The sequence below is a fragment of the Nesterenkonia sp. E16_10 genome (genome assembly GCF_017347085.1).
GTDB lineage: Bacteria > Actinomycetota > Actinomycetes > Actinomycetales > Micrococcaceae > Nesterenkonia.
Window position 1 is genome coordinate 55,333 of record NZ_JADPSA010000013.1, and the last position, 56,620, is coordinate 111,952.

Annotated in this window: 53 protein-coding genes and 2 pseudogenes (2 of these 55 running past the window's edge); 30 read left to right on the forward strand and 25 right to left on the reverse strand. The window is 65.1% G+C overall.

Annotated features, from left to right (window positions below):
• The 4 genes in view from I2487_RS04095 to I2487_RS04110 are tightly spaced (each overlapping or abutting the next) and all read right to left on the reverse strand, a layout consistent with a single transcriptional unit that may run on beyond the window.
• Positions 1–60: the start of a flavin monoamine oxidase family protein gene (locus I2487_RS04095; RefSeq protein WP_207169358.1), read on the reverse strand. Its footprint begins 1,197 nt before the window's first position; the window shows 60 of its 1,257 coding nt (coding positions 1–60); it begins with the start codon at positions 58–60; the stop codon falls past the left edge of the window.
• Positions 42–701, reverse strand: a complete 660-nt coding sequence (locus tag I2487_RS04100; protein WP_207169359.1) for a DUF2238 domain-containing protein — start codon at positions 699–701, stop codon at positions 42–44. Before I2487_RS04100 ends, I2487_RS04095 begins: the two co-directional genes overlap by 19 nt.
• Positions 698–1,609, reverse strand: a complete 912-nt coding sequence (locus I2487_RS04105) for an endonuclease/exonuclease/phosphatase family protein (RefSeq protein WP_255545928.1) — start codon at positions 1,607–1,609, stop codon at positions 698–700. Before I2487_RS04105 ends, I2487_RS04100 begins: the two co-directional genes overlap by 4 nt.
• Positions 1,606–2,391, reverse strand: a complete 786-nt coding sequence (locus tag I2487_RS04110) for a glycosyltransferase family A protein (RefSeq protein ID WP_207169360.1) — start codon at positions 2,389–2,391, stop codon at positions 1,606–1,608. The genes I2487_RS04105 and I2487_RS04110 overlap by 4 nt, the downstream gene beginning before the upstream one ends.
• 173 nt (positions 2,392–2,564) lie before the next feature.
• Here I2487_RS04110 and I2487_RS04115 point away from each other — a divergent pair, with 173 nt between their 5' ends.
• The 5 genes from I2487_RS04115 to I2487_RS04135 all read left to right on the forward strand — a co-directional run bounded on the left by I2487_RS04115 (position 2,565) and on the right by I2487_RS04135 (position 6,903).
• A complete protein-coding gene (locus tag I2487_RS04115; RefSeq protein WP_207169361.1) occupies positions 2,565–3,338 on the forward strand; it encodes a YqjF family protein in 774 nt (257 codons plus the stop codon).
• A gap of 49 nt (positions 3,339–3,387) precedes the next feature.
• Positions 3,388–4,575, forward strand: coding sequence for a glycosyltransferase (locus I2487_RS04120; protein ID WP_255545936.1), 1,188 nt, complete (start codon positions 3,388–3,390; stop codon positions 4,573–4,575).
• Positions 4,576–4,633: 58 nt separating this feature from the next.
• Positions 4,634–5,074, forward strand: coding sequence for an alternative ribosome rescue aminoacyl-tRNA hydrolase ArfB (gene arfB / locus I2487_RS04125; RefSeq protein WP_207169362.1), 441 nt, complete (start codon positions 4,634–4,636; stop codon positions 5,072–5,074).
• 85 nt (positions 5,075–5,159) lie between these two features.
• Positions 5,160–6,368: a N(5)-(carboxyethyl)ornithine synthase gene (locus tag I2487_RS04130; protein WP_207169363.1), complete on the forward strand. Its 1,209-nt coding sequence runs from the start codon at positions 5,160–5,162 to the stop codon at positions 6,366–6,368.
• Positions 6,369–6,399: 31 nt separating this feature from the next.
• Complete coding sequence (locus tag I2487_RS04135; protein WP_207169364.1) at positions 6,400–6,903, forward strand: SRPBCC family protein; 504 nt, start codon at positions 6,400–6,402, stop codon at positions 6,901–6,903.
• 57 nt (positions 6,904–6,960) lie between these two features.
• On the opposite strand, the gene I2487_RS04140 is transcribed toward I2487_RS04135, so the two are convergent.
• Positions 6,961–7,776, reverse strand: a complete 816-nt coding sequence (locus I2487_RS04140; protein ID WP_207169365.1) for a MerR family transcriptional regulator — start codon at positions 7,774–7,776, stop codon at positions 6,961–6,963.
• 109 nt (positions 7,777–7,885) lie between these two features.
• The gene (locus I2487_RS04145) at positions 7,886–8,428 is read right to left on the reverse strand and encodes an MOSC domain-containing protein (RefSeq protein ID WP_207169366.1); all 543 of its coding nucleotides are present in this window, start codon (positions 8,426–8,428) and stop codon (positions 7,886–7,888) included.
• 157 nt (positions 8,429–8,585) lie between these two features.
• Between I2487_RS04145 and I2487_RS04150 the strand changes: the two are divergent.
• Positions 8,586–9,143, forward strand: a pseudogene (locus I2487_RS04150) (helix-turn-helix domain-containing protein); the annotation flags it as partial.
• 735 nt (positions 9,144–9,878) lie between these two features.
• Here the strand turns inward: I2487_RS04150 and I2487_RS04155 are convergent.
• A complete protein-coding gene (locus tag I2487_RS04155) occupies positions 9,879–10,400 on the reverse strand; it encodes an ester cyclase (RefSeq protein ID WP_207169368.1) in 522 nt (173 codons plus the stop codon).
• Between the two features lie 64 nt (positions 10,401–10,464).
• Between I2487_RS04155 and I2487_RS04160 the strand changes: the two genes are divergently transcribed.
• Positions 10,465–11,118 carry a TetR family transcriptional regulator gene (locus I2487_RS04160; protein WP_207169369.1) on the forward strand — a complete coding sequence of 218 codons (654 nt, stop codon included), beginning with the start codon at positions 10,465–10,467 and terminating at the stop codon, positions 11,116–11,118.
• 77 nt (positions 11,119–11,195) lie between these two features.
• Positions 11,196–11,333, forward strand: a pseudogene (locus I2487_RS04165) (histidine phosphatase family protein); the annotation flags it as partial.
• 252 nt (positions 11,334–11,585) lie between these two features.
• Here the strand turns inward: I2487_RS04165 and I2487_RS04170 are convergent.
• Positions 11,586–12,230: a GntR family transcriptional regulator gene (locus tag I2487_RS04170; protein ID WP_207169370.1), complete on the reverse strand. Its 645-nt coding sequence runs from the start codon at positions 12,228–12,230 to the stop codon at positions 11,586–11,588.
• A 118-nt stretch (positions 12,231–12,348) separates the two neighbouring features.
• On the opposite strand from I2487_RS04170, the gene I2487_RS04175 reads away from it, so the two are divergent.
• The 3 genes from I2487_RS04175 (at position 12,349) to I2487_RS04185 (ending at position 16,980) form a co-directional block, all read left to right on the forward strand.
• Positions 12,349–13,353 (forward strand): 1-aminocyclopropane-1-carboxylate deaminase, encoded by a 1,005-nt coding sequence (locus I2487_RS04175; RefSeq protein WP_207169371.1) that lies wholly within the window; start codon positions 12,349–12,351, stop codon positions 13,351–13,353.
• A gap of 13 nt (positions 13,354–13,366) precedes the next feature.
• The gene (locus I2487_RS04180) at positions 13,367–15,787 is read left to right on the forward strand and encodes a thiamine pyrophosphate-binding protein (RefSeq protein ID WP_207169372.1); all 2,421 of its coding nucleotides are present in this window, start codon (positions 13,367–13,369) and stop codon (positions 15,785–15,787) included.
• Between the two features lie 635 nt (positions 15,788–16,422).
• Positions 16,423–16,980 carry a GNAT family N-acetyltransferase gene (locus tag I2487_RS04185; RefSeq protein WP_255545929.1) on the forward strand — a complete coding sequence of 186 codons (558 nt, stop codon included), beginning with the start codon at positions 16,423–16,425 and terminating at the stop codon, positions 16,978–16,980.
• 285 nt (positions 16,981–17,265) lie between these two features.
• Here I2487_RS04185 and I2487_RS04190 read toward each other — a convergent pair whose 3' ends face one another.
• Positions 17,266–17,619 carry a DUF6176 family protein gene (locus tag I2487_RS04190; protein WP_207169374.1) on the reverse strand — a complete coding sequence of 118 codons (354 nt, stop codon included), beginning with the start codon at positions 17,617–17,619 and terminating at the stop codon, positions 17,266–17,268.
• A gap of 181 nt (positions 17,620–17,800) precedes the next feature.
• Between I2487_RS04190 and I2487_RS04195 the strand changes: the two genes are divergently transcribed.
• The gene (locus I2487_RS04195; RefSeq protein ID WP_255545930.1) at positions 17,801–18,634 is read left to right on the forward strand and encodes a class I SAM-dependent methyltransferase; all 834 of its coding nucleotides are present in this window, start codon (positions 17,801–17,803) and stop codon (positions 18,632–18,634) included.
• Between the two features lie 265 nt (positions 18,635–18,899).
• Here the strand turns inward: I2487_RS04195 and I2487_RS04200 are convergent, their stop codons facing one another.
• The gene (locus I2487_RS04200) at positions 18,900–19,145 is read right to left on the reverse strand and encodes a PspC domain-containing protein (protein WP_207169375.1); all 246 of its coding nucleotides are present in this window, start codon (positions 19,143–19,145) and stop codon (positions 18,900–18,902) included.
• A gap of 892 nt (positions 19,146–20,037) precedes the next feature.
• On the opposite strand from I2487_RS04200, the gene I2487_RS04205 reads away from it, so the two are divergent.
• The 4 genes from I2487_RS04205 (at position 20,038) to I2487_RS04220 (ending at position 22,479) form a co-directional block, all read left to right on the forward strand.
• Positions 20,038–20,970, forward strand: coding sequence for a hypothetical protein (locus I2487_RS04205; protein WP_207169376.1), 933 nt, complete (start codon positions 20,038–20,040; stop codon positions 20,968–20,970).
• A gap of 370 nt (positions 20,971–21,340) precedes the next feature.
• Positions 21,341–21,643 carry a histone-like nucleoid-structuring protein Lsr2 gene (locus I2487_RS04210; RefSeq protein ID WP_207169377.1) on the forward strand — a complete coding sequence of 101 codons (303 nt, stop codon included), beginning with the start codon at positions 21,341–21,343 and terminating at the stop codon, positions 21,641–21,643.
• Between the two features lie 218 nt (positions 21,644–21,861).
• Positions 21,862–22,113: a DNA translocase FtsK gene (locus I2487_RS04215; protein ID WP_207169378.1), complete on the forward strand. Its 252-nt coding sequence runs from the start codon at positions 21,862–21,864 to the stop codon at positions 22,111–22,113.
• 42 nt (positions 22,114–22,155) lie between these two features.
• Entirely contained in the window at positions 22,156–22,479 is a 324-nt protein-coding gene (locus tag I2487_RS04220) for a nucleoside triphosphate pyrophosphohydrolase family protein (RefSeq protein WP_207169379.1), read from the forward strand.
• A 136-nt stretch (positions 22,480–22,615) separates the two neighbouring features.
• On the opposite strand, the gene I2487_RS04225 is transcribed toward I2487_RS04220, so the two are convergent.
• Complete coding sequence (locus I2487_RS04225; protein ID WP_207169380.1) at positions 22,616–23,317, reverse strand: GNAT family N-acetyltransferase; 702 nt, start codon at positions 23,315–23,317, stop codon at positions 22,616–22,618.
• Between the two features lie 146 nt (positions 23,318–23,463).
• Entirely contained in the window at positions 23,464–23,817 is a 354-nt protein-coding gene (locus I2487_RS04230) for a DUF1801 domain-containing protein (protein ID WP_207169381.1), read from the reverse strand.
• 253 nt (positions 23,818–24,070) lie between these two features.
• Between I2487_RS04230 and I2487_RS04235 the strand changes: the two genes are divergently transcribed.
• The 3 genes from I2487_RS04235 to I2487_RS04245 are packed head-to-tail and all read left to right on the forward strand — an operon-like array spanning position 24,071 to position 26,115.
• Complete coding sequence (locus I2487_RS04235; RefSeq protein WP_207169382.1) at positions 24,071–24,763, forward strand: histidine phosphatase family protein; 693 nt, start codon at positions 24,071–24,073, stop codon at positions 24,761–24,763.
• Positions 24,764–24,787: 24 nt separating this feature from the next.
• The gene (locus tag I2487_RS04240; protein WP_207169383.1) at positions 24,788–25,348 is read left to right on the forward strand and encodes an Rv2134c family protein; all 561 of its coding nucleotides are present in this window, start codon (positions 24,788–24,790) and stop codon (positions 25,346–25,348) included.
• A complete protein-coding gene (locus I2487_RS04245; RefSeq protein ID WP_207169384.1) occupies positions 25,348–26,115 on the forward strand; it encodes an Rv2133c family protein in 768 nt (255 codons plus the stop codon). Before I2487_RS04240 ends, I2487_RS04245 begins: the two co-directional genes overlap by 1 nt.
• A 42-nt stretch (positions 26,116–26,157) precedes the next feature.
• Here I2487_RS04245 and I2487_RS04250 read toward each other — a convergent pair whose 3' ends face one another.
• A complete protein-coding gene (locus I2487_RS04250; RefSeq protein WP_207169385.1) occupies positions 26,158–26,811 on the reverse strand; it encodes an SDR family NAD(P)-dependent oxidoreductase in 654 nt (217 codons plus the stop codon).
• A 294-nt stretch (positions 26,812–27,105) separates the two neighbouring features.
• Here I2487_RS04250 and I2487_RS15445 point away from each other — a divergent pair, with 294 nt between their 5' ends.
• From I2487_RS15445 to I2487_RS04270, 5 genes are all read left to right on the forward strand, one after another.
• A complete protein-coding gene (locus tag I2487_RS15445; protein ID WP_255545931.1) occupies positions 27,106–27,936 on the forward strand; it encodes a UbiA family prenyltransferase in 831 nt (276 codons plus the stop codon).
• A complete protein-coding gene (locus I2487_RS04255) occupies positions 27,933–29,384 on the forward strand; it encodes a phytoene desaturase family protein (protein ID WP_255545932.1) in 1,452 nt (483 codons plus the stop codon). Before I2487_RS15445 ends, I2487_RS04255 begins: the two co-directional genes overlap by 4 nt.
• 52 nt (positions 29,385–29,436) lie before the next feature.
• Positions 29,437–30,669 (forward strand): saccharopine dehydrogenase family protein, encoded by a 1,233-nt coding sequence (locus I2487_RS04260; protein ID WP_207169387.1) that lies wholly within the window; start codon positions 29,437–29,439, stop codon positions 30,667–30,669.
• Between the two features lie 166 nt (positions 30,670–30,835).
• The gene (locus tag I2487_RS04265; protein WP_207169388.1) at positions 30,836–31,897 is read left to right on the forward strand and encodes a type IV toxin-antitoxin system AbiEi family antitoxin domain-containing protein; all 1,062 of its coding nucleotides are present in this window, start codon (positions 30,836–30,838) and stop codon (positions 31,895–31,897) included.
• Positions 31,884–32,795: a nucleotidyl transferase AbiEii/AbiGii toxin family protein gene (locus I2487_RS04270; RefSeq protein ID WP_207169389.1), complete on the forward strand. Its 912-nt coding sequence runs from the start codon at positions 31,884–31,886 to the stop codon at positions 32,793–32,795. Before I2487_RS04265 ends, I2487_RS04270 begins: the two co-directional genes overlap by 14 nt.
• Positions 32,796–33,023: 228 nt before the next feature.
• On the opposite strand, the gene I2487_RS04275 is transcribed toward I2487_RS04270, so the two are convergent.
• The 4 genes from I2487_RS04275 to ychF form a co-directional block, all read right to left on the reverse strand.
• Entirely contained in the window at positions 33,024–34,208 is a 1,185-nt protein-coding gene (locus tag I2487_RS04275) for a protein kinase family protein (protein WP_207169390.1), read from the reverse strand.
• Positions 34,209–35,066: 858 nt separating this feature from the next.
• Positions 35,067–37,109, reverse strand: a complete 2,043-nt coding sequence (locus I2487_RS04280; RefSeq protein WP_207169391.1) for a DUF262 domain-containing protein — start codon at positions 37,107–37,109, stop codon at positions 35,067–35,069.
• A gap of 1 nt (position 37,110) precedes the next feature.
• The gene (locus tag I2487_RS04285; protein ID WP_207169392.1) at positions 37,111–38,451 is read right to left on the reverse strand and encodes a DUF262 domain-containing protein; all 1,341 of its coding nucleotides are present in this window, start codon (positions 38,449–38,451) and stop codon (positions 37,111–37,113) included.
• A 463-nt stretch (positions 38,452–38,914) separates the two neighbouring features.
• Positions 38,915–40,000, reverse strand: coding sequence for a redox-regulated ATPase YchF (gene ychF, locus I2487_RS04290; RefSeq protein WP_207169393.1), 1,086 nt, complete (start codon positions 39,998–40,000; stop codon positions 38,915–38,917).
• Between the two features lie 254 nt (positions 40,001–40,254).
• Here ychF and betT point away from each other — a divergent pair, with 254 nt between their 5' ends.
• From betT to I2487_RS04305, 3 genes are read left to right on the forward strand one after another with little or no spacing between them, the layout of a single operon-like run.
• Positions 40,255–42,399, forward strand: coding sequence for a choline BCCT transporter BetT (gene betT / locus I2487_RS04295; RefSeq protein ID WP_207169394.1), 2,145 nt, complete (start codon positions 40,255–40,257; stop codon positions 42,397–42,399).
• A gap of 9 nt (positions 42,400–42,408) precedes the next feature.
• The gene (locus I2487_RS04300; RefSeq protein WP_207169395.1) at positions 42,409–43,902 is read left to right on the forward strand and encodes an aldehyde dehydrogenase family protein; all 1,494 of its coding nucleotides are present in this window, start codon (positions 42,409–42,411) and stop codon (positions 43,900–43,902) included.
• A gap of 9 nt (positions 43,903–43,911) precedes the next feature.
• Entirely contained in the window at positions 43,912–45,432 is a 1,521-nt protein-coding gene (locus I2487_RS04305; protein WP_207173010.1) for a GMC oxidoreductase, read from the forward strand.
• Between the two features lie 167 nt (positions 45,433–45,599).
• On the opposite strand, the gene I2487_RS04310 is transcribed toward I2487_RS04305, so the two are convergent.
• Positions 45,600–46,373, reverse strand: coding sequence for a histidine phosphatase family protein (locus I2487_RS04310; RefSeq protein ID WP_207169397.1), 774 nt, complete (start codon positions 46,371–46,373; stop codon positions 45,600–45,602).
• Between the two features lie 103 nt (positions 46,374–46,476).
• Between I2487_RS04310 and I2487_RS04315 the strand changes: the two genes are divergently transcribed.
• Positions 46,477–47,694: a DNA recombination protein RmuC gene (locus I2487_RS04315; RefSeq protein WP_207169398.1), complete on the forward strand. Its 1,218-nt coding sequence runs from the start codon at positions 46,477–46,479 to the stop codon at positions 47,692–47,694.
• Between the two features lie 100 nt (positions 47,695–47,794).
• Here I2487_RS04315 and I2487_RS04320 read toward each other — a convergent pair whose 3' ends face one another.
• The 5 genes from I2487_RS04320 to I2487_RS04340 form a co-directional block, all read right to left on the reverse strand.
• Positions 47,795–49,456, reverse strand: coding sequence for an SLC13 family permease (locus tag I2487_RS04320; RefSeq protein WP_207169399.1), 1,662 nt, complete (start codon positions 49,454–49,456; stop codon positions 47,795–47,797).
• Between the two features lie 135 nt (positions 49,457–49,591).
• Positions 49,592–50,779: an MFS transporter gene (locus I2487_RS04325; RefSeq protein WP_218624088.1), complete on the reverse strand. Its 1,188-nt coding sequence runs from the start codon at positions 50,777–50,779 to the stop codon at positions 49,592–49,594.
• Complete coding sequence (locus tag I2487_RS04330) at positions 50,776–51,540, reverse strand: sulfite exporter TauE/SafE family protein (protein WP_255545933.1); 765 nt, start codon at positions 51,538–51,540, stop codon at positions 50,776–50,778. Before I2487_RS04330 ends, I2487_RS04325 begins: the two co-directional genes overlap by 4 nt.
• Before the next feature lie 134 nt (positions 51,541–51,674).
• Complete coding sequence (locus I2487_RS04335; RefSeq protein WP_255545934.1) at positions 51,675–52,799, reverse strand: 4-hydroxy-3-methylbut-2-enyl diphosphate reductase; 1,125 nt, start codon at positions 52,797–52,799, stop codon at positions 51,675–51,677.
• Positions 52,800–52,808: 9 nt separating this feature from the next.
• Entirely contained in the window at positions 52,809–53,798 is a 990-nt protein-coding gene (locus I2487_RS04340; protein ID WP_207169400.1) for a hypothetical protein, read from the reverse strand.
• 73 nt (positions 53,799–53,871) lie between these two features.
• Between I2487_RS04340 and xseA the strand changes: the two genes are divergently transcribed.
• Entirely contained in the window at positions 53,872–55,212 is a 1,341-nt protein-coding gene (gene xseA / locus I2487_RS04345; RefSeq protein WP_207169401.1) for an exodeoxyribonuclease VII large subunit, read from the forward strand.
• Positions 55,213–55,223: 11 nt separating this feature from the next.
• A complete protein-coding gene (locus tag I2487_RS04350) occupies positions 55,224–55,499 on the forward strand; it encodes an exodeoxyribonuclease VII small subunit (RefSeq protein WP_207169402.1) in 276 nt (91 codons plus the stop codon).
• A gap of 26 nt (positions 55,500–55,525) precedes the next feature.
• On the opposite strand, the gene I2487_RS04355 is transcribed toward I2487_RS04350, so the two are convergent.
• Together I2487_RS04355 and I2487_RS04360 are read right to left on the reverse strand one after the other, a co-directional pair.
• Positions 55,526–55,900: a VOC family protein gene (locus tag I2487_RS04355; RefSeq protein WP_207169403.1), complete on the reverse strand. Its 375-nt coding sequence runs from the start codon at positions 55,898–55,900 to the stop codon at positions 55,526–55,528.
• 423 nt (positions 55,901–56,323) lie between these two features.
• Positions 56,324–56,620, reverse strand: the 3' end of a protein-coding gene (locus I2487_RS04360; protein ID WP_207169404.1) for an SLC13 family permease. It continues 1,206 nt past the right edge of the window; 297 of the gene's 1,503 nt are visible here — the last part of the coding sequence; the start codon falls outside the window, past its right edge; it ends in the stop codon at positions 56,324–56,326.

Genomic DNA, 56,620 nt, shown 5'->3' on the forward strand with positions numbered 1-56,620 from the left:
CCGCCGGGCGCACTGCAGTCCGGCGAGTCCTGCGCCGATGACTATGACGTCGGTGTCCATGAGTCTCCATCCTGTGGCCTGGAGGTCAGTCTAGGCGGAGCGTCTGACACGGACCGGCCGCGGCGGGCAGCCCGATCGGAGCGCAGGTGCAGCACCACGACGACGCCGACCGCCACCGATCCGATCCCACCGGCGGCCATATCCCCGATGGTGTCGGTGTAGGTCACGGAGATGTCCGGGGTGATGAAGATGAAGCCGAGCCACTCCACCATCTCCCACACCGCACTCAGCGCCAGGCCGAGCGTGGCGGTGAGCAGGACACCGACCGTGGCGGCGAGCGGGCTGGCCCGCGGGTCCGCCACCACCTGAGAGCGCAGCAACACGACGTAGAGCCCGGCGGCCAGCACCGCGGTGCAGAAGAAGTGCACCAGCAGGTCCCAGTTCGGGATGCGCGTGTAGAGGTCGAAGACGTTGCTCCAGGCCGCGATCAGAAGGATCACCGAGACGGCGAGGTCTGCCGCCGCCGGGAAGCCCAGGAAGCGTGGCGCGAAGAGTCCCGGCAGAGCGAAGGCGAGGATCCCGGCGTCGGTCGGCTCGAAGAACACCGCGGCCAGCACCACGCCCAGGACGCCGAGGCCGCGCAGAATATCGGCGGCGTACTCGGCGGGGCTCCGCGGAGCACGCAGGAAGTTCTCGATCATCCGGCGTCGCCCTCCTGCGGAAGGTGCAGCACGGCGTGGACCGGCAGGTGATCCGAGGGCCATCCGCCGTGGTGCCGCGCGGGGTTGATCGCCGCGCGGGCCACGTCCACCTCGGGTGAGGCCATGATCCAGTCGATCCGGGGCCGGCCCACGCGCGGGGTCCGGTAGTCGGCGAAGGTCCCCCATTCCTGGCTGTCCCTCTGCGCGGCGGCCGCCCAGGTGTCGGCGAGGCCACCGTCCTGCAGCAGCCTCTTCACCGGCGCGCTGCCCGGGCGAGCGTTGAGATCGGCCAGGAACACCGCCGGCAGCGGGCTGTCGGTCACCAGGTCCCGGATGCTCTGGGCGGCACGCAGACGGGAGCGGTGCGAGAGGTGGTCCAGGTGGGTGTTCAGGGCGCGGAAGGTCCTGGAGGTCATCCGGTCGTGGAAGGTCGCTGCGACCAGGCTTCGCGGGATGAGGTTGCCCCAGGAGCGGGAGCCGGGGTGGTGTGGGGTGTCCGAGAGTGCGCGCTGTTCCCAGTCGATGAGCTCGAGGCGGTCTGCGTCGTAGTAGATCGGCGAGGCCTCACCCGTGGCGCGCCGACCTCGTCCGTGCCCGACATGCGCATAGGCGCCGCCCAGTGCCTCGGCGACGAATCTGGCCTGATCCGGCAGGGCTTCCTGGACGCCGAGCAACGTCGGGCGTTCGGCCTGCAGCAGGCTGCGCAGCCCGGGGGCGCGACGCTGCCAGCGGTCGGCCCGGCGCGGAGTCAGCGCGAAGGTCCGACGCCGGATGTTCCAGCTCATCACGTGGAGCCCGGGGGCCGGGACGGGGCCGATCAGCGCGGCACCCGCAGCGGCGGAGCGTTCGCCGGTGGAGGACTCGGGCCCCACGGAGCGGGTCTCCGCGGGCCGGTCTGGGGTCATCATGGGCGCTCACCTCCCGGTGCTGTGAACTGACCGCGGCGGCGCAGCGAGGCTCGACGCCACCGGAAGGGTGGGAACTCCTGGGGCCAGTGCACCGTCACGGACCGGAATCCGCGCTTGATCCGGCGTCGAAAGGCTCTGGCGTCCTTGAACGGGCGCATCGAGATGCCCATCGGTTCGCCGCCCATCTGACCGAGCCGGTGACGCTCCCCGAGGTGGAAGGACAGGTCCAGATCGTCGTGGATCTCGGGGTCGTCGCGGTGCACCTGGAGGCGCACCTGTTCCCAGGCTTCGCGGCGCATGGCCAGGTTGGACCCGAAGAGCGGGCGGTGCCCCAGCGCAGGGATGGAGAAGTTCATATAGGCGAAGAGGTAGGCGCGCACCAGGGGACGTCGCAGCGGCACCGGTCCGTCGATGAACACGGCCGGTCCGGTCAGCGCCGCAACATCGGGATGCTCCTCGAAGGCGGTGATCACGTCCTGGATCCATCGAGGTCCTGGAACGCAGTCCGCGTCCAGCCGCAGGATCAGGTCCCCGGTGGCGGCGTCGTAGCCGGTGGCGCTCGCCGCAGGGATGCCGGGCTGCAGGCAGCTCACCACGATGGCGCCGGCGGCTCTCCCGGCAGCGGCAGAGTCATCGGCGGAGGCGTTGTCGACCACGATGATCTCCTCGGCGGTCCGGGTCTGCGCCGCCAGTGCCGCGAGGCAGACGGTGAGCTCCGCGCTGTCGTCCTTGACCGGGATGACCACCGAGACGGTCACCGGCCCGTCATGTTCTGCAGCCATCGCCACCTGTCTCATGAAGTCGGTCCATTGCACGCTTGCGCTGATGACCAAATCTACGCCGTCAGAGTTCAGGGTGCGCGACGCCGGGGGCGATCTGCGCTGGATAGGATGCTCTTGAACCGCCGCTGCTCCCCGGAGCATCGACCTCCCTGCGCTGATGACGAGGTTCCCTGATGGCTTTCAACGCACTCTCCCCCGAGGCCCCGCCGTTGGGCGGCGCCGCCATCCTGCGGCAGCGCTGGAGTGAGGTGTCCTTCGTGCACTGGCGGGTCGACCCCGGCGTCGTCGAGCCCTATATGCCCCCGGGCTGTTCCCCGGACGTGTTGGATGGCAGCTCCTGGGTGGGGCTGATCGGTTTCCAGATGTCCAAGAGCTCCTTCCTGGGCGGGCCCGCCATTCCCTGGCTCGGGGACTTTCCGGAGGTCAACGTCCGGCTCTACTCCATCGACGAGCATGGTCGCCGCGGCGTGGTCTTCCGCAGCCTGGAGGCCTCCCATCTGATCCCGGTGCTGGTCGCGCGGGCCGCGTTCGGGCTGCGGTATCAGTGGGCGTCGATGAAGATTCGACAGCACGAGGGCGAGGTGGAGTACAGCACTCGCCGGCACGGCCAGCGCGCGGCCGCCTCCACCCTGCGTGTGCGCCCAGGGCACCGGTCCGGAGCCGACCCGGACCTGGCGCAGGACCCGGTGGCCAGCTTCCTGACCTCCCGCTGGGGCTTCCACGAACGGCACCTGGGGCGCACCCTCTACTGCCGCAACAGCCACGAACCCTGGCCGCTGCAGCCCGCCGAGCTGACCCACCTCGAGGACGGGCTGCTGGCCGCCGCGGGTTTCGACGGCCTCAGCGAGCGCGCTCCGGATTCGGTGCTCTACGCCCCCGAGGTCACCACGGTCTTCGCCGCCCCGCAGCGGGCACCCCGGCCGGCCCCGCCCGAGCGGCGGAGCTGAACCGTGAGCCCGGTGTGGATGAGGATGCCGATGAAAGCAGGTGAGTGAGATGCGGATGCTGCTCGCGACGGCCGGATCACGGGGCGACGTGGAACCGTTCGCCGCCCTGGCCAGGCGCGCGATGCGTGCCGGGCATCAGGTGCGCCTGGTGGTTCCCGACCGTTCGGGGGCGGATCTCTCCGGGCTGGACGTGGTCAGCATGGGCGTGGACTACACCGCGCTGATCGAGCAGCAGGGGGTCTCGGTCACCGCCGCGATCCGCTCCTACCGCTCCACGGTGCAGCCGCTGATGCGGGCGGTGATCCTCGAATCCGCGCGGGCGGCATGGGACTTCGAGCCCGAGGTGCTGGTGGCTCATCCGAAGATCCTCTCCGCCGGGCTGGTGGCCGACGCCCTCGGGATTCCTCACGCGCTGGTCGAGATCGTGCCGTCGATGACCCCGACGACCGCGTTTCCCGCCGCCGGCACCAGCAGCCGGGACCTGGGTCGGTTCAATCGGCACACCTACCGCGCCGCCAGCGCCGGTCGCGCGATGTTCCGTCGCGATCTGCGCGATGTCTCCCAGCTTCTCGGGCGCACTCCAGGTCCGGCGGCTCCGCCCGCGGCCACGCTGCTGCCGATCAGCGCGGCGCTCCTGGAGCGACCCAGCGACTGGCCCGAGACCGTGCATCTCACCGGCTCCTGGACCCTGGACCGGACAGATGCGCTTGCTGCCGAGACGGCCGACTTCATCGCCGGCGGCGATTTCGTCTATGCCGGTTTCGGATCGATGTCCTCCGGGGACCCCGCGGCGCGGGCCCGGGAAGTCCTCGGCGGGATTCGCGAGGCCGGTCTCCGCGCGCTGCTGGTGACCGGGCTCGGTGGGCTCGCGGTGCCGACTGCGCTGCGCGGAGCCGACGTCCACGTGACCAGCTCCGTGGCTCACGACCCGGTGTTCGCGGCGGCCACGGCAGCGGTGCACCACGGCGGAATCGGCACCGTCCACGCGGCGACGGCGGCCGGGACGGTGTCGGTGCTGGCTCCCTTCATCGCCGATCAGCCGTTCTGGGGTGCCCGGCTGCGTGAGAAGGGCCTTGCTCCGGAACCGATCCCGCAGCGACGGCTGACCGCGGAACGGCTGAGTGCCGCGCTCTCCGGGGTCGAGCGCTTCCGCCCGGCGGTCCGCGCGGCCGCCCAGAGGATGGCGGAGGAAGACGGGACCGGCAGCGCGCTGCGGGTGCTCGAAGGGCTGCGCTGAGCGGAGCAGGGCCGGGCGGCGCACATGCCGCGCCGCCGCGTGCGGCAGACTGGAAGGCGTGGAAAACCTGCGCGTACCCCCGGGACCCGGGGCACCCCATGGCCTGATCATCCCGGCCGGTGAGCTGCAGGAGCAGTTCTCGCATGCCTCGGGGCCCGGCGGCCAGGGCGTCAACACCACCGACTCCCGGGTCCAGCTCAGCCTGGACCTGGGGACGACGACGGCGCTCACCGAGGTCCAGCGCCGGCTGGCGCTGGAGCGGCTCGGCACCCGGGTGTCCGGCACGGTGCTCACGATCAGCGCGGCCGAGCACCGCTCGCAGCGCAGGAATCGTACCGCGGCCCGTGAGCGGCTCTGCGAGCTGCTGCGCGAGGCCATCGCTCCCCCGGTCATCCGGCGTCCCACGCGGCGGACCCGGGGTTCGCATCGACGGCGGCTCGCGGGCAAGCGGGAACGCTCGGAGATCAAGGCGAATCGGCGGCGACCTGGTCGCGACTGAGGTCAGCAACTCGTGATCGGCCGTGGAGGATCGGCGTACAGTCGGGACAGGAGCCGCCCCTGGCTCCCTCACGACGGGATTATCGATGTCCAGCACCACTTCCGCTTCCGCCGCCTCTGCCGAGACTCCGGAGACCCCATCTTCGAGCAACGGCCTGCTGACTCTCGGGGTGCTTGCGAACTCTTCGATGGAGAACGAGCGCCGCTTGCCGATCCACCCGCATCACCTGGACCAGATCGACCCCGACCTGCGCGCCCGGATGGTGGTCGAGCGCGGCTACGGCTCGGACTTCCAACTGGCACCGGACTACGTCGAATCCCGCGTGGGCCGGGTCGCTGAACGCGCCGAGGTCATGGAATCCGCCGACGTGCTGCTCCTGCCCAAGCCGCAGGCGGCGGATGTGACGGCGCTTCCTGCGGGCGGCATCCTCTGGGGCTGGCCGCACTGCGTCCAGGACGCCGGGCTGACGCAGACCGCGATCGAGAATCGGCTGACGCTGATCGCCTTCGAGGCGATGAACCACTGGACCCCACGGGGTGACTTCAACCTGCATGTGTTCCACAAGAACAACGAGCTGGCCGGCTACTGCTCCGTGCTGCACGCGCTGAGCCTGATCGGCTCGACCGGGGACTACGGGCCCCGGCGCAGCGCGGTGGTGATCGGCTTCGGCGCCACCGCTCGAGGGGCGGTGACCGCGCTCAAGGCACAGGGGATCCATGACATCCAGGTCCTGACCCAGCGCGGCGCGACGGCGGTCGGCTCCCCGATCCATACCGCTCACATCACCCAGCTCAAGACCGAATCCGGCGCCTCACCCGAGAGCGAGGTCCTCACCTCGGCCGGGGACGTCCCGCTGCCGGAGTTCCTCGCATCCCACAACATCGTCGTGAACTGCACGCTCCAAGACGTCACCTCGCCGCTGACCTACCTGCGGACCAAGGATCTGGAGCGCTTCTCCGGGGGCAGCCTGATCATCGACGTCTCCTGCGATCCGGGGATGGGCTTCGAATGGGCGCAGACCACCACGTTCGACGACCCGATGTTCACCGTGGGCGAGGGAATCAACTACTACGCCGTGGACCACAGCCCGTCATACCTCTGGAACTCCGCGACCTGGGAGGTCAGCGCCGCGCTCCTGCCGTTCCTGCGCACCGTGATGGAGGGCCCCGCCACCTGGGCGAAGAGTCCGATCATCTCCCGCGCCATCGAGATCAGCCAGGGCGAGATCCAGAACCCGAACATCCTGAGCTTCCAGCACCGGGAGCCGGCATACCCGCACCCCCGGACCGCGTAGGGCCGGACCGTCTGGAGAAGGTGACCCACCGATGAGCACAGCACCAGCAGCCACCGGGACGCTCGGCGTCGGACCTCACGGAAGGGAGCTGAGGCTGCTGCGCCGTTTCGCGACTCCGCTGGAGACCGTCTGGGCGGCGATGACGGACCCCGCCCAGCTGGTGAAGTGGATCGGGCGCTGGGAGGGAGACCCCGCCAGTGGGAAGGTCACCTTCTTGATGACTGCGGAGGGCCGGGACGCTCCGCCGGAGGACTGCGAGATCCTTCAGTGCAGCCCGCCCCACCGCCTCACGGTGCAGACCAGCGTCGGCCCGGCGCTCTGGCACCTGCGCTGCGAACTGGGTCACGAGGCCGGCACCACTACCCTGCTCTTCGCCCAGCGGGTCGACGACGACCCGCTGGGCAGCATCGGGCCCGGCTGGGAGTACTATCTTGATCGGCTCAGCGCCGTGCTCGCGGGAGAGGATCCGGCGCACGTGGACTGGGACGACTACTATCCCGCGCTGTCGGAGCACTACGAGCAGCTGGGTGACTGAGCCGCGGTCGGCAGGGGCGCCGTCGCGCCATCCGCGGCACATCTGTGGGTGCGTCGCTCAGCTCCTCTCGGACTGCCGGACCGGCTGCTGCAGCTCGACGACGAACTCATCCGTCCGACCGGATTCGTCCGCTCGGAGATAGAGCTCCCGGCAGGGACCGGTCGGCTCGTAGCCGCGGGCAATGATCTCCTCGTGGAGCGCCTGCCAGCTGGCACGAATACCGTGGATCTCACCGAGATGCACGGTGGCGAAGGCCTGTCCCGCGGCGGGAAGGCTCACCAGTTCGATGCCTTCCCGCGGATCTCCGCCGTAGACGTAGCCGATGGTGGCCTCGATCCGGTCCTGCTCGGCGGCGTAGACCGCGATCGGGGTTTCCAGGGCGCCGCTGACTCCCCCGATGATCTCTGCGACGGCGTCAAAGCTGGGCCCGACGAGGCCGGCGAGTTCTGGCTGCTCCTCCACGCTCACTTTGATCGCAGCGAGCCGGACTGCCGGCAGGGGTTTCTGGACGATCTCGACCGTGGACACGGTGTTCTTCCCTTCGATGAGCTGGAGCCTCCGCTCGACGTCGGCGAGCCGGGCGGCTGCGATCCGTCGTTCCTCCTCCACCTCGGCGCGACGTCGCCGCAGCATGTCCTTCAGCTGCTGCGCGTCGATGCCGTCGTCCAGCAGCGAGGAGGTCTCCTCAATGCTGAAACCCAGCTGCCGCAGGGCCACGATCCGATGCAGGCGTTCGAGCTGCTCTGGATCATAGGACCTGTAGCCGTTGAAGGGGTCGGTGTGTGCTGGCACCAGAAGACCGGTCCGGTCCCAGTGCCGCAGCATGCGGTGGGTCACCTGGCCGATCTGCGCGAAGCCTCCAATGGATAGCACGTCTCCACCTCACGGTCTGACACTGTGTCAGGGTCAAGACTGCCACGGAGTTCCAGTGAGTCTTCGCAGGGATCGGTGGGCGAACTGGGACTGACCACAGTGTCGTGGATCAAACACGTTCAAGGGCGCGATGAGGTTCAGCCGGAAACTCCACGCGGATTCCATCACCGACGCTCACCTCGCCGCCTGCGCATACGATGCCCATGACTCCTGCTTTTCGGACGACGTTTCCTTCACTGTCCCGGGGCAACACCGCTTTCAAGAGTCCCGACTGGAAGCGATCAATTTGAAAGCAAGGGGTACGTAGACCGGTCACCTGTACGACAGCAGTTTCTCCAATGTGCAGAACGGTCCCTTCAGGGAGGCTCAACAAATCGACCCCTCGGGTGGTGATGTTTTCTCCGAGATCACCAGGTCGGACCGAAAAGCCCTCCGCACCGAGCTCATCGAACAGTTCGGCGTGGATTAGATGGACCTGGCGCAGGTTGGGCTGTGTCGGATCTGCCTGAACTCTCGAGAGATGTTGCACGGTCTCACCAGCATGCGCGTCACCTTGCACCCCCAGTCCTTCGACAAGAACACAAGACCGAAGTGGTTTCTTACTGAAGCTATGCTCCGCACTCTGACTGACTGAAACTACATGGTTACCCATTCTTTCCTTCCACATGCCAGAAATATCAGTTCCCACTCGGAGCTGTCCAAGCCCACTTCCAACAGCTGAGGTGCACTTGGCTAGAACGACTGGTCGAGACATTCGCACTCTACCGGCGTGGCTCAGGGGCGTGGCAGGATCGCCGGACGGGCGGCTTGAATACCCCAAGGTCCACGTCGACGAAGACGTCTTGTACGTAGAGGACGGCAACATCATCACCAGTGCTGGGACAGCCGCAAGCATCAATGCTTGTCTCTATCTGATCCGTGAAGAGTTCGGAGCAAAAGCAGCCACCGCGATTGCTCGAACCATGGTCGTGTCGACACACCGCGATGGTGGCCAGGCGCAATACATAGACCGGCCGGTAGCAATACGAACCGGCGACCCGATGGAAGAACTCCTCGTCTGGCTCACCGAGAACCTCGATCAGCAGTTCTCCGTCACAGAACTCGCCCAGCGCATGCACCTGTCCGACCGCACATTTGCGCGCCGCTTTCGCGCCGCGACTGGGACGACGCCAACGTCCTGGATCAATTCGCAACGGATCCTCCGAGCGCAGACCCTGTTGGAAGACAGCCAGCTGAGCATCGATGAGATTGCTCGTGAGACCGGCTTCGGACACGCCGTCCTGCTTCGACACCACTTTCACCGGACCCTCGGCACCAGTCCCGCCTCCTACCGACAGGCTTTTCGCGGTCGAGTACTCAGCCCATAGGCGCATCTCGTGCCGGTCAGGCTGCGGTCAGAGTCTCGATCGCATCCCAGAGTTCGGCTTCACGGCCAGCGTCATAGGACTCTTCCGGGGAACGGGCGACCATGGCTCTGTCGATATAAGGACCGCTCCGCGCCGTCGATCTTGCCAGGACGACATTCGCGAGATCCCGACCGGCAGTCCTTGAAGGTGTGGCCAGCCGCGTGCGGCTCATGAACGGCATGACATGGACCATCATGAAGCGCGAGACGGGATCTGCGCTCCGGGCCGAAGCCGTACTTGGGACGAGTCCGGGATTGAAGGCGACGACGTCTCCAGAATCAACGTCTGCCCCCACCCGACCGGAGGCACGATGGACCCCTCCTCTGCACCACGACTTGCCGGAAACTGGAACTAGCCGTTCAGCGCGGCCGCCGCCTGCACACCGAGCTCGGTGAAACCCAACCGTTGAGCGAGTCGGCGTGATGCCTCATCCTCCCCGCAGCGGGACTTCACGCCGGGTTCAGCGCCGCCCACCGGTGTTCTGTCTTTTCGATGCCGCTCTCATCCCACTTCGGTACGCTCACTCCCCCGCGCATCGAGGAGACGGCTGCGAGCCCGGCGGCGCTCACCTCGATCGGACCCGGTCGAGGTCAGCGTTCAGCGAAGCGGAGGCGCCGAGCGCATTCACCCGCGCCGCGACGATGCGTCCCGGGGCCGTCTCAGTGAGAGGCGCGAAAAGCAGTCCCCTAGATCGACCTAGTACTTGGCGGCCCTCGACTTTTCGCGGCGGGTCGCGAGAAGCATGCGTCCCAGGTACATCGGCGTGGGTGGGGTCCACCCGAGTTGCTGACCCATTCCGAGATCGTCACGGTTTGCCCAGTGCTCGGCGACCCTGCCGTCCCTCATGCGCAACCAATGCGTCTGAGTGACCGCGAAGGACCGGCCGCGTGGCGGGAACGCAGCTGCTACCTTGGCATCCGGCCCGTAGCTGACGAACGGACCCGTCTGCCGCCCGGACATGGTGCTGTGGATGACCACAAGCTCGCCGTCGTGGACGACCTCGTGGACCTCCCAGGCCAGGTCGCTGAATGCGGCCCGCAGCCACGAAGCGGAGGCGAACAGGGCGGCTGGCCCCGTTCCACGGGCCTCCGGTGGCTCCGCCAGAGCCTCTCGGTTGACTGCGTCCTCCGTATAGAGCGGCCGAAAGTCCGCCAGGGTGCCTGACCCCATGGCGTGCAGCGAGGCGACGGCGACATCTGCATCAGTGCTCGTGGTCATCTGAATCATCCCCTAGTATTGGCGACCAACAGACTGTATCGAATACAAGGAGACTGTAATCAAAGTGGCACCGAAGGTCAAGGAAAATGCTCGGTCCTACGACAATTCGAATCGAGCGGCGCAGGCGGCAGCCAATCGCAGAAGCGTGCTGGACGCCACCGCACGGCTCCTGGTCGAGCAGGGATACAGTTCCATGACACTGGCTGAGGTGGCCAGGACGGCGGGCGTCTCCGTGGAGACGGTGTACAAGGCGTTCAAGAACAAGCCCGAACTCGTCCGTCAGGCACTGGGCGCAGCGGTCTCAGGGGACGACGAGCAGGTGGCCCTGATCGAGCGCCCCGATATGCAGGCTGCCCTGCACGAAGGAGCGGGCGACCGGATCCTCAGTGCCTTCGTGGTGGCTTCCACCCGCATCCTGACGCGCATCGGACCGCTCCTGGCGAGCGTGCTGGTCGCCGGACGAGCCGGCGAGCCCGAGCTGCAGAAGATCGCCGATGTGGCTGGCCGAGAACGGCTGGCCGACTTCACCCGGATCATCGAGGCGGTGGCAGCTACTGGAGACCTGGACCCACGCCTCGACGTAGCCCACGCGGCCGACGCGATGTGGAGCATTGGATCCCCGGAGGTCTATTTTCAACTCACCAGCGATCGCGGCTGGACCGACGAGGAGTACCGCGACTGGCTCACCCGCACCCTGCAGAGCACGTTGCTGCGCTGAGAGTGCGACGCTCGCACCTCGTGCTCCCTGAGAGCCCGCGCGCACGCCATCCCCGCCCGGGTGGTCAGGCTGAACGGATGGCGACAGTCCTTCCTGCGCGGCACGGCCGCACCACAGCAAATGCCACCGGCCCGTTGGCCGGCAGACCCGCCGAGGTCGCCCTGAACCAGACCGGGCGTGACCAGGCAGCCCTCACGGGAGAACGGCTCGCGGCTGCACGCGATGGGCACTGGAACCCGCCCAGGGTGATCTTCTCGCTGAGTTCTCGCTCGGACTGTTGTTTGAAGGCACGGGCACATACTTCGTGGGACTCAACGCGGAGACGGAGTTCCAACTGAGTCACGGGGACGACGCACGTCGCGTCATTCTGGATTTCGCCACCACCTAGTGCTCCACGCACGTTTCCTTGAGCTAGGGAGAACCATCCCTCACGCCTCTGCGCTCGTCTACACCTGAAATCTCACCTTTCAGCGAGCCCCCAATGCGAGCCAGTTTCTTCTGGCCAGAGCGGCAGTGCCTTCTGCGTCCCCCGAGCCAGCCGCAGCGATGATCTCCTCATGCTGGAGCACAGACGCCTCCGCCTGGGCGGAGTCGAAATGCAGATACTCGGCACGGCGCAGTACCGGCATCACCTGCTCCAGCTGGGCGGCGAGTACATTGTTGCCGCTGCGGTCGATGAAGACCTGGTGGAAGACGTCATCGGCAGCGACGCAGTCCTCGGAACTCCGCGTCCGCCCGCCACGGGACAGGGCCGAGTTGGCCTCACGCAAGGCCTCCAGGTCCGTGTCCAACAGGCGCGGCACCGCGAGCTTCACCGCCAGGGCATGCAGTTCAGCAGCGACGACCCTCGCCTGCTCTACCGCTTCCGGCTCATAGGGCGTAGCCATGGTCGTCCTGCCCGGGACTGCGGTCACCAGACCGGTGCGCTCCAGGCGCAGCAGCGCCTCGCGAATGGGGGTCCGGGAGACGCCCAACCACTCCTGCAGGTCACCGTCCACCAGCTTCTCACCCGGCGCGATCTGACCGCGCACGATGGCGTCGCGGATGGCCCTGTAGACGTCCTCACGCAAGAGGGAGCGGCGTCGCACAGGGCTGGTGTTGGGGACTGGCATAGAGAAATCCTATGCGACCCATTGACATCCCACACTCGGCAATATGCAATATATTGCAACTCGCGGAACGAGTGAGTAGACCGGCAGCCGCTGATACCAACAAGCTAAGGAGGCCGACATGGCCTTGTCCGACTTCGAACGCTATCCGCTGACCTTCGGCCCCAGCCCCGTCCACCGCCTCGAGCGGCTGACGCAGCATCTGGGTGGAGCGCAGATCTGGGCTAAACGCGAGGACGTGAACTCGGGCCTTGCCTATGGGGGAAACAAGACCCGGAAGCTGGAGTACATCGCTCCGGACATCATTGCCTCGGGCGCGGACACTCTGGTCAGCATCGGGGGCTACCAGTCCAACCACACCCGCCAAGTCGCCGCCCTGGCTGCGAAGCTCGGCCTGAAGGCGCGGCTCGTCCAGGAGAAGTGGGTGGACTGGCCCGACGCCGTCAATGACAAGGTCGGCAACATCCTGCTGTCCCGATTGATGGGTGCCGACGTGACGCTCAGCCCCGCGGGGTTCGACATCGGCATACGTTCGAGCTGGCAGGAAGCCATCGCCGAGGTCGAGGAGGCCGGAGGCACCCCCTATCCGATTCCGGCGGGCGCCTCCGAGCACAAATACGGCGGACTGGGATTCGCCAACTGGGCTTATGAGGTCGAAGAACAGGAACAAGAGCTGGGCGTCTTCTTCGACACCATTGTGGTCTGCACAGTGACCGGATCCACCCACGCGGGAATGATCGCCGGGTTCGCTGGACAGGAGCGGCCTCGCCGAGTGCTCGGGATCGATGCCTCGGCCACCATCGAAAAGACAAGGGGCCAGGTGGCAAAGATCGCACGACATACCGCGGAGCTCATCGGGCTGGGCCGGGATCTGGGCGATGATGAGATCACTGTGCTCGAGGGCTGGGCCGGAGATCTCTATGGGATTCCGGTGAAGTCCACACTGGAGGCCATGCGGACCACCGCCCAGCTGGAAGGGATGATCATCGACCCCGTCTATGAAGGCAAGTCCATGGCGGGGCTGATCGACTTGGTGCGCGAGGGCGAGATCGGCCCAGACTCCAACGTGCTCTACGCCCACCTGGGCGGGCAGCCTGCCCTGAATGCGTATTCCGGAATCATCTGAGGAGTGACCCACCATGCAGAATCCCGACGAGCAGGGCCCTAGCGGCGTCGACGAGGATGACCGCCAGTTCGAGACCAGCGTTCAGCGCCATCCCGCGCCGAGCGTGAATGAGCGTCCGCTCTCCGCGGCTTCTTCCTTCAGCGGGTCCACCCTCGACGCCGTGGCTCAGCGGGTGCTGTGGCTCTCCACCGCGATCATCGACGCCGCGAACCGGGGTCGCGAGACTCCCGGTGGCATCAAGGTCGGGGGCCACCAGTCCTCCTCAGCGTCGATGGTGGGCATCATGACGGCCCTGTGGTTCGCCGAGCTGGGTTCGAAGGACCGAGTTTCGGTGAAGCCGCATGCCTCCCCGGTGCTGCATGCGATCAACTATCTGCTGGGAGACCTGGACGAGAAGTATCTGCCCACCCTGCGATCCAAGGGCGGGCTGCAGTCCTATCCGAGCCGCTCCAAGGACCCGGACACAGTGGACTTCTCCACCGGATCCGTTGGCATCGGCGCCACGGCACCGGTGTGGGCGGCACTATCCCGGCGGTATCTGCAGGACCATTTCGAGCTCCCGGAGGGCGGCCGGTTCTACAGCCTGCTGGGCGACGCCGAGATGGACGAGGGGGCCGTGTGGGAGGCCATCATCGATCCCGAGGTCCGCCAGCTCGGAGACGTGGTCTGGATCGTGGATCTGAACCGGCAGTCACTGGACCGGGTGATCCCAGACGTGCAGATCCAACGCCTTCAGGGGATGTTCGCAGCCGCCGACTGGCAGGTGTTGACCTGCACCTGGGGCAGGCGTCTCCAACAGCTCTTCAGCCAGCCCGGCGGGGAGCTGCTGCGGCGTCGGCTCGAAGAGATGCCTAACCAGGAGTACCAGCGACTGCTGCGCTCTCACCCGGACGAGGCCGCAGCCAGGCTGCTCGGAGACGGACCGGACCCCCAGCTGGCCGAGCTGGTCTCAAGCCTGGAGCCCCGTGACCTGGCAGAGGCCCTGCGGGACCTCGGGGGTCACGACATCCAGGAGCTTCTGGCCACCTACCAGAAGATCGACGACACCCGGCCCACCGTCATCTTTGCCTACACCATCAAGGGGCGCGGCCTGGCCACCGAAGGCCACCCCAGCAACCACGCCGCCCAGCTGACCGAGGAACAGATGCGTGAGCTTGCCGCGCTCTCCGGGACGAACCTCGACTCCCCCTGGGGGCGATTCCCCGAGGGGACGGATGAGGCTGCGCTCTGCTCGGAGACCGCTCAACGGCTGAGCCGCCCTCCGGTGCCGCAGACCAGCGGCATTCCGGTGCCTCAGGAGCTGAAGTGGAAGCACAAGCAACAGACCTCCACCCAGGCCACGCTGGGCCGGCTGCTCTCCGACCTGAAGCGCGCCGACCCCGACAACGCCCGCCGCATCGTCACCGTCAGCCCGGATGTCGCCTCCTCGACCAACCTGGGCGGTTGGATCAATAAGACCGGGGTGTGGTCACTCAGCGAACGCCGAGACTGGTTCTCCGACGACGACGAGACCGTGCTGCACTGGCAGGAGAACCCGCACGGTCAGCACATCGAGCTGGGGATCTCCGAGGTCAACTTGGTCAGCCTCATCGGCGAGCTGGGCGCCACCTGGTCCCGTTGGGGCGAACCGCTCGCCCCCATCGGGGTCCTCTATGACCCCTTCGTCCCGCGGGCCCTGGAGCCATGGATGTTCGGCACCTATGCCGGTGGCCAGTCGATCCTCGTGGGAACCCCGTCTGGGGTCAGCCTGGCCCCAGAGGGCGGTGCCCACCAGTCGATGAACACGCCCTCCATCGGAATCTCTACGCCTGGGTTGGACTATTGGGAGCCGGCTTTCGCACAGGACCTGGAGTGGAGTCTGCTTGAGGCCATCTCCCACCTGGGACGGCCTGGTGGGCGGTCCTCCTATTTCCGGCTCTCCACTCGACCGGTAGAACAATCCCTCGCCGCGCTCCCTGAAGATCCGGCCCTCTGGGAACGACGGCGACGCCAAGCCCTGGCCGGGGGCTACCGGATCAGCACCCATCCAGCCGAGAAGGATGATGTGGTGCTCGTCGGCGCAGGGGCGGTGATTCCCAACCTCTGCGAGGCCGCAGAGACCCTGGACACCCACGGAGTGAAGGCCGGTATCGTGAACGTCACCAGCCCGTCCCGGCTCTTCCAGGCGATGCGTGCCCGGGACTCCCTGGAACCCGGTCCAGGGACTGCGATCCTGGAGCAGCTCTTTCCCACAGCACACCCCGCTCCACTGATCACGGTGCTAGACGGTCACCCGCATGCGCTGTCCTTCCTCGCCGGCGTGCGCGGAGACCGCACCAGGACCCTGGGTGTGACCGAGTATGGGCAGTCCTCCTCCCTGCCGGAGGCCCATGCCCTTCACGGCATCGACGCCGGGACGATTACCTCAGCCGCACTGGATTCACTGGGCCGCTGAGCTCCATCAGGGCGAGGCAGCACTCCCGGGCGGCTGCCTCTGAGGGCGTGGAGGTGAAAGCCACTCCCCCACCGGACCATGGGAACTCCCCAAGACTTCCCCTTCGATCGGGTCGATCAGGCTATGGCAGCGGTCGTGGCGGGCACCGATGGTGTCGCCATACTCAGCCCTGCTGCTCGCGTATCGGGGTAAGCCGATGGGCACGTGCCGCGCTCTTCACCCAATCCCGAGGTCAACACCGGGGATGCGGTGATTTCACCGTGCAAGGATATTGACCATGACGAATGCTCCGAGTGGTTTCGAATATCGAATAGTCGGTGAGGGCGAGGTCATCATCACTCACTGGGGACGCCGCGCGACGACATTGCGGGGTGCGACCGCTAAGGATTTCCTTCTGGACGTCACGAAGCAGGACCCCCAGGAGCTGATGGCCCGAGCGACGGGCAACTACAAACGCGGAAATGAGCGTACGGCCAAGAACCACCCGCGCAATAGGACTCCCTGATCTCACGCGGAACGAGACTTCCCAGAGGATTCAACTGCACCGTGGTTACCGACGTCCCCGTGGCGAGGCTACGAATCAAGAATCGCCGGGCAAGAAGTCATCCGGTGCCTGTAAGTGCCAGACTGAGCCTATGAACATGTCCCGTCCTGTTCGCTCCTGGCCCGCTGAGCCGCCAACCAGCGGGAATGTGGAGCTACGACAGTTCCAGGCAGGCGATGCAGACATGGCCATGGAGCTCTCTCAGGACCCGTATGTACCCAAAACCGGGACGCTCCCCGGACATGCCACCGCAGAACAAGCCGGGCAGTGGATCCAGCGGCAGCAGAATCGCCTCACCGACGGCGCAGGGTTCGCGTTCGCCGTCATTGCCCGAGATCAAGAACGCTGCGTTGGTTTCATGGGTTTATGGTTGCAAGACCTGGCCGCCGGCCGCGCGCAACTTGGGTATGGAATTGCTCCGCCATTCAGGGGACACGGGCTGGCCTCGGATGCTGTCCACGCGGTCACCGCCTTCGGGTGGACGATACCGGATCTACACCGTATCGAGCTCTACATTGAACCCTGGAACACGGCCTCCTTCAAGGCTGCCGAGAACGCAGGATACCTTCGCGAAGGACTCCTCCGATCCCACCAAGAGCTCGGCGGAGAACGACGAGACATGTTGATCTACGCGACCTTGCGCCCGTGAACGTATGCACATCATTGCCTCCTGATGCCCAGACACGGACCGATGCCCTCGTATCCGCACGCCTCTGACGGGTCATTGATGTGGATCGGCTCCGCTACTCCCCTACACGGAGCGACGCGACGTGGAACCGTCTTGCCGAGGCGGTCGACCCAGCGGATCTGCTGTTGAACGGGTCGCCGACGCCGGGCTCGGCCCAGCCCAGCCCAACGGCACCCCTGAGTCTCGAGGCCGAAGCGTTCTCCAGATAGCGCTTATTCCCGTATGCGCTGGCCCGGACGTGTTTTTCTACGTAAGCGGGCGCATGGCGTCAAGGACTCGGGTCGGCATCATCGTCACCTGCGCCGTGAGGTCAACCGGGGCGAATTCGGGGTCGATGCATGACTCCCAAAACTCGGAGTGCTTCTCGTCGAGCCAATGCGAGGACTCGTGAAGCTCTGCACCGCCCTCGCCTTGGACGCTGTACCAATAGAGATAATCTACGCCTTCAAGGGTTTCCGAGAAGATGGTCTCCACATACATCTTCTCCGGTTCGAGGGTCTCCCGGACTGCCTCCATGTGGGATCGCAAGAACTCCATCCATTCAGCGACTTTCTCCTCTCGTCCTCGTCGGACTCGGAATCTAGTCAGTTCAATATTCATGCAGCGAGTCTTTCAGAGGCATGCATCCATTGCCTATGCCTCAAAGGGGCACAGCCTCCGTACGCTGGTCGAAGTATGCGCACGCCAGAGGGTCGTTCATGGAGAGTCCATACCTCACCGACCACTCGTATCGAATGGCGGAGAATATCGAGATCAGGCAGCGCAGTGCCAGACTCTCACCATGGATCCTCAGGAGCAGCCCCAGATTCGGACACCCTACGAGGGTGGCAACGAGAGCCAGGGAGGATCCGAAGAGGACTTCCTCGGGCACCTGGAAGCCGCCCATGCCGAGGCACAAATGGTCGGCTGGGACTTCTCGAGGCTGGGCGACGATCTGATTGCCGACGACCCCTGGTGGGACTACGAAGCCGACTGCTTCCACGCTCTGCAGGACGCGTGCGTCGGTGCTCTCGATCTCGGCACCGGCGGCGGTGAACGACTCTCGACACTTTTGGAGTCGCTCTCAGAAGAATCCGTTCCGCTGCCTCGGGTGATCGCGACCGAGGGGTGGCCGGCGAATGTCCCCGTCGCGCGAGCACGCCTCGCAGCCCGAAACGTCGCCGTCCTGGAGTATGACTCCGATACCGGAGAGCCCCTGGACCTGCCCAGCCGGAGCCTGGACCTGGTAATGGCTCGTCACGAGAGCTACGACGCTGCCGAGGTTGCTCGCGTCCTCGCCCCCGGGGGCAAGCTCCTGAGTCAGCAGGTGCACGGCCTCGACGCTCCCGAGATTCACGAATGGTTCGGGGGTGAGTACCTCGCCCCCGACGTCAGAGCTGAGATTCACGCACAAGCGCTCCGTGACGCGGGACTGCGGATCGACCAGGTAGATGAGTGGGCAGGCACGATGCAGTTCTCGAATGCCGCCGCACTAGTCACCTACATCGGGTTGGTCCCATGGGATGCCCCTGACTTCGCCGTCCGAGCCCACGCCCCGCGACTTCGCGAACTGAGCGCATCGGCACCGATCGTTGTTACCCAGCGCAGGTTCCGCGTCTATGCCACCAGAGCGTAGCGACTTTCGTTGAGTCTGGCACGCCAGCGCCGTCGTACTCAATCCTTGGTGTGGTCACTCACCCTTGGGCTTCGCTCAGCAACCAAGTGTCGACGAGGTCGGGGCAACAGGTATCTCTGCGAGAAATACACCATACTCTTTGGCGAGTCGCACGGAGGTGGACGACAGAGAGCGTGCTCCGTGTCTCACAAAACTACGCTTACTGAGACACGGATTAGACCAGACCGGACACATTCTCAGTGTCGTGACGTGGTCGAGTTCATTTCTAGCGTCGGTTTTCTAGGGCCCGCTCCAACGGGATGCGACCGTCTTGCCAGGGCGTCAAAGCCCACACCAACAGATACGCTCCTAATCCCAGGACCGGAAGCAGGAAAGACAACAAGATCAGCAAGCGGACCAACCACACGTTGAGTCCGAACTTCTCGGCAAGGCTTCCCCCGATGCCTGCGACGACACGTCCAGGACCACGCCGGAAACCGAGGCTGCGAATGAAATCAAAGAATCGTCCCATGCCTCACATAGTACGCGCGTTCCACCCGGAGACCCCGGTGCCGCCGCCATGGGCCGGCCAACCGCCACCGGCGGGAATCCTGCTGAGTTTCTTCTCCTCGAGGTGGACCATGTGCGCGGGCCGGTAGGCCTGGAACCGCGGCGACCGGCGCCGCTGGTCCCTCACCTCAGAGGGCGAGATCCCGCGGCCGGGAAGATCCCCAGGTGGTGCAGCCCTCGGGTCACGCTGAGCCCCAAGGGCTCCACCCAAGGCCTCAGTAGGCACAACGGGTGCCGACAATCGAATCAAACACTGTTGCGCGTCCTGGGGATCTCACTTGAGGCCCAACCCTCCTGCGAGTTGCCTCGCTCTGGAACGAATGGACTCTGCCCTCGTGCCCGAGAAACTATGTTGGATCGAGACGCTCAAAGGAAGCTACCCGCCCCACGGACCTGTCCGGAGTCCCTAACCATTGGCCTCTGGGGGATCACTGAGTCCAGGACGGATCATCGGCCCAAGACCATAAGCCGGTCCACGATCAGTGCGCCCGCCGAACCACCAGAAGCAATGCGCTTCGCGAAAAAAAGCGCTTAGTAAGTAGAGAGCATCACCGCGATTGAATTCGACTCGCCGCAGGGATATTAATCTCTGAATTCTTACTCCCACGATAAACTCATGCGTGGATCGGTCAACATAATCTGACTAAATTTATTGACTGCAGCCTCTAAAGGCAACAAAGAAGCATGGACGTTACGAACCAAATATTAGGCTGTACTCCACCGCGTGTAGGTGACTAGAGTCTGTCGGTCGTCGAGATCGCTGATCAACTATTCTACGCCGTTTCGAGTTGGGTACACCGTCAGATAGATAGGGTCTCAAGACAGTGAGAGAAAAAGAAACTTCCCTGAAGGACATGACACTGAAGACCACTGGTCTTCTTGGAATCGCCCTGCTGGCACTGACGGCGTGTGGCGAAGACGAAGGAACCAACACTTCGACACCCGACACTGAGCAGGCTGAGGACGACAGCGACGCTCAGGACGGTACAGGCAGTGAGCCTGCTGAGACCGACGAAGAAGCAACCTCAGACGAGAACGACGACGATGACTCAGAAGAGGCCCCAGGGATCGAAGAGATCCACGAGGATCTTTGGGAATCGTCCCTGAACCAGGAGTCCGTGTCCATCAGCGCGGATGTACTTCTCAGCGCCATAGGTGAAGGTTCTGAGGCGCTGGAACAGGGATCCGATGGAGAAGGCGACGACGACGAGGTTATTCAGGTAGAGATCTCCGGAGACATGGACGGCGACGGCTACACCTACACGATGGCAGATGGCGTGATCGATCTCCTCGTGTTCAGTGATGTAGCCCTTCAGAGCGCGGACTCCGTGGTCGCTGAATACGAGGGATATCAAGACGCGGAACAGGGCGCATCGCCCGAGGAGCTGCGGGAGGCGGTGGAAGCTGAAGGTGATTGGGTTGATATCACCAGCCTGGCTGCCCAGTTCGAGACTCCGCGTGGGTTCATCGAGAACTTCCGTGCCAGCATGATGGCATCCTCCGACGGGGAGGACCTTTCCGACTGGGATGCACAGGGCGAAGTCGATACCCACGACGGCGAGGATGTCTGGGTGTACAGCGAGGAAGGCAACGAGGAATCGCTGGAGATCATTGTGCGCGCTGATTTCAGCGAGCCGGTCTTGATGGAGATCCGCGCCAATAACGCAGGCCAGGAGACATCGGTGACGTTCACCAGTTGGAACGAATCCGACGCGCCAGACCGCCCCGCAGACGAGACAATCATCAGCGAGGAAGAGTTCCAGGGAATCGAGGACTCTATGTTCTAAACGTCAACACGGGTTCGAACGACCGCGAGGAATGGTGACCTTCACGCATCTGACCCTGCGCGGGAGCTAGACACACTTGAGCGCGGCCCGCTTGAGACTTAGAAGACCAGAAACTCGAGTGGACCGTGCCCAAGAGGCGAAACAGGGGGCAGCGAACGCCCATCGGTGCGTTCTCCGAGCTTCTCGTTGCGTTGGGAAACCATATTTTTACCTGGTGAATCGCTGGGGATTGGCCTGGTCTGGTCGGATTGTGATTCCTTAAGTGCTTGAGATTAGATAGATCTTCTGCAGGACCGTTCCCCTGCAATAAGAGATCCGATGGACCAGGCATCGGCCTAGAGTCCTCGGCGAGATAGCGAGGTGTTTTGAGATGGCTCAGAAGGTAGAACTAGTTCTAGTGGATGATCTCGACGGAAGCGAAGCCAGGGAGACCGTCACATTCGGACTCGATTCCCGGTTCTATGAGATCGACCTCAGCGATGACCATGCCAAAGAGCTGCGCGAGACGCTGAAGAAGTACATCCGCAAAGGACGCGCGATCGCACCGCCTTCCCCGCAGAATGAGGCTCGCGAGATCCGTGAGTGGGCGGTGAAGAACGGCCACGAGGTCTCCTCGCGAGGTCGGCTTCACCGGGACATCGTCGAGGCCTATCGCAACGCGAAGAAGCGGTAATCATCCGAACAGCACGCTAGAGACGAGTGTGGCCCGGCCGGAGCAGTCAGCTCGGGTCGGGCCACACTCGCCTCAACTCACACAAAGTCCGTGCCGCGCGGCGCAGCCGAACCTGGCAGCGAGCCTGCGAGGACGGTGCACCGAGATCGGAAGTCTTTGCTCTGCTGAGGAATAGCACGCCCTTCCATGGGGGTCCATAGAACTGGGACGGTGGATCGATGGAGAACAATGATCTCGACGTACTGATTCAGGCCACGGAACTCGTGGTGACCACCCAGTTCGGTTCGACCTCGATGCTCCGGCAAGAGCTTGGCATCCCCCATTCCAAAGCCGAGGGAATCATGAACCTCATGGAATCTCATGGCCTAGTCGGTCCCGACCAGGAATCCGAGACTCGTGAAGTGAAGATCCCCCCTGGCAGCCTGGCGAGCACCATCGACCATCTCAAACGAGAAGGTGGCGCAGCATGACCGACGGACGTCCCCTGGGACAGGGTCGGTAGCATCGGACAGATGCACCTCAACGACATCGCCCACCGCATCGAGAACCTCTCGGCCCAGTACGCAGAGATCTACGGGATCCATCGCTCTGCTGAGTGGGCTCTCCTGAAACTCACCGAGGAACTTGGGGAACTCACCCAAGCCCACCTCACCGCGACGGGACAAAGCCGAGACCGCGGCCTGACCCACGACGAACAGCAGCAGGTCCTCGCCGCTGAACTCGGAGACGTCCTTGGGATGTGTCTGGTCTACGCCGAACAGCTCGGGATCAACCCAGAGACGGCGATCGCCGACAAATGGTTCCAATACGAAGAGATCTCCTCCACGGCCGAGTGACGTCGTCGCACTCCGGTATCAGCTCAGCAGCCCGACGGAGCGCCACTCCTCGGCCCGGCCTTCCGCGTCACGGAACCGGAGGCTTCGCATCCCGACCAACGCAGCTCCCTGAACCGTGCACGGTGATCAACAGCCGCTAGCCGTTCAGTGCGACGGCCGCTTGAACACCGAGCGGGGTGTATCCCAAGCGTTGCGCAAGCACGCGGGATGCCTGATTTCCCTGACGGCTTCGCCACTGCGCGATCAGTCCGGCCCCCAGAGCCGCATCTGTCGCCGCCGCTGCGGCGGCGTAGGCGAAGCCTGCTCCTCGGTGCTCCGGATGAGCGAGGACCCCCATCTGGGCGAGTTCGGAACGCCAACGAGAGAAACCCGCGATCGCAGCAGGATCTCCCGCCGGATTCAGCGCGGCCCATTGGCACTCAGTCTCCTCGAGGCCACTCTCCTCCCACTCCGCTGCACTGACGCCGGCCCGCATGGTGGCCAGGTCCAGCGGCCGTGCGGGAATGACGCTAGATGGGCTGGATCGAGGACTGCGCTCGGCGAAGAGCAGATCGGCGCTACCGATGGGGTCAGCGGAGGCAAGCATGCCGGCGAGTGCGTCCGCATCGAGGAGTGACTCCCGAGAGACATCGCCCAGCCGGTCCAGAATCTTTGCAGGCGCAGCGACGAGACCGAAACCGTCGACCCGCACGACGACGACGGCTGTCAGGTCCGCCCGCTCGACGAAGACCCACTCGTCTCGGCGGATGTCCGCGGGAGGCACCCCGAGCGCATTCGCCCAGGCCGTGACGATGCGTCTCCGCGTGATGTCGGTAAGGGGCTCGGACAAGGACTCCATCTCCCGACTCTAGGGCGTGACCTGTCGCTGAGATAGCCACAGGGTGGCTAGGCGACAGGTGCGATGAGCATGCGCCAGTACTTGGTGGTGGGCCGGGCTCCAGCGTCTCCGGAACCCGGCCCACATCTCACCTAGGGCCCCTTGGCTCAGTCGACTACCGAATGGACGATCTCGGCGATCCGTCTCGCGGTGTTCTCGTCCAAGGACTCGAAGTACCACGCGGCCGGCATCAGGGCGCCGTCCACCCCACCTGCCGGTCGAAAAGCCGGCTTCTCGGTGATGGCAAGGTTCAAGCGCTCATCGTTGCGCAGCGTCACCAGCGCCGGGGAGCTGGCCGCCTTCGCATAGGCGGGCATCCCGTACCAGATCCGAGGCTTCAGAGTGGGTTCCGCGGTCATGATGATGTCATGCACCTGCTGCATCACCGACCGTCGCGGCTCGTCCATCTTGGAGATTTTCTCGATCACCTGAGAGAGATTCTTCTCGTCTTTGGAAGACATTTCGCGTCCTTTCGCCAGCCGATGCCAGGCATCGGCGGAATGAAGTTGGCGCATCGGTGCGCCGCACCCCATCTGGACATGTCCTGAAACGCTCAGGCCTCTCCGCGATGATTCACGTGGTCGTCACGTGGAAGCGCTATGGGTGGCGCGGGCCACCACTATAAGCGTACCCAACCTGTGAGACAGACACACCGCTGGAGGGGCGGTACACACGACTCCCCCGCTCCACAGCCCGGGTGGATAGGCTGAACGGATGGCGACAGTTCTTCTTGTGCGGCACGGCCGCACCACAGCAAACGCGACCGGCCTGCTGGCCGGCAGGGCCGAAGGCGTCGGCCTGGACCAGATCGGGCGCGATCAGGCCGGGCTCACCGCAGATCGGCTCGCGTCCATTCCCCTGGCTGCGGTGGTCTCAAGCCCGCTCGAGCGTTGTCAGCAGACGGCGCAGCACATCCTCGACCGGCAAGCGGGCACGCCCTCCGCGCCGCTGGATCACGATCTCATCGAAGCCGACTACGGCACGTGGCAGGGCCGGCTGCTCACCGACCTTGCCACCGAGGAGCTGTGGCCGCTCGTGCAGTCCCAACCCTCCGCCGTCGTCTTTCCCGAGGGTGAAGCCATGGCCGCGATGCAGGCTCGATCGGTGGCGGCGATTCGCCGCCATGATGCAGCCATCGAGGCCGAGCATGGGCCCGAGGCCGTGTGGGCTGCGGTCAGCCATGGCGACATCATCAAGTCGATACTCGCCGACGCGCTCGGCATGCACCTCGATCTGTTTCAGCGCATCAACGTGGGCCCCGCCTCCGTGTCGATCGTGCGCTACGGCGCCAGCCGGCCGAGCGTCCACGCGACCAACACCGATGCGGGCGATCTCTCATGGCTCTCGAAGGGCATTCAAGCAGGTGACGCGCCGGTGGGTGGCGGCGCAGGGCATCAGACACCCTGAACCACATGCGCCTAGAATACTGATATGCCTACACGTGTTCACGAGTTTGACTGGCCCGATCGGGCCGTCGTCGGCACCATCGGCCTTCCCGGGGCGCGCACGTTCTACCTGCAAGTGCGCTCGGGGGCGCAGCTGGTGAGCGTCGCGCTCGAGAAGCAGCAGTCGGCCCTCCTCGCGGAGAAGATCGACGAGATCCTCGACCAGCTCATCACCGTGGAGGGCAACCCCTTCAGCGTTCCCAGAAGCACTCCGCCTGAACTTGTCGACAACGACCAGCTGGAGACCGTCCAGGAGAACTTCCGCACCGGCGCGATGAGCCTGGGCTGGGATCCCGCCACGGCCCAGGTCATCATCGAGGCCTACCCGATCACTGACCTCGAAGAGGACGACGACGACGACGCCGGACCGCCCTACGAGGACGAGGCTCAGGACACTGAGATGCTGCTGGTGCGGATGCCGGTGGGCTCCGCCCGCGCATTCGCCAAGCGCACCCGTGAGGTCGTGGGTGCCGGACGCCCGGCGTGCCCGCTCTGCGGCTACCCCATCGACGCCGACGGGCATACCTGCACCGCTGCCGAGGGCTGATGTCGGCGACGGACCTGGTGACCGCGGAACTGACGCTCACCGGACGTATCAGGACGGCGTCGAACGCCACGTTCCTCGGCAGCATCGGCGAGGTGAACGTCGTCTACAAGCCGGTGGCCGGGGAAAGCCCGCTGTGGGACTTCCCCGACGGCACTCTGGCACAACGGGAGGTGGCCGCCTACCTGGTCTCGGAGGCCCTCGGCTGGGGCGTGGTCCCGCAGACCTGGCTGCGCGATGGTCCCCTCGGTGAAGGGATGGTCCAGCTCTGGCAGGAGCAGGACCCCGACCAGGGCGCCGTCGACCTGATCGCCACCGAGGACGTGCCGGAGTCGGGCTGGAAGCATGTGCTCGAGGGACAGGACCAGAAGGGCCGGATGGTCACCCTGATTCACGAAGACTCTTCCGCGCTGCGACGGATGGCCCTGTTCGACGTCGTCGTCAACAATGCCGACCGCAAGGGCGACCACATCCTCGCCATGTCTGACGGCCACCGGCACGGGGTGGACCATGGACTCACCTTCCACAGTGACCACAAGCTGCGCACGGTCCTCTGGGGATGGGTGGGAGACGCCCTCACCGAGGAGGAACGCGACGGCATCGACCGGGTCAGCAACGGGCTCGACGGAGACCTGGGTGAAGACCTGGCCGAGCTGCTCAGCGCCGAGGAGGTCGCGGCACTTGCTGATCGCTGTGCCGGGTTGCGCTCGGCGCGAGTGTTTCCGGCTCCGGCCGGTGAGATGTCACCGGTTCCCTGGCCGCTGTTCTAAAGACGTTCGCGCGCACGCCCAGTCTCAACGTCTCGGCCGCGCCTAGAACGCGGTGCTGGGCAGATCCTTCTCGCCGTCGACGATCGCGGTGATGATCCGCGCAGCAACCTGGTCTGGATCCAACGGCGCTCCGAATCGCGGGGCTGACCCGGCGATCGGGTGCTCGGACAGCGAAGTGCCGGTGTGGCCTGGGCGGGCATCCAGGAGGCGGACGCCTGCGCGACGATACTCACGCCCCGCTGCGAGGACGAAGGCCGCGAGCCCAGCCTTCGACGCCGAATACGCTGCCAGCCCGGCGACCGGGGTCTCTGCGACGACGCCGCTCAGAGTCACCACGAAGGGCTCCCGTCCCTCACGTGCCGAGGCCACGAGGTCGGACTGGCTCTGAGTGATGAGCTGGATCGCACTGGTCGTGTTCACCGCGAACAGTTCATCCACCGTGGCGGGTTCAAGCTCGGAAGCCGCCCCGAAGGCGACGACCCCGGACGCGACCACCAGCCCGTCGAGCCGTCCGTGCTGCGCCTTCGTGGCATCGAGCACCTCTCGAATCACAGAGGGTTCACGGAGATCGTGCCCAGCAGACTTCGAAGACCGGGCCACGATCGCGCCCTGACTCTCCAACTGGTCGGCGATCCGCGAGCCCAGCCCGCCGGTAGCGCCGACGACAAGAACAACCGCACCCTGAAGATCAGTCATGGGTAGACCTTAGGTCACCTGCGGCCGGTAGCGCCGAATAAGTCGATTCGCCAAACTCGCACGGCGGCACGCGCTGGTCAGGGTGATCACAGCTCAGAGTTCACACTCGAGTTCACAGCCGGTACCTGACGTAGCATCGTGATGACGGTCCTCGCCGCCGTCGGCGACTAGACACCACAGAGCCAGGCCACCGGCGAAAACAGGCCTGTAGTTCATTCAGGCACCACTACGTGCCGAGGCAGAAGGGGCTCCACCGTTAAAACTCATTCCGGAGCTGAATCCGTCTTCCAACGAATGGTTCATATCTCCCGGCCCGTGCTGTGGATCAACACCCTGGGTCCCGCCGTCCTGGGAATGTGGCTGACCGGTGACTTGTGGAATTGGGATGCCCTGGCCTTGCTCCTCTGGCTGACGCTGCCGTTCAACCTGCTCATCTACGGCGTCAATGACATCTTCGATCAGGACACCGATGCGCTCAATCCGCGTAAGGGGTCTCTAGAAGGCGCCCGAATTCGAGCTGCTGAGGTTTCCTCGATATGGGTCGCAGTTCTTGTCACCAATCTTCCGTTCTTGGCTTACTTTGTGTGGGCGCTGCCGATTGATGCACTCCTATGGATAGGGCTCTACCTGTTCGTGTTCATCTTCTATTCGGCACCACCGTTACGATTCAAGGCCCGCCCCTATCTGGATTCGCTCAGCAATGCCGCCTATGCACTGCCGATGGTCTTTGTCCCGTTCGCTCTGGGAACGGGTCCGGTCTGGGCCGCGGCGGTGGCGCTGATGGCATGGAGCGCGGCGAAGCACACGTTCGACGCAGTCCAAGACATCGACGAAGACAAGGCGGCCGGAATCACGACCACAGCAGTGCGCCTGGGTGTCCGCGGGGTGGTGCTCTGGAGCGGACTCTGGTGGATGGCAGCCACCATCGGGTTCGCAATGGTCAATGTTCCGGTCGCGCTGGTCAACGCGCTCATCAGCGGAGGTCTGCTCTACGTGCTGTTCCGCTCCCCCCTCGTCTCCACCGCCCATGGTCTGTACCGCTACTCCATCGCCTTTCCCTACGTCGCCGGAACTGTGGCCGGCATTCAACTGGCCGCGGCGCTGCTGCTGGGGTGGTACCCATGAGCCGCGTCGTGGTGATCGGCGGTGGAGTGGCGGGCTTGACGGCGTCGGTGCTCTCAGCCTGGGCAGGACACACTGTCACGCTTCTGGACGCGAACTCGACGCTGGGCGGCAAGAGCAGCCGCATCGAGGTCGGCGGTCAGACCATCGACACCGGCCCTTCGCTGTTCACATTCCCGACCGTGTGGCAGGAGCTGCTGCGCCGACTAGACCGCTCCAATCAGGATCCATCCCTAGTGGCCGAGGAGACGGCAGGCCTGGACCTGGAACGGCTTCCGGAAGTAGGCAACTACTACTTCCGCGGGGAGGTCTGTTCGCTGCCGGTTCCCCCGGGACACCCGTGGCACGCTGCGTGGGAGCGTTTTGCTGCGCTGCACGCACCCATCGGCCCGGATGTGACCCAGCTTCTGACCACGGCCGTGATGGCCCGCGAGGCACGCCCCTCCCTGGCTCGTCTGGGGCGACTCTACGGCCGCCGACTCACGACCCGCAGCTATCTCGACAGTCTGACCTGGCTGCCCGACGGTCTGCGCGAAGTGATCGCCATCCACACACTCAATGCCGGGGTGGGCCCGTCCCGCACCCCGGCACTGTATGCCAGCATGCCTGCGGTGATGGCCCAAGACGGGGTGTGGGTGCCGCGGGGCGGGGTCCACGAACTGGTGCGGGCCCTCGAGCGGCTGGCGCGGGCTGCCGGGGTCGATGTTCGCACCGAGGAGCCCGTCCTTGCCCTGGAGCGGGGACAGGTCACGACTGCCCAGAAGGTATATCGGGCAGACGCCGTGGTCAGCGGCCTGGACGCCGACCGCCTCGAGGGTCTGTTGCCTGGACGCACACCCCGTCCACCGCGGAAGCTCTCCTGTTCAGCGGTCGCCATCTACGCCACGCTCAAGCGTCCCTTTCCGGCGGATACGCCGCGGCACAGCGTGGTTCTGCCCGAGGATCCGCAGGCGCTCTACGCGAGTCTGGAGGCTCAACGCGAGCCGGACCAGACGATGGCGTTCCTCAACTACTACCCTGCATCTGACTCAGGCCCCAATACAGCCGATACCCTCGCGGTGCTGCTGACGGCGCCCTCCAATGGACAGCGCTATGGCCTCGAGAACGAGTTTGTCGACCGAGAACTTCGCCGGGTGTGGAACGCGGCGGGACTGCCCGGAAGTTTCGACACGTCTGTCGAGGAAAGCACCATCCTGGATCCGAACTATTTCAGTCTCGCAGGCTCTTCCGGGGGTGCCCTATATGGACCGGTTCGCCCTCTGATCAAGAGCGGGCCCCTGCACCGTCCAGCTCACCACAGCCGCAAGCATCCTTGGCTGTGGCGGGTAGGCGCCTCGGTCCATCCGGGCGGCGGATTGCCCGCAGTGATGGGCGGGGCCATGATCGCGATGGACGGGATGCTTCGCGCACTGGGCCCCGGGGCTGGGGGTGACGGGGCGCTTCAGCGATAGAGGAATGCACTCCCGGGTGCCGGTCCGGCCTCTGCTGTGGAAGACTGCCGGCATGGAGGATCCCACGCGCAACCACGACCTCGTTCTCTTTGGTGCGACCGGCTTCGTCGGGGAACTCATCGCTGGATACCTTGCGCAGCACGCTCCACCGGACCTGCGAGTGGGACTCGCGGGGAGGTCGAGGGTGAAGCTCGAAGCCCTACGGTCCAGACTGCCCGTCGCCGCTCATGACTGGGCCATCATTGAGGCCGATACGGGGCGCCCTGACTCGCTCGCGGCAATGGCCACGGGCACCAGAGTTCTCTTCACCACGGTGGGCCCCTACGCGAAATATGGGCTGTCGGTTGTCGAGGCGTGTGCCCGCGCCGGCACCCACTACGGGGACCTGACGGGAGAGGTGTCCTTCGTCCGTGAAGCCATCGACCGTTGGGATGCCCTTGCGAGGACGACAGGTGCACGGATCGTCCATGCGTGCGGCTACGATTCCGTCCCGTCGGACCTCGCGGTGCTCCTCCTGCACCAGGCCGCGCAGGCTGATGGCGCGGGCGGGCTGACCGAGGTGCAGCTCGTTGCCACGGCGAAGGGCGGTGTCAGCGGCGGCACCATCGAGTCCATGCGTGGGCAGCTCGACGGTATCCGGACGGACCCTGTGCTGCGATCGCTTGCGGGCGATCCCTACTCCCTCAGTCCAGACCGGACGGCGGAGCCCGCGACCCGGCAGCCTCCGGATCTGGGGTGGGTCGGCCGTTCGGATGACGGCCGCTGGGCCGCGCCCTTCATCATGGCGTCGGCGAATACGCGGATCGTACGTCGCAGCAATGCCCTGCAGGGTTGGGCCTACGGTAGGTCCCTGCGGTACGGCGAAGTGATGGGTATGGGGCGAGGGCCTGTCGGCGCCGTCACCGCCGGGGCGACGGCGCTTGGCCTGCGGCTCTTCGGAGCCGCACTGGCTCTACCCGTCACGAGGAGATTACTGGACCGTGTCCTTCCCTCGCCCGGAGCGGGCCCGAGCGAGGCCGCGCGGCGCTCAGGCTGGTTCCATTCCCAGGTGACGGCTTCCACGGAGAGCGGCCAGCGCTATCGTGCCATCGCAGCCGGGCCCGGCGATCCGGGGTACGCCGCCACCGCCGTGATGGCCGGGGAGACAGCGCTCTCACTTGCCCTCGACGGCGACCGTCTGCCGCCCGCCACAGGATCGCTGACCCCGGCGACCGCCCTCGGCCACGTTCTGGTGGAGCGGCTGCGCGAGGCAGGCCATACCTATGAGGCCACGTCCCTCGCCTGACGCCGGAGGTGAGCATTGGTCGTGCTGTGCTCAGGGGCTCGTACTAGACGTTGAACCTAAACTCCACCACGTTCCGTAGCCGATTATCGTGTCTCGGGATTCTCAGCACGTGCCAAATCGACCCAAGAAGCTTGGAATGTATCTCCCAGAACGATACACTTAAAGCATGAAGTCGAACGATGCTCTCCGCATCCTCTCGGAGCTCACTGCGTACCAATGGGGCATGGTGACATCGGCCCAAGCCAGCATGCACGGCATCACCCGACTTAACCTCTCCCGACTGACCGAAGCTGAACATCTCAATCGTCTTGCACATGGCGTCTACAAGGATTCGGGCGCACCGAGCAATCAGTTTGAGGACCTGCGTGCAGTTTGGCTTAGCACTGACCCCAAGGTCATGGGCGAGCAACGGATCCAGAATTACGCTCACGGGGTCGTTGTCGCTGGAACTTCCGCGGCCCACCTCCACGAGGTCGGGGATCTGTGGGCCGACCACCACGAGTTCGTATCTCCAAAGCGCCGCCAAAGTCAGCGGCGCGAGATTCGCTACCGTCAACGAACCCTGAGCCCCCGTGATGTCACGCTTGCGCACGGCCTCCCAACCATGACAGTTGAGCGCACCCTCGCTGATCTTGTCGAAGAAGTAGGCGACCTTAGTCTCGTTGCCGACACACTTCGCGACGCGGCATTCAAGCGCACCCTGGACCTCGAACGACTGCGCGAGCTGCTCTCCCCTTTGGCTGAGCGCAATGGATTCAAGAGGCGCGACGGAAACGCCCTGCTCAACCGGCTGCTCGAGACCGCAGGGCTCGACGCGGACGCTGTCGCGCGACGAGTAGCGGCGGACTCCTCACTCGGATCCCGTGTTGCAGCGAGCTACCTGGGCAATCTCAGTAAGGCAGATCTTGATCACCTTGTCACGACGCCAGAGATGCAAAAGTCGATGCGCTCGTTCCAAGAATCAATGGCCAAGATGCTTCAAGGTGCGCTGTGGCGTGAAACACCCGCGCTGAGCGCGAGCGTGCATGCGTCGATGACAAACCTGATGAACAGTGGGGCCTTCGACACCATCACGAAGAGCCTCACGGCTGAGCTGGCTAGGAGCGATGCGATCAGACGTCTAACCGACGACTGGGGCAAATCACTCAGTGATCGCATTGCTTCCAGTCCGGAAATACTCAGGGAAATTCGTTCGCCTCAGAATGTGGACCACGATGACCCAGCATGAGCCCTACTCGACTTCTCGCGGCGTCGAGAGCGCAATCAAGGAGGCTGCTAAGCGGCAGGCGGCAGGTCAGCCATCTCTCAGCGTCAACAAGCGGATCCAGTTGGAGTATTTCAATCGCTTTCTGAGTCGAGTGTTCTCAGAGCGCGACGGCTCCGAGTGGGTCCTTAAGGGAGGCACCGGCATCCTCGCACGGGTACCCTCAACGCGATCGACCCAAGACATCGATCTCTACCGCAAAGGCTTCACTCTTAAACAATCTCTCGATGACTTGAACCGACTTGCCGCGCTCGACCTCGGCGACCACTTCCGCTTCGAGTACGCGGGGCACACTGACTCGATCGGTAATGACGCCCAGCCTTACACCGAGGGTTACCGAGTGAAGTTCAACATCTTCATCGGGCTCGCCCCGAGGGGCACTCTCCATGTCGATCTCGCCGTGGGCGCTGGCGTGACCGGAGTCGTTGTGACAAAGCGACCTGCAACCGCGCTGGACCTACCCCGTTTAGCCAGCAACCCGTACCACCTATATCCGGTCGTCGATCAGATCGCTGACAAAGTCTGCGCGACCATGGCCAACTACAGAGAGAGGACCTCGAGCCGCGAGAAAGACCTCGTCGACCTAGTGGTCCTTGCCGCCACGCACGACATCGATGGGACCAAACTCCGTATTGCGATCACCACGGAGACTCGTCGCCGGACCATGAAGGAACTCACTCGCTTCGCTGTGCCCGCAACGTGGGGAGCGGGATATGCCAACCTCAGCAGTTCCGTACCGCACTGTACCGACTACGCCACGGTAGACCGCGCGAGCGCACTCGCGGGTAACCTCGTCGACCCGGCCCTCTCAGGTGAGGCCGATGGCAAGACGTGGTCTCACACCTTGCTCGACTGGGCCTGAAAGTTGGTCCCGCAACTCAACTTGCGCTCATACTCAGCGCCCCAATGATTAAACATTGAATCTAAATTCCACCGAGCTCCGGTACGGACCAACCTCTGCTCGAGCAATACCACGGAGCTCCCGCGCGCGAATGCCACCGCGGGTATAGGGATCCACCCGTACACGCCAGAGGCTTTAGTGCTTGCTTGCGCAACTTGTACCCCACCGTGCAGCTGGCACTCCTGTTGACTAAGCAGGTACACCCTTCGCATCGACTTGAAGGGCTTCCACGTCCGCAATCAGATCGATGACCCGCTGATATCGCTTGTCCGGTTGAGAATCGATGCATTTCTGGACAATGTGCTCGACCGAAGTGGTTGCGGTCCTCCCCACGTTCTTCCGTCCAGTGAATATGTAGAGCAGGACGAATCCGGCAGCGAAAATGTCATGGACACTTTCGAATTCCTTGAAGGATCCAAGAGCTGGGTCAAGCTTGGTGCCTTTCAGTTCCGTCTCCGTCACTGTGAACTCTGAGCCCTGTCGCTTGGCCAACCCAAAGTCGGATAACTTGACGATCACCGCAGAACCGCCGAAGGTTCGCAGGAGAACGTTCCTTATGCTCAGATCACGATGAAAGTGACCTTTTGAGTGAATATAATTCAGGCCGTAGAGGAACTGGAGAGCGATGCGTTTACGAGTCATCAGGCCGAAGCCTGGCTGGTTGTTGCGCTTGGCCACATGCTCTTCCAACGTCGTATCGCAGTGCTCCATGGTGTAGGACCAGTCCGACGCCTTGAAACGGTAGACCTCCAACACATACGGGAACTGTAGTTCCTTCATCAGTTCGAACTCCCTGCGGAACCGTTCCTTCTCCCGGTCATCAGCACCGGGCTTGAGCTTCTTACGTGCGAGCTTCATGCCGTAGTTGGGGTCGGTGAAGCGATGCACCACTGCGAAGGCCCCTTCACCGATGGGGGTCAGCTTCACCGTGTGTGAGTCTGTCAGCTTGACCGTCCGGTCCCCGAGGCTGAAGACGGGGGCATAGCTTTCCACTTGAATCGGAGTGAACCCTTCCGGGATGGCACTACCGCCGCTGGACGTCAACCACGATGGAGCGTTCTCAATGACACGCTGATACTCCGGACTCACCACGAGTTCATGACCAGCCTTACTCAGAACCTTGCGGGCCTCAGTCACCTGGTCAATCAGGTCCCGAAGGCTTCTGGAGTTATCGGCGTTGAAGTGGCCGCCACGTCCATCCCGAGATTTGTAGTTCATCCACTTGAACTCTGCATCCAGACCAGCGTGTATCGCGGCAAAAGCCCGAGGCGCCGTTTGCTCACGCCGGTACAACTCTAAATAGGTGCGGTCAATGTCCTGGTCGTAGAACGTTCGCTCGAAGCGCTCCACCCGCTCCTGTTCCATAGTGTTCATGGGGTAAGGCTAACGAAACCGGCATCCTCGACCGGGGAAGCCACACGGCCCCGCAACTTGGAGCGAAGGCCCGGCACCACCAGGTCCTACCGTGCCCGAGGAAAGGTGTCGTGGCGCGGGCGCTCTCGCAGGTTGCACGACTAGTGCAGCGCGTTCGCGCTCCGCGACCGTACGCAAGTCGCCAATTCGCGAAGCGACTGCTGCGGAGAACGGAAGACCGCGCATCACTGACTCCAAATAGTCCCAGTCAGGATCACCCACTAGAGGCACTGGAAGCAAGATCTCGGTCCGTTTCATCCGGGTCAGGTTCCACTTGTAGCCATTACTTGAGACGCAAACGTCCAAATCGGATTATCGCAGCGACGAACAGCAGTACCCAGCGGCTTACTTCGCGCTCGGGAATGAGGACCTGAAAGCCGTCCGACGAGAAGAAGGGTTCGTCCTAGTAGAACGCGATCCCCACCACATCCCGGAGCCGAGTATCCCCTGTCTGGCCCCACGTACCGCACCACCGTCGCCAGCGGGCGTCCTGGGCCGACGACCACAACCGAATACAAGACCATCGACTAGCGACGTCCACTGGACACCAAGCCGTAGGACAGGTCGGGCTGAAACCTACTCGCGCATCTGACCCACGGACGATAGAGGTTGCTAGTGCTAGATGGCCGCGCTGAACACAGGTTCCTCAACCGAGTTCATCCGGTTCCCCACCTTCGGTTTGACGGAACCGCCGACTGTTCGCGGTGGCAAACTGGAACGGGGACTCTCCCGGGTCTGCATCAACACGAGGAGCTTACCGAAGCCTTGAGTTCGCAATTTCGCTCTTCTAAGGTACGTACTCCATGCGGGCGGCGGCGATCAGATACCGGAAACTGATCGAGTCCGCTCTCTTGCCAATGCCCCGCGCAACAACTCCACCATCTCCTCGTGATGAGCGCGCACATCCGCATCGTTCCAACTCCCTGTCTCCGCACGCCGTGCCATCAGCTCAAGCTTCAGGCTCTGCCGGCGAGCATCGTGGTTGTTCGCCTTCTGCGCGGGGAGGTAGTTGCTGAATTTCGAGTTTGTCCTCACAGTAACCAGCGCCAAGTTTCCAAACCAATCGAGAAGGTGCGGATCCTCTAAGCGGTATGCGAATGAGGAGTGCTCGATGTCCTCGGTGCCCGGAGAGAAGTGCTCCACGGAGGTGCGATAGCTGAAGGTGAAGCCCCATTGGTTCATCTCCTCCACCAGCAGGTAGTCCAGGTAAGTGAACACGATGCGCGGGATGGCGAAACCGAGCGCCATCCCATCCGGGCCGGTCCCTTCCTTGTCCAGGTCCGGAGTCATCGCTTCGCGCAGGCGCTCGCAAGCAAGGGACTCAAGATGATCGAGGAATCCCTGAGCTGTGATTGGTTCACCGTGATCGGCGAGCTCGGTGACGTAGCGCAGCGCTTCGGTCATCCAGTGCATGGTGCGCGGGGAGGTATAGGTGATGCGCAGCGCCGACTGCAACAGCAGGATCCGTCGGTTCAGGTTGCGGGAGCCGGCACCCGATTCGTCCGCAGCGAATGTAGAGGGGTATCGGGGGGTGTCCTGAAATTTGTTGCCACGACGGGACGATCCTTGCGCGAGCCGGCACAACGACCAGTTTCCGGGTTCTTCGTCCGTGGTGGATTCGTGCCCGGTGGTCAGCGTCGCATCACGCTTAAGGATGAACTGGTCGAATAGGTAGCGGATGCGTAGCAGGTCCGTGGTGAACTCGCGCACCCAGTCCATACGCTCCGACGGCGGCAGTGAATCGACGCGGGCAGAGAAGCGCTGGACTAACAGTTTGTCATCGAGCTGACGGTCATCCTCCTGCGCAGAGTCGCCCCCTGTTCCCTTCACCGCGAGAACCTGCAGAAGCAGAGTTGAGAACGTGATCTGCGATGTGAATCGCTCACCTGCGTCGACATCTTCTGACTTAGCCGTGTCGGTGATCTGAGAGTAGGCAGCCACTGCAGCGTCTAGCGTTAGCGCCGTGGTTTCGAGCGTGTGCGAAGTATCGTCGGCGACGCGCGAGGCTCCGCCTGAGGGGGTATCGATGAGCTGTGCACGCAAGCGGGAGAAGTCTGCTGTCGGAATTTGGTCCCAGCCGGGGCCAAGGACTTCTGCGCGTTGAGAGGTGCTGCCGGTGGTGACGCTCATCCCGACGTAGTGCTCCATGTCGGAGCATGCGGTCCAGACGCGGTTCAACAAGGCGCGATCGAGGGGGTCAGGAAGGCAGCGGAGGAGTCGCGCCTTGACGATGTCCACGGGACTGAGCTGCGTACCGCGGGTATTCATGATCTCGAAGTACCGGTTCAGATCGGTGCTGCTGTCAATAGGCATGCGGACGATGAGAACCCTGGTGAGCAGATAGTCGATCACCCGAGACGTCTGTAAACGGTCCCCGCTGGTCCCGCCGTCCAGTAGCTGTTCGATGATCGTCGAAGCACGGCGGATACCAGAGTCCTCTCGATCCTTCTCACCCTCCACCGGCTTCTTGTTCGTATCGGCAACGCCGCGAAGAGCGCGGGTGGCCTTCTCCCGTGCCTCGTAGGTGAGTGGTTGAAGCGGACCGATGGACTCCTTCAGTCCTGGCCGGGAGGAGAGCTTGACCAGCAGGATGTACAAGGTGGTCAAACGCTGCTGTCCGTCGATCACGTCGAGCGGCTTATCAGTCCGTTGCGGACGGGCAACGACGAGATTGCCGAGGAAATAGTCCTTGGGCTCCTCCTGCTCGGCTTCGTCTAAGACGTCGTGGATCAGCCGGTGTATTTGCTCCTCGCCCCAGGTGTAATTGCGCTGGTAGAGAGGGACCGAATAGCTGGGCGCATCAGGACTGAAGAGCTGCCCGACGGGGACGGCCTGGACGTCATGATCAATGGTCTGTGTCATCTCAGCGGGACTCCCTTAGCAGGGTGAGTAGCCGAGCGTCCTCGGGGTTGTCAGTCCGGGGCGTGTTCGGGGCGTTCATGTTCTCCAGCTCGATCTCCCGCGGATCGAGACTGTCGCGGATGGCGGAGAACAGGTTCACGTTGTTCAGACCTTCCAGATTGGCGCTAAGCCCTCGCGCGTAGTTGTCCGTGGTTCTCCAGCCCAAACGCTCGTATGCCAACCGGAGGGCGAATGCCCAGCGGAAGAGGTGGCGTCGTACCTGCGGCATATCAGCCTCTGAGTACTTGTTGGTGTAGTAGAGGGCCGCAGCGACGTATAGCTCCCGGCAGTACCTAAATCGCGCCCCGTCGTGGAAGACCGTGAGATCCGCACTCGTAAGACCAGCTGTGTTGGCATCCGAAAAGAGTTCCTCGTCCAACCGCTGATACTCCCCGAGCATGAACGCGGCGTAGTCGAAGAAGGACTTGCCCGCAGCGACCGGAGCATCAAGCTGGTGCTGGGCACGCTTGAGATCTCTGCGGGTCACTGGGTCGGCATCAGGATGGGACCACTCTTGTAAACCGGGGAGCACCACTTTGGCAGCGCGATGGTATTCAGCCCCCGGCAGGCGACGGGTCGACCTGCCGACTCCTTTGAATAGATTCAGGTCATCAGTAGTAAATGCATGCGCTGACATGTTGCGGCTCCACCAGTGAATGCGGGCCAGGTAGGTGCCGAAGAGTCGGTCCAGGTCGTTCTCATCCGCCTTCTCCCATTGCTCGACCACGGCGCGCTGCTCGGCGATGCTCGCATCCGCCATTTCTCGCAGGTGGAAGGCCTTGAGCAGGTCATGCGGACGCAGTGACTTACCCCGGAAGTTCTGTGAGTCGAAGAACTGGAATGCCTCATCCTCGTCATCGGTGACGATTCTCAAAACCTTAGCGTCGGCGTCGAGGAAATCCCGGTACCTTGCGAAGCGCCTGGAAGAACGTTCGAGGTCAGAGACTCGACGTGAGAGTTCCTGGTGGACGTGGTGGATCGGGGTGTCCCCTGATTGGAGATGGGGGATCCTCTGACCGCGCAAAAGCGCCCGCAGCATGTGGAGGGTCAGGATTCGTTGCTGCCCATCAACCACCTCGAAATGCGACTCCTGCGGACGGCTCAGGAGGATCACGGTTCCCATGATGTAAGGGTGCTCCGGCCTGGTATCGAGAGCCTCCGCGACATCCGTGAACAGCTGTGCCGCGACGCGTGGGGACCAGGAGTACGGGCGTTGAAAATCGGGTATGCGCAGATCTGGAGCGTAAGTGCCAAGCAACTCGTCGACAGAGACGAACTGCAGCATTTCTTTGTTGATCGCCATGATGTCGACCGTAGTGGATAGATGGGACCGGGGTCGGGCGTGACACCGGAACGTGCAGTTGGCGCTTGTGTGGACGCAAGAGCGTCTCGTGCGGGTTCCAATGTACTGGGCCAGGGCTTAGGCGAGCCTGGTAACAATCCACACTTGACCGCGCTCCTTTGTGAGCCGATCCCTCGTCGAATTGCCGAGGTCTGTTTCAGAGGAGGCATTGAATCAGAAGCCTTGGGAGGTGCGCATCTCCCGAGAAGCTGGAACCGAGCAGAAAGTGGTCCCTTGTGCCCTAACGGCGGCCGATTTTTGACGGCGAGACATAGGCTGAATTGACTTCCGCTCCTGCGCGGATCCCGCTGGCGAAGAAGCCAATTCAGCACAAGTAATTCCGATTAACTAAAAGTGGATCAGAACTCGAATTTTTATCTCAAATTGAGGACAGAAGCCAAAACTCCTGGTCGGGAACGTATTTTTACACGTTAAACCGGAACTCCACCACGTCGCCGTCCTTCATGATGTATTCCTTGCCCTCGATCCGGACCTTGCCGGCAGACTTCGCATCGGCCATAGACCCAGCGGCCACCAGGTCCTCGAAGTTGACGATCTCGGCCTTGATGAAGCCGCGCTGGAAGTCGGTGTGGATCACGCCGGCGGCCTCGGGCGCCGTCGCTCCCTTGTTGACCGTCCAGGCGCGGGTCTCTTTGGGCCCGGCGGTGAGGTAGGTCTGCAGCCCGAGCGTGGCGAAGCCGACGCGGGCCAGCTGGTCCATGCCGGACTCTTCCTGGCCGTTGAGCTCCAGCATCTCGCGGGCCTCCTCCTCGGAGAGCTCCACGAGGTCGGCCTCAAGCTTCGCGTCGAGGAACACGGCGTCAGCCGGGGCGACCAGCGCCGCCAGCTCGGCCTGCTTCTCGGCGGAGTTCAGCACGCCTTCGTCGGCGTTGAACACGTAGATGAAGGGCTTGGCGGTGAGCAGGTTCAGCTGGGAAAGGTGCTCCATCTCCAGCTTGTCCTTGGTGATGGAGCTGAAGATGGTGTCACCGCGCTCCAGGGTCTTCTGCGCGACCAGGTAGGCGTCCAGGGTGGCCTGCTCGGCCTTGCGCCCCTTGACCTGCTTCTCCAGCTTCGGGATCGCGTTCTCCATGGTCTGGAGGTCAGCCAGGATCAGCTCGGTGTTGATGGTCTCCATGTCCGAGGTGGGATCCACCTTGCCGTCCACGTGGATGACGTTCTCGTCCTCGAAGACCCGGACCACCTGGGCGATCGCGTGGGCCTCACGGATCGTGGCCAGGAACTGGTTGCCCAGCCCCTCCCCCTCGGAGGCGCCCTTGACGATCCCGGCGATGTCGACGAAGGACACCGTGGCGGGAAGGATCTTCTGCGAGCCGAAGATCTTCGCCAGCTCATCAAGCCGCTCATCAGGCAGATTCACGATGCCCACATTGGGCTCGATGGTCGCGAACGGGTAGTTCGCCGCCAAGATCGACTGACGAGTCAGCGCGTTGAACAGGGTCGACTTGCCCACATTGGGTAGTCCTACGATTCCGATAGTCAAAGCCACGGTCACCTAACCTACCGTCCCTTGGCCCCCGCGGCGACTTCCAGGGCCTTTCCGCCTCTGACCAGCGCACCTTAGAATGAGACTCCGTTCAGCATGTGGACCAGGTCCCCGGAGTTTCTGGAGATTCGGATCACATCTACCGCCCTCTGGTGCCGCGGACGCGGCCATCCCGTGTCTAAGATGCCTGAGGCTCCATCACTCGAACCTATTGATACACAAGCGCACTCACTCAGCACCGGAAGGAACACAATTTCATGGCATCGGCCACGCAAGACGTCCCCAGCGACGTCCCGAGCGATGTCCAGGGGGACGGCTCGTCAGGTACTCCTGCACGCTCGAAAGTGAATCTGCCGGTCTTCATCGGCTCCGCGGCGATCATCATCGCCTTCACCCTGTGGGCCTGGTTGGCGCCAGACACCGCCTACACCACGCTGGAATCCGTCTTCCTCTGGATCGGCGCGAACCTCGGCTGGTATTACATCCTCACCGCCGGCATCGTGGTGGTCTTCGTCCTGATCGTCGCCTTCTCCCGGGTCGGCCGGACCAAGATGGGACCGGATCACTCCACCCCGAAGTACAACCTCTTCACCTGGACGGCAATGCTCTTCGCCGCCGGCATCGGCGTGGACCTGATGTTCTTCGCGATCTCCGGACCTGCCACGAACCTCACCACCGCCCCCGGCGTGGAGGCCGGCTCCTCCGCGGCCACCGAGATGGCCGTGCTCTGGACGTTGTTCCACTACGGCATCCCCGGCTGGGCGATGTACGCGCTGATGGGCATGGCCTTCGGCCTGTTCGCCTACCGCTACCACCTGCCGCTGAGCATCCGCAGCGCGCTGTATCCGATCATCGGCAAACGCGCCCAGGGCGCCACCGGCGACGGCATCGAGATCGCGGCCGTCATCGGCACCATCTTCGGCATCGCCACCAGCCTCGGTATCGGCGTGGTCTTCCTCAACTACGGCCTGGAATGGCTCTTCGGGATAGAACAGGGCACCGGCGCGCAGATTGGGCTGATCGTGCTCGCGGTGATCGTCGTGATCGCCTCCTCCGTCTCCGGTGTGGACAAGGGCATCCGACGCCTCGCCGAGCTCAACGTGGTCTTCGCCGTCGTGCTGCTGCTCTACGTGCTGATCGCCGGGGAGACCACCTACCTGCTCAATGCGCTGGTCAAGAACGTCGGCGACTTTGCCGCATTCTTCCCCTCGATGCTGCTGAACACCTTCGCCTACGATCCGCCCGAGGGTGAGTGGCTGGAATGGTGGACGCTGTTCTTCTGGGCCTGGTGGATCGCCTGGGCCCCCTTCGTGGGCCTCTTCCTGGCCCGGATCTCTCGCGGCCGCACGCTGCGCCAGTTCGTCATCGGTACCCTGATCATCCCGTTCGGCTTCATCCTGCTGTGGATCTCGATCTTCGGCAACGGCGCCATCTGGGAGTTCCTGCAGGGCAACACCGAGTTCATCACCGCCGCGGTGGAGAGCCCGGAGGCCAGCTACTACCTGCTGCTCGAGCAGTACCCCGGTGCGACCTTCACCATCGGGCTCTCGGTGATCACCGGTCTGCTGTTCTACATCACCTCCGCCGACTCCGGCGCCCTGGTGATGGCGAACTTCACCTCCAAGCCGCTGAGCCATTCCGACGACGGCGCCCCCTGGCTCCGCGTGTTCTGGGCGCTGGCCACCGGTGCGCTCACCCTGGCGGTGCTGATGCTCGACGGGGTCTACACCCTGCAGATGGCCACGGTGATCATCGGACTGCCGTTCTCGGTCGTGATGTACCTGCTGATGGTGGGCATCTGGCGGGCGCTGCAGATGGAGCGCTATAACCGGGAATCTCGCGAGGCCACCCTGCCCTGGATGGTCTCCGAGCGCAGCCAGGACTCCGGCGAGCGCGGCGGGCTGAGCTGGCGCCGTCGTCTGGCCCGGGGCATGCACTTCCCTTCCGCGAAGCAGGCCACCGAGTTCGTCGAGACCGTGGCAGCTCCTGCCGTGGAGGATGTGGCCGCAGAGCTGCGCGAACAAGGAGCAGAGGTCAGCTGCGAACGCGGCCTGGTGCCGGACACCCAGATCCCGCACATCGATCTGCACGTCTACTTCGGCGAGCAGACCGAGTTCAAGTACCAGGTCTACCCGATCGCGTACTCGGTGCCGAGCTTCGCACGCAGCATGCGCCCCACCGAGGAGACCTACTACCGTGTGGAGACGTTCTCCGCCACCGGCTCGGAAGGTCATGACCTCATGGGCTACACCCGGGAGCAGGTCATCGCCGATGTCCTGGACTCCTACGAACGGCACCTGACCTTCCTCACCATGAGTGAGGAAGGCGGGCAGTCCTCCTCGCTGCACACCGGCAGCAACATCCCAGACGACTGGGACCACGACCGCACCAACGGAAGCTGAGGATCACACATGAGCACAGCAGAACAGGTCGCCACGCTGTTCATCGACGGGAAATGGGTCGCAGCCCAGTCCGGCGAGACGCGCACCATCCACTGCCCCGCAGACGGCTCCGAAGTGGGTGTGGTCTCCGAGGCCGGTGAGGCCGACACCCTCGCCGCGATCGCCGCCGCACGCAAGGCCTTCGACTCCCACGTCTGGGCCGACACCCCCGCCGCTGAGCGCGGAGCCTTCGTGCTGGCCGTGGCCGACGCCATCGAGGCGCGCAAGGACGAGTTCGCCCGCGCCGAGGCGCTGGACACCGGCAAGCGCTTCGTCGAGGCGCAGATCGACATGGACGACATCATCGGCTGCTACCGGCACTTCGGGAAGCTCGCCGACGCCGAGGCCGGCCGCCTGGTCGACGCCGGGGACCCCACCGTGATCTCCCGGGTCGTCTACGAGCCGGTCGGGGTCTGCGGAATGATCACCCCGTGGAACTACCCGCTGCTGCAGGCGGCCTGGAAGATGGCCCCCGCCCTGGCCGCGGGCAACAGCTTCATCCTCAAGCCCGCGGAGCTGACCCCGCACACCGGCATGCTGATCATGGACGTCTATGACTCCCTGGGCCTGCCCGCCGGTGTGGCGAACCTGATCACCGGCGCCGGCGCCACCGCAGGTGCGCCGCTGTCCTCCCACCCGGATGTGGACATGGTGTCCTTCACCGGAGGCGTGGTCACCGGTCGCAAGATCGCCGCCACCGCCGCAGAGACCGTGAAGAAGGTCGCCCTGGAGCTCGGCGGCAAGAACCCCAACGTGGTCTTCGCCGATGCCGACTTCGACGCCGCGGTGGACAACGCACTCAACGCCGGCTTCGTGGACTCCGGGCTGGTCTGCTCCGCAGGCACCCGGCTGATCATCGAGGAGTCGATCAAGGAAAAGTTCGTCGCCGAGCTGGTCCGTCGCGCGGAGCACATCCGGATGGGCGGGCCCTTCGAGGAGACCGCCGAGACCGGGCCGCTGATCTCCGCCGAGCACCGCCAGAAGGTGTATGACTATACCCAGCGCGGCATCGAGGAGGGCGCCACGCTGCGCACCGGGCACCACTTCGGCGGCGAGGAGCACCGCAACGGCTACTTCTACGCCCCCACCGTGCTCGACGACGTCAAGCGCGGCATGTACGTGGTGAAGGAGGAGGGCTTCGGCCCGGTGATCACCGTGGAGACCTTCACCACCGAGGCCGAGGCCATCGAGACCGCGAACGACACCATCTACGGCCTGGCCGGAGCGGTCTGGACCTCGGACAGCGGCACCGCCCACCGGGTGTCCTCCCGGCTGCGCCACGGCACCATCTGGATCAACGACTACCACCCCTACCTGCCGCAGGCGGAATGGGGCGGATTCAAGCAGTCCGGTGTCGGCCGCGAGCTGGGCCACATGGGGCTGGACGAGTACCGCGAGGCCAAGCACATCTACGAGAACACCGAACCCGCCGTCACCGGCTGGTTCAGCATGCCGGAGAAATAAGGAGACCCCGTGGAGAACACTTACGACTACGTCGTGATCGGCGGCGCCGAAGACCCTAACGTCACGGTGGCCCTGCTGGAAGCAGGTCCCACCGATGCGGACAAGCCCGAGGTGCTGCAGCTCAACCGCTGGATGGAGCTGCTGGAATCCGGCTACGACTGGGACTACCTCATCGAGCCCCAGGAGAACGGCAACTCCTTCATGCGTCACGCCCGCGCCAAGGTGCTCGGCGGCTGCTCCTCGCACAACTCCTGCATCGCCTTCTGGGCGCTGCGCGAGGACATGGACGAATGGGAGGCGAAGGGCGCCACCGGCTGGAACGCGGAGTCCACCTACCCGCTGTTCAAGCGTCTGGAGACCAACGACGCCCCCGGGGACCACCATGGCCGCAGCGGCCCGGTGAACCTGATGACCATCCCCCCGGAGGACCCCTGCGGGGTGGCGCTGCTGGACGCCTGTGAGGAGAACGGTATCCCCCGGGTGGCGTTCAACACCGGAGAGACCGTGCTCAAGGGCGCGAACTTCTTCCAGATCAACCGCAAGGAAGACGGCACGCGATCCTCCTCCTCGGTGTCCTACCTGCACCCGATCCTGGACCGCCCCAACCTGAGCATCCTCACCGATAACTGGGTGCGCGAGATCATCTTCGATGGTGATCGCGCCGTGGGCGTGGACACGGTGGACAACGCCTTCGGCCGGGCCCGGCGGATCAGTGCGAACAAGGAGATCGTGCTCTCCGCGGGCGCCATCGATTCCCCGAAGCTGCTGATGCTCTCCGGGATCGGACCCGCAGAGCACCTGGCGGAGTTCGGGATCCAGGCACGCGTGGACTCCCCCGGTGTGGGCGAGCACCTGCAGGACCACCCCGAGGCGGTCATCGCATGGGAGGCCAAGCAGCCCATGACCGAGGACTCCTACCAGTGGTGGGAGATCGGGATCTTCGCCTCCACCCGGGAGGGACTGGACCGACCGGACCTGATGATGCACTACGGTTCGGTGCCCTTCGACATGCACACGCTGCGTCAGGGCTACCCCAGCGCGGACAACACCTTCTGCCTGACCCCGAACGTCACTCACGCGAAGTCCCGCGGAACGGTGCGGCTGCGCTCGAAGGACTACCGGGACAAGCCCAAGGTCGATCCGCGCTACTTCACCGATGCCGAGGGCCACGACATGCGCGTGGCCGTGGAGGGCATCAAGCTGGCCCGCCAGATCGCGGCGCAGCCTGCCCTGGCGGAGTGGGCCGGTCGCGAGCTCTTCCCCGGGCAGGAGACCCAGACTGATGAGGAGCTGGCCGACTATGTGACCCGTACGCACAACACGGTCTACCACCCGGCCGGGTCCGTGCGGATGGGCGCCGACGACGATGCGATGTCACCGGTGGACTCCCAGCTGCGGGTCAAGGGCGTTCAGGGCCTGCGGGTCGCCGACGCCTCGGTGATGCCGGAGCTGACCACGGTGAACCCGAACATCACCACCATGATGATCGGTGAGCGCTGCGCGGACCTGATCAAGGCGGCCCACGCCTAGATCTCGTGCTCTGCCCGGTTTTCGCCGGGCACTCCCACATCGAGTGGGCGATCTGAGGGAAATATTCGGCCCCCACGGGCTGAAAGTTCCCGAAGATCGCCCACTCGATGTGTTTGAGGGCTCTTTGCAGAGGAGGCTCGGTCCTCCGGTGGTTCGCCGGCTGGCCCTCAGATCGCGGTGGACGGCCCCGGATGGGACAGCTCGGGGTTCAGCAGCTCCGGGGAGAGGTTGATCAGCCGCAGCCTGGCGTGATCGGCGATCTGCTCATCGCTCAGCGCCCGGATCGCGCGGGCCTCGGCGTCGTCGTCGTGGTCCTCGTCCAGCCCGGAGTTCGGCAGCGAGGAGGACACCGGGCCCTTGCTGAGCGGGATGTCGAGCACCGTGACCGAGGCCGGGGTCAGCGGGATGAACTGGCTGCGATCGATCAGCCCGAGCCCCTCGAAGAGCACCCGCAGCGCCGCTCCGTGGGAGACGGCGACGGCGGTGCGCACTTCGAAGCCGAGGTCCGCCGAGGCCGTGGGGGCGATCTCCGCGGTGGCTCGCACGATGTCGGCGAAGGCGCCGGTCATCCGGGCCTGCAGCGCCTGGTGGGTCTCCCCGCCGGCCGGGGTGTAGCTGCCCGCGCGCCAGCCCTCGAAGTTCTCCGGCTCGGCGTCACGGATCTGCGCGGCGTAGGCGCCCTCCCACTCCCCCAGGTTCTGCTCGCGCAGCTCGTCCCAGATGCGCGGGGTCAGGTCCAGGCCGAACTCGGCGAAGGTCTGCTGGGTGCGGACCAGGCTGGAGACGTGGGCCTGTGCGGGCTGCTGGGCGCGGATGAAGGCGCCGGTGGTGCGCGCCTGCAGCGCCCCGGAGTCGGACAGCTCGATGTCCGAGTGGCCCTGCAGCCGGTGTGCCTTGTTCCACTCGGTCTCGCCATGGCGGACCAGCAGGATGCGAATCATGGATCTCCTCGGGATTTCTTGGGATCGGGTGCTCACCTGGGGAGGTTCACCCTCAGGTTCTCTCGCGCCAGACTATGTCAGTGCCCGGTGACATGCTGGTGCCATGACCTTTCCGTACTTCATCTCCGTCCTCCTGCTCGGTGTGCTGCTCGGCGTCCTGGGGACCATGCTGGTGCTCTACCTGCTGCGCCGCGGCATCGAGGACGCGGCTCAGCTGCGCACCCAGCTCCACGGCGCGCAGGCAGAGCTGGCTGATTCCCAGCAGCGGCTCGTGGGGGTGCAGCAGGAGCTGGCCACCGCGGAGGGCCGGCTCTGGGAGCTCGAGCGCCGGCGCGAGGAGGATTCCGAGGCTGAGCGGGAGCGCGAGACGCTGGTGGAGATGCTGCACCCGGTGCGCCAGGGCGTCACCGAGATGCACCGCCGGGTCCAGGAGCTGGAGACCGAGCGGGCCGCGCAGCATTCCCGGCTCTCCCAGCAGCTGACCTCCGCAGCGGAGACCGATGCGCGGATCATCGAATCCACCCAGGCGCTGCTGGGCAGCCTGCACTCCACCTCGGCGCGCGGACACTGGGGTGAGGTCCAGCTGCGCCGCGTCGTGGAGTCCGCCGGGATGCTCCCGCATGTGGACTTCACCGAACAGTTCAGCGGACGCGGCGCCGACGGGCAGCTGCTGGTCCCCGACATGGTGGTGCACCTGCCCGGTGGGCGCCAGCTGGTGCTCGATGCGAAGGCCCCGCTGAACGCCACAGATCCCAAGGCGCAGGCCAAGGCGCTGCGCTCCCGGGTCGATGAGCTGGCGAAGAAGCGCTACTGGGAGGCCGTGGACCTCTCCCCCGATGTGGTGTTCTGCTTCGTCCCGGCCGAGTCGCTGCTCTCGGCGGCGATGGAGGCGGATCCGATGCTGCTTGATGACGCGCTCTCCAAGGGCGTCACCCTGGTCTCTCCCGCCTCGCTGCTGGCCTCGCTGAAGGCCGTCTCCGCGGCCTGGCGGCAGGAGCGGCTGGCGCAGAACATCCGCGAGGTCGTGGATCACTCCCGCGACCTCTACCGCCGGCTGGCGAAGATGAGCGAACACCTGTCCCGCACCGGGGACCGGCTGCGCCAGGCCGTGACAGCGTACAACTCGCTGATCGGCAACATCGAACGCCAGGTGCTGCCCAAGGTGGAGGCGATGAGCCGGCTGGAGGTCGGTGAGCCCACCGCGACCTCCGCCGAGGGGCTGCTGGAGGACCTCGGCGAGACCCTGAGCGCCACCACCGTGACCACCGAGGTCAATCCGCTGGGTCCCCGGCTGGAGGCCGAACGGACGCAGGAGTCATAGCACCCGGACTGTCACACCGGGGCGAGAGATCTCCCCACTTCACGAAAGGGGGCAGCAGCCGCGATGTGCGGCTGCTGCCCCCTTTCGTTGCTGACCAGGCCTACAGAGTCAGTCCGAAGACCCAGACCAGGATGGTCATGCACACCGCGGTGATGATCACGACGCCGGCCACGTTGAGCCAGACGCCGCCCTTGATCATCTGGCCGATCGTCACATAGCCGGAGCCGTAGGCGATCGCGTTCGGCGGCGTGGCCACCGGCAGCATGAAGGCGCAGGTCGCGGCCAGCGCCACGGGTGCCGCGAGGATCAGCGGGTCCACTCCGGTGCCCATCGCCACCCCGGAGGCCACCGGAAGGAAGGTGGCCGCCGTCGCGGTGTTCGAGGTCATCTCGGTGAGCACCAGGATGCCCAGCGCGGCGACCAGCACCAGGACCCAGACCGGGATCCCGGCGAGGCCCTCGACCTGGCTGCCGAGCCAGACGGAGAGCCCGGAGTTGCCGAACTGCGCGGAGAGCGCCAGGCCGCCGCCGAAGAGCAGCAGCACGCCCCAGGGGAGCTTGGCGGCGTACTCCCAGTCCAGCAGGCGCACGCCTTTGGCGGCGCCGCCGGGCAGCAGGAAGAGCAGCAGTCCCACGACCATGGCGATGCCGGCATCGGAGATGAACGGGTCTTCCATGTCGAGCAGGTTCGTGGAGATCAGCGGAATGAAGACCCAGGAGAGCGCGGCAAGCACAAAGATGATCAGCACCCGGACCTCTGCGGCGGACATCGGGCCCAGCTTGCGCAGCTCCTCGCGGATCAGGTCGCTGCCGCCGGGGATGTCGTCGATCTCGGGGCGGAAGAGCACCCGGGTGAGCAGGACCCAGGCGATGACCAGCATGATGATCGAGATCGGCACGCCCACGAGCATCCACTGGCCGAAGCCGATGGTGAGGTCGTGGTTGGCCGCCATGTGACCGGCGAGCAGCGCATTGGGCGGGGTGCCGATGATGGTGCCCAGGGAGCCGATCGAGGCCGCGTAGGCGATGCCGAGCATCAGGGCGGTGCCGAAGTTGGACTTCAGCGCGTTGTTGGTCTCCTCGTCGTCCGCCTGCTTGGCCGTGGCCGGGTCCTCGCCCTTCATGATCTTGCTGACCAGCATCAGCACCGAGACGCCGATGGGCAGCATCATCACCGCGGTGGCCGTGTTGGAGACCCACATGGAGAGGAAGCCGGTGGCGATCATGAATCCGGCGATCAGGTTCACCGGCTTGGAGCCCATGGCGCGCAGGGTCATCAGCGCGATCCTGCGGTGCAGATTCCAGCGCTGCATCGCCAGGGCGAGCATGAAGCCGCCCATGAACAGGAAGATGATGTTGTTGCCGTAGCTGGCGCCGACGTCGTCCACCGAGACCCCGCCCACGGCCTCCTCGGCGCCGCCGAAGTCCCCGGCGGGCACCAGCAGCGGGAAGATGATCAGCGGCAGCAGCGCGGTGGCCGGGATCGGGATCGCTTCGGTCATCCACCACACGGCCATCAGCACGGCGGTGGCGGCGGTCAGCCGGGGCCAGACCTCCATGTCCCCGGGCATCACGGTGTAGACCAGCAGCGCCAGGGCGACGCCGCCGATGAGCCCGATCATCCGGCGCAGCAGAGCCGGGCGATCCAGGCCCTCGGCGCGGGCACCGACCGAGAGCTCCTGGGATTCGGCCTCGGACTGCGTGCGGGGGTCGTATTTCTTCAGGTGGTCACCTGAGACGCGGGAACGCGGAGGCGTCGTCATTGCCGGTACTCCTGCTGGTGCGGTATGGGATTCTGCGCTACCGGGTGATAGGGCTCACAGAGTCTACGGGGGCTCCGGGTAAGTTGCCACTTTGAACCGATGAGAGGCCGCCCCAGCTCAGCTTGGTGAGCGCGCTCAGTCCTTGGGAAGGACGACGGCGGCCAGCACGGTCGCGATACCGGCGAGCCCGAGCACCATCAGCACCGTCCCGAACCAGCCCGCGGCGTTCAGCGCGGTGCCGCCGAGGTAGCCGAAGAGCGAGGAGCCGCCGTAGTAGCCGAGGTTGTACAGCGAGGCCGACTGGGCGCGGCCCGCCGTGGCCGCCGCGCCGACCCAGCCCGAGGCCACCGCGTGGGCGGCGAAGAATCCCGCGGTGAGCACCACCGTGCCCAGGATGATCACCCACAGCTGCGGCACCAGGGTCAGGGTGACGCCGGCGATCATGATCAGGTTCCCCGCGAGCAGCACCGGTTTGCGCGAATACCGGGCCGCCAGTCGCCCGGCGCGCGGTGAGGACCAGGTTCCGGCCAGGTAGGCGAGGAAGACGAAGGAGGCGATCCACAGCGGGATCGAATACGGCGGCGCGGAGAGGTGGAAGCCCAGGAAGTTATACATCGCCACGAACCCGCCCATGGTGAGGAACCCCTGCAGGTAGAGGGTCCACAGGGTGGGTGAGCGCAGGTTCCCGGTCAGGGCCGGCAGGATCTCCCGCAGCCGGGCCCGACGCGGAGTGAAGTTCAGCGCGGTGGGCGCCAGCCGGAGAAACACCAGCACGCAGGCCACGGCGATGACCGTGACGGTGAGCATCCCGACCTTCCACCCGAGCTGCTCCCCCACCGGAGCCGCCACGATCCGCCCAGTCAGTCCGCCCAGGGAGGTTCCCGAGATGTAGGTGCCGGCCGCGGCCACCGCGATCTTGGGACTGACCTCCTCGTTGAGATATGCCACGGCCAGTGCCGGGACACCGCCGAGCATGAACCCTTCGATGAAGCGCATCACCAGGGCCAGCTCGAAACCCTGGCTGACGAACAGCACGGGCATCAGCACCGCCAGGAGCCCGAAGAAGCAGGCGAGGCTGATCGCCCAGATCATCGCCTTCTTCCGCCCGTGGGCGTCGCCGATATAGGACCAGGGGATCACCCCGAGGGCGAGCCCGAGGGTCGCGGCGGAGATCATCAGCGCGGCGCGGTCGGCCGAGACCTCCTGCTCCGCCGCGATCAGCGGCAGCAGCCCCTGCGGGGAGTAGAGCTGGGCGAAGGTGGCCACCCCGATGAAGAACAGTGCGATCAGCAGCCGACGGCTGTGCGCGCTCTGCGCCGTCAACCCAACACGTCCATGGTGCCGCGGATGATCGCCCCTGCTCCGCCGAGTCCGGCCAGGGTCATCGCCAGCGTCCTGGCGGTGGGGATGGACACGCGTTTGGCCAGCTGGGTGCCGAGCAGGATGCCAGCGATGACGGTCACCACGATCACCGGGAACAGCCAGCCCAGCGGCGGCCCGGCCTGTCCGTTGACCTGCACCGAGCCCATCAGCAGCTTGGTGATCACCGAGACCGCGCCCATGGTCATGAAGATCGGCTGCAGGGTGGCGGCGAAGCTGCGATGCTCCCAGCGCGAGACGCGGGAGTAGATGACCATCACCGGCCCGGCGACGCCGGAGGTGGTGTTGAAGAACCCGCCGAGCAGCCCGGCGACCAGTCCTGCCCCGCGGCCGGGCAGATGCGGCAGCCTGGGCAGCGCGAAGGTCACCAGCAGGGCGAAGACCACGATCGCGCCGACGATGATCGAGAGCCAGCCGGCGCTGAGCTGCCCGACCACCCAGGCGCCTGGGATCGCGCCGAGCACCGCCGCGGGCATGATCAGCCAGAAGCGTCGCCAGTCGACGTGGGACCAGACCGCGATCATGATCAGGCCGCCGGAGACGAAGGTGGTCATGTTGGTGACCAGCACGCCGAAGGCGGGACCGAGCAGTATCGAGAGCACCGGGGCGACCACCAGGCCCACCCCGGTCCCGGAGACCCGTTGCAGGATGGTGCCGATCAACACCGCGGCCGCGATCACCGCAGTCATGCCCAGCACCGTCATGGACTCATCGTATGTCAGCCCAGGTCATGCCCACGTCGCATGGCCTGTCGCCTCGCCGGCACGCTTCACCGACACCGGCACACGGCACAGCTGCTCGATCGTCGTGGGCGGGGCGCTCTGGGGTCCCGTGGAGCTCAGGAGGTGGAGCAGGCGCTGCGCTTGCGGCCGCCGACGCCGACGTCGTCGTGCCCGGCCTGGGTGAGCGCCTTGCGGATCTCCTTGGGCAGCGAGAACACGATGTCCTCCTCGGCGGTGACGACCTCTTCGACCTGGCCGTAGCCGTAGTCGGCGAGCAGCCGCAGCACGTCGTCGACCAGCACCTCGGGGACCGAGGCTCCTGAGGTGACCCCGATCGTCGCGGCCTCCTGGAACCAGGTCTCATCGACCTGGTTGGCGTAGTCCACGCGCTCGGCCCGGGCGGCGCCATACTCCTTGGCCACCTCTTTGAGGCGCACCGAGTTCGAGGAGTTCTCCGAGCCCACCACGATCACCAGGTCCGACTGCGGGGCGACCTTCTTGATCGCCGCCTGCCGGTTGGAGGTGGCGTAGCAGATGTCATCCGAGGGCGGATCCTGCAGCTTCGGGAAGCGCTCGCGCAGCTTCTGCACGGTCTCCATGGTCTCGTCCACCGAGAGCGTGGTCTGGGAGAGCCAGATCAGCTGCTCGGGGTTGCGCACCTGGAGGTCATCGACCTCCCAGGGACCGTTGACGATCGTCATGTTGTCCGGGGCCTCGCCGTAGGTGCCCTCGACCTCTTCGTGGCCTTCGTGGCCGATCAGCAGGATCTCGTAGTCGTCCCGGGCGAAGCGCACAGCCTCGCGGTGGACCTTGGTGACCAGTGGGCAGGTCGCGTCGATGGTCTGCAGGCTCCGGCTCTCGGCCAGGTCCTTGACCGCCGGGGAGACGCCGTGGGCCGAGAAGACGAGCAGCGCGCCCTCGGGCACCTCATCGGCCTCCTCGACGAAGATCACGCCCTTCTCCTGCAGGGTCTCCACCACGTGGCGGTTGTGCACGATCTCCTTGCGCACATAGACCGGGGCTCCGTAGGTCTCCAGGGCCTTCTCCACGGCGATGACCGCCCGGTCCACGCCGGCGCAATAGCCGCGCGGTGCCGCGAGCAGCACCTTGCGCGGGCCGGTGAACGTGGACTCTGCGGCCACCTCCTCGGGGCTGCGGCGCCTGCGGGGCACCATCGGCATGGGGACCGCGATGTGCTGTCGCCGGGCCGGAGCGTCGGGGGCGGTGGCAGTGGAAGTCATGCCCCGAGTCTACCGGCGGGGGCCTGGGGCCGTCACACCGTGTCCCTGGTTGACGCCGGGATCCCGGCGATGGCGTGAGGCGCCGCTGCCGGCCGCCGCGCTGCCCAGCAGCCCGAGGACGACGGCGGCGCCCGCCGCGCCGCTGAAGATCCACCAGGCCGGCTGGGCCCAGCCGGTGATCTGGCTCTCGAGATGATCCACCAGAGATTGGGTGGCAGCATCGGAGACCGTGCCGAACTCCGGCGCGGCGACGGTGAGTCCGACCCACAGTCCCAGCCCCAGGCCGAGCAGACCGCCGAGGGTCAGCGCGACCCATCGGCTGCGACCCGGCCCCAGCAGCAGTCCGACCGCGACCATGATCCCGGAGAACACCGCCAGCACCAGCCAGTGCTTGCTGAGCTCGGCCAGCAGCGCCCAGGTGTAGGGATCGGCGTTCTCTCCAATGCTGGCCTCGATGTCGACCACCAGCTCGGGGGCGAGGAACTCGAAGCTGGAGGTGTCCAGGAACGGCAGCCAGCCCAGCGCGGAGTCCAGGCCCTCGCGCAGCGGCCCGGTCATGGCCTCTGCCATCGGGCTCAGGTCCACGGCGAGGTCGAGGTCGCTGGCATCTCCGGTGGTGCCCCGATCGAACATGGTCTCCAGCTGCGCGGTGTAGTCCGCCCGGGTGCCCTGCAGGGTCTCGTTCCAGGCTGCGTCGACCTCCTCGTTCTCCAGCATCGAGGCCACGAGGGAATCCACCGCGGAGTCGGCTCGGTCACCGAGCAGATTCGACACCCCTCCGGGCAGCTCGGACTCCAGGCGATCCAGCAGCGTCTCGGAGACCAGCTCACTGAACCCCTGCTGCTGAGGCAGCTCACCGGCGATCTGCTCGATCGGCGCCTCCTCGCGCAGCAGCTGGTTGATCTGGAAACCGGCCAGGGACGCTGCCGCCAGCACCGCGGCCAGCAGCAGCGAGAGGACACTGAGCGCCTGGCGCATGTGGATAACTCCTTCAGCCATGTCAAGGGGGTGGCATAGGCTGTAAGCACCATAGCGAACCTTCCGTGAGACCGTCGAAGATCAAGGGCAGAACATGAGCGAGCCGGCACAGGCGCAGGACACCTCGGCAGAGACCCCCTGGGCGCTGAGCACCTACTCCGGGAAGCTCAAGGCCCATATCGAAGCGGCACCGCCGACCTGGGTCGAGGGCCAGCTGGTGGAGTTCAACCTGCGCAACGGCAACGCCTGGATGACCCTGCGGGACCTCGAGCAGGAGGTCTCCTTCTCCACGGTGGCCTGGCGCGGCGTGGCCGGGAGCCTCAACGGCACCGTGCAGCCGGGATCCAGGGTGGTGGCTCTGGTCAAGCCGAACCTGTATGAGAAGTCCGGTCGGCTCTCGCTGGTGGCCCAGCAGATGAAGCCGGTCGGGCTCGGTGACCTGCTGGCGAGGATCGAGCAGCTCAAACAGCGCCTCGCCGCCGAGGGCCTCTTCCGGGTGGACCGGAAACAGCCGCTGCCGGTGCTGCCGCTGCGGATCGGACTGATCACCGGCCGGAACTCCGACGCCAAGAAGGACATCCTGCGCAACACCCACGCCCGCTGGGCCGCCGCGCAGTTCGAGATCCGGGAGGTCGCGACCCAGGGGCCCAGCGCACCTGCGGAGGTCGCCGCGGCCCTGACCGAGCTCGACGCCGACCCGGCCGTGGAGGTGATCGTGATCGCCCGCGGCGGCGGCGCCCTGGAGGAGGTGGTGCTGCCCTTCTCCGACGAGCGACTGATCCGCGCCGTGGCCGCCGCCCATACCCCGGTCGTCTCGGCCATCGGGCACGAGGCGGACCGCCCGCTGCTCGACGAGGTCGCCGACATGCGCGTCTCCACCCCGACCGGCGCCGCGAAGCTGCTGGTGCCCGATGAGGCCCAGGAGCGCGAGGCGCTCACCCACGCCCGGGCACGCATGTCGGCCGGGGTCGAACGGCTCATCGGACGCGAGACCGAATGGCTGACCACGCTGCGCTCCCGGCCTGTGCTGGCCCAGCCGCAGGACATGATCACCGGTCGCGCCCAGGAGCTGGTGATGCTGCGTCGTCGGGCGCTCTTCGGCATGGAGACCGCGGTGCGCCGCGACACCGACTGGGTCGCGCAGACCCGGGCGAGGGTCCGCTCGCTCTCCCCGCAGTCCACCCTGGACCGTGGCTATGCCGTGGTCCAGACTCGCGGCGAGGCCGGCTGGGACGTGCTGCGCGACGCCGGCACCGTGGCGGTCGGGGATCAGCTGAGCATCATGGTCGCCTCCGGGGAGCTCACCGCCCGTGCCGAGGAGATCTACCCCGAGGACCGCCGAGCAGCCTCGGCCGAGCCGGGAACCCAGACCGAACAGTCCGCACGGACTCAGAAGACCGCACAGACCACACAGACCACACAGACTCAAAACTGAGAGGCAGCGCCATGACCGAGAACCACAGCAGCACCGAGGCCCCGGCCGCGAGGTCCACCGAGTTCAGCACCGCGCAGACCGAGGACATCGAGACGATGAGCTATGAGCGCGCCCGGGAGGAGCTGATCTCCGTGGTGACCAAGCTCGAGACCGGCGGCGCCCCGCTGGAGGAGTCACTGGCCCTGTGGCAGCGCGGCGAGGCCCTGGCCGACCGGTGCGAGCGTTGGCTCGACGGCGCCAGGACCCGCCTGGAGGAAGTCCGCGCAGAGCTGACCGAGGACCGCTAGGCCCGGCCTGGACTCCGCGCGGGAGATCACAGGTACGGCCGCGTGATGAGCTCCAAGAGGTGACCCGAGGGGTCAAGCAGGTACACCCCGCGTCCCCCATGTTCGGTGTTGGTCTGACCCGGGCGGGTCCGCTGGGGGTCCGCCCAATGCTCGACACCTCTCGACTGGATCTTGGTACAGGCGCGGTCGAAGTGATCGTCGTCGACCAGGAAGGCATAGTGCTGGGGCGGAAAATCCATCGGTGGCGCTGCAAACTGCGGCATGACACCGTCGGTGACGGTGAGGTTGGTGAAGAAGCCCCAGGACGGGGCATCCTCGGCTTCGAGCAGATCGCGATAGAAGTCGGCCATCGTGGCCGAGTCCAGGGACGCGATGATCGTGTGGTTGAAACGCGCTGTCATGATTCTCCTGGGTCTGTGTGGATGAGGCTGGGTCCCACAGATTCAAGGAGGTGCGCGGATCAGGGCACGACCAGGTTGCCGTTCCGGGAGCGGCCGATGAGGGCCTGGCTGGTCATCATGGACGGCATTCTAGCCAGGGGAGCTGCACCCTGACACCCACTCCCAGCCGACAAGAACCGGGCGGTGAGAGCGGCGGCCGGGACCAATGGGCCCGAACCGCTCAGGCGCGGAGTGCCGCGTCGCGGTAGTCCGCGAGGAACTCGGCGATCCCGGCGATCGCGTGTTCGAGGTTTTCCACCCCGGGCAGGGTGACCAGCCGGAAGTGGTTGTCGTCGATCCAGTTGAACGCCCGTCCGTGGGAGACCAGGATCTTCTGCTGACCGCCCCGGTGAGGTTGTGTAGTCCAGCGCTCGAAGTTCCCGATCAGATGCCGCTGGCAAGGACGATCGGCTGCCAGACCAGGATGAAGACCGAGATCAGGCTCAGCGCGATGATGTTCATCCAGAAGCCGGCCTTGACCATGTCGTCCATGTCCAGGTATTCCGAGGAGAACACGGCGGCGTTAGGAGGTGTGGAGATCGGAAGCATGAACGCGCAGCTGGAGGTCAGCGCGACCAGCGCCATGATCGCGAAGGGATCCACCCCCATGCCCAGGGCGAGCCCCACGCTGACCGGAATCAGCATGTTCGAGACGGCGGTATTGGACATGACCTCGGTCAT

Excerpts from the sequence above, each read along its gene's own strand:
- I2487_RS04190 (WP_207169374.1), bottom strand. The coding sequence starts at position 17,619 with ATGAATATTGAACTGACTAGATTCCGAGTCCGACGAGGACGAGAGGAG.
- I2487_RS04250 (WP_207169385.1), bottom strand. The coding sequence starts at position 26,811 with ATGACTGATCTTCAGGGTGCGGTTGTTCTTGTCGTCGGCGCTACCGGC.
- betT (WP_207169394.1), top strand. The coding sequence starts at position 40,255 with ATGGCATCGGCCACGCAAGACGTCCCCAGCGACGTCCCGAGCGATGTC.
- I2487_RS04205 (WP_207169376.1), top strand. The coding sequence starts at position 20,038 with ATGACACTGAAGACCACTGGTCTTCTTGGAATCGCCCTGCTGGCACTG.
- I2487_RS04230 (WP_207169381.1), bottom strand. The coding sequence starts at position 23,817 with ATGTCTTCCAAAGACGAGAAGAATCTCTCTCAGGTGATCGAGAAAATC.
- I2487_RS04130 (WP_207169363.1), top strand. The coding sequence starts at position 5,160 with ATGTCCAGCACCACTTCCGCTTCCGCCGCCTCTGCCGAGACTCCGGAG.
- I2487_RS04115 (WP_207169361.1), top strand. The coding sequence starts at position 2,565 with ATGGCTTTCAACGCACTCTCCCCCGAGGCCCCGCCGTTGGGCGGCGCC.
- I2487_RS04275 (WP_207169390.1), bottom strand. The coding sequence starts at position 34,208 with ATGAACACTATGGAACAGGAGCGGGTGGAGCGCTTCGAGCGAACGTTC.
- I2487_RS04155 (WP_207169368.1), bottom strand. The coding sequence starts at position 10,400 with ATGACCACGAGCACTGATGCAGATGTCGCCGTCGCCTCGCTGCACGCC.
- I2487_RS04315 (WP_207169398.1), top strand. The coding sequence starts at position 46,477 with ATGACCTTTCCGTACTTCATCTCCGTCCTCCTGCTCGGTGTGCTGCTC.
- I2487_RS04355 (WP_207169403.1), bottom strand. The coding sequence starts at position 55,900 with ATGACAGCGCGTTTCAACCACACGATCATCGCGTCCCTGGACTCGGCC.
- I2487_RS04200 (WP_207169375.1), bottom strand. The coding sequence starts at position 19,145 with ATGGGACGATTCTTTGATTTCATTCGCAGCCTCGGTTTCCGGCGTGGT.
- xseA (WP_207169401.1), top strand. The coding sequence starts at position 53,872 with ATGAGCGAGCCGGCACAGGCGCAGGACACCTCGGCAGAGACCCCCTGG.
- I2487_RS04340 (WP_207169400.1), bottom strand. The coding sequence starts at position 53,798 with ATGGCTGAAGGAGTTATCCACATGCGCCAGGCGCTCAGTGTCCTCTCG.
- I2487_RS04255 (WP_255545932.1), top strand. The coding sequence starts at position 27,933 with ATGAGCCGCGTCGTGGTGATCGGCGGTGGAGTGGCGGGCTTGACGGCG.
- I2487_RS04100 (WP_207169359.1), bottom strand. The coding sequence starts at position 701 with ATGATCGAGAACTTCCTGCGTGCTCCGCGGAGCCCCGCCGAGTACGCC.
- I2487_RS04120 (WP_255545936.1), top strand. The coding sequence starts at position 3,388 with ATGCGGATGCTGCTCGCGACGGCCGGATCACGGGGCGACGTGGAACCG.
- I2487_RS04350 (WP_207169402.1), top strand. The coding sequence starts at position 55,224 with ATGACCGAGAACCACAGCAGCACCGAGGCCCCGGCCGCGAGGTCCACC.
- I2487_RS04220 (WP_207169379.1), top strand. The coding sequence starts at position 22,156 with ATGCACCTCAACGACATCGCCCACCGCATCGAGAACCTCTCGGCCCAG.
- I2487_RS04145 (WP_207169366.1), bottom strand. The coding sequence starts at position 8,428 with ATGGGTAACCATGTAGTTTCAGTCAGTCAGAGTGCGGAGCATAGCTTC.
- I2487_RS04210 (WP_207169377.1), top strand. The coding sequence starts at position 21,341 with ATGGCTCAGAAGGTAGAACTAGTTCTAGTGGATGATCTCGACGGAAGC.
- I2487_RS04135 (WP_207169364.1), top strand. The coding sequence starts at position 6,400 with ATGAGCACAGCACCAGCAGCCACCGGGACGCTCGGCGTCGGACCTCAC.
- I2487_RS04245 (WP_207169384.1), top strand. The coding sequence starts at position 25,348 with ATGTCGGCGACGGACCTGGTGACCGCGGAACTGACGCTCACCGGACGT.
- I2487_RS04330 (WP_255545933.1), bottom strand. The coding sequence starts at position 51,540 with ATGACGGTGCTGGGCATGACTGCGGTGATCGCGGCCGCGGTGTTGATC.
- I2487_RS04270 (WP_207169389.1), top strand. The coding sequence starts at position 31,884 with ATGACCCAGCATGAGCCCTACTCGACTTCTCGCGGCGTCGAGAGCGCA.
- I2487_RS04170 (WP_207169370.1), bottom strand. The coding sequence starts at position 12,230 with ATGCCAGTCCCCAACACCAGCCCTGTGCGACGCCGCTCCCTCTTGCGT.
- I2487_RS04335 (WP_255545934.1), bottom strand. The coding sequence starts at position 52,799 with ATGACTTCCACTGCCACCGCCCCCGACGCTCCGGCCCGGCGACAGCAC.
- I2487_RS04225 (WP_207169380.1), bottom strand. The coding sequence starts at position 23,317 with ATGGAGTCCTTGTCCGAGCCCCTTACCGACATCACGCGGAGACGCATC.
- I2487_RS04265 (WP_207169388.1), top strand. The coding sequence starts at position 30,836 with ATGAAGTCGAACGATGCTCTCCGCATCCTCTCGGAGCTCACTGCGTAC.
- I2487_RS04195 (WP_255545930.1), top strand. The coding sequence starts at position 17,801 with ATGGATCCTCAGGAGCAGCCCCAGATTCGGACACCCTACGAGGGTGGC.
- I2487_RS04310 (WP_207169397.1), bottom strand. The coding sequence starts at position 46,373 with ATGATTCGCATCCTGCTGGTCCGCCATGGCGAGACCGAGTGGAACAAG.
- I2487_RS04185 (WP_255545929.1), top strand. The coding sequence starts at position 16,423 with ATGAACATGTCCCGTCCTGTTCGCTCCTGGCCCGCTGAGCCGCCAACC.
- I2487_RS04235 (WP_207169382.1), top strand. The coding sequence starts at position 24,071 with ATGGCGACAGTTCTTCTTGTGCGGCACGGCCGCACCACAGCAAACGCG.
- I2487_RS04300 (WP_207169395.1), top strand. The coding sequence starts at position 42,409 with ATGAGCACAGCAGAACAGGTCGCCACGCTGTTCATCGACGGGAAATGG.
- I2487_RS04320 (WP_207169399.1), bottom strand. The coding sequence starts at position 49,456 with ATGACGACGCCTCCGCGTTCCCGCGTCTCAGGTGACCACCTGAAGAAA.
- I2487_RS04260 (WP_207169387.1), top strand. The coding sequence starts at position 29,437 with ATGGAGGATCCCACGCGCAACCACGACCTCGTTCTCTTTGGTGCGACC.
- I2487_RS04105 (WP_255545928.1), bottom strand. The coding sequence starts at position 1,609 with ATGATGACCCCAGACCGGCCCGCGGAGACCCGCTCCGTGGGGCCCGAG.
- I2487_RS04215 (WP_207169378.1), top strand. The coding sequence starts at position 21,862 with ATGGAGAACAATGATCTCGACGTACTGATTCAGGCCACGGAACTCGTG.
- I2487_RS04285 (WP_207169392.1), bottom strand. The coding sequence starts at position 38,451 with ATGGCGATCAACAAAGAAATGCTGCAGTTCGTCTCTGTCGACGAGTTG.
- I2487_RS04240 (WP_207169383.1), top strand. The coding sequence starts at position 24,788 with ATGCCTACACGTGTTCACGAGTTTGACTGGCCCGATCGGGCCGTCGTC.
- I2487_RS04175 (WP_207169371.1), top strand. The coding sequence starts at position 12,349 with ATGGCCTTGTCCGACTTCGAACGCTATCCGCTGACCTTCGGCCCCAGC.
- I2487_RS04180 (WP_207169372.1), top strand. The coding sequence starts at position 13,367 with ATGCAGAATCCCGACGAGCAGGGCCCTAGCGGCGTCGACGAGGATGAC.
- I2487_RS04110 (WP_207169360.1), bottom strand. The coding sequence starts at position 2,391 with ATGGCTGCAGAACATGACGGGCCGGTGACCGTCTCGGTGGTCATCCCG.
- I2487_RS04280 (WP_207169391.1), bottom strand. The coding sequence starts at position 37,109 with ATGACACAGACCATTGATCATGACGTCCAGGCCGTCCCCGTCGGGCAG.
- I2487_RS15445 (WP_255545931.1), top strand. The coding sequence starts at position 27,106 with ATGGTTCATATCTCCCGGCCCGTGCTGTGGATCAACACCCTGGGTCCC.